Raw genomic sequence first — 54,579 nt, 5'->3', positions numbered from 1 at the left:
GATCCTGCGTCGAGGTGAAGAACATCGGCAGGTGACCGCCAATGAGATCGGAGACGGCCTGCGGATTGCCTTTATAGACGACGTGGCGAAGCTCGAGGCCGGCATGGCGGGCGAACAGTACCGCAAAGAAGTGCGGCAACGATCCCGCGGCCGGCGTGCCATAGGCCGCCTGATCGGGATGGGCCTTCAACCAGTCGACCAGCTCCTTGAGGTTTTTAGCCGGGACATTCGCGCCGACCGCCATGGCAAGGTCATAGGTCCCGACCTGCGAGACCGGCTGGAAATCGCGCGCCGGATCGTAGGCAAGGTTGTCATAGACGTGCGGAAACAGCGCCATCGGGGCGATCGGCGTGAACAGCAAGACGCTGCCATCGGAGGGAGCGTCCTTGACCGATTGAACGCCGAGGCGGCCGGCCGCCCCGGGCTTGTTCTCGATAATCACCGTCCGATTCAGCTTTGCGCGCATGGACTCCGCGATCATCCGTGCCGCGGTGTCGCCGACGCCGCCGGCCGGATACGGCAAGACAATCCGGATCGTGGCCTCGCTGCTTTGAGCGACGACGGGGCCGCTGATGACAAGGCCGAGGGAAGCCGCAAACGCCATTCGGATTCTGCGCATAAGATACCTCTGCCAAATGGCGATGCCTGGATTATCTTGACCAGGTGACCCTCTGCCCCGATGATCCATAAAAGAAGTCTCTTTCTCCTTATAACGCGATAAAATCCATTGATGGAGGCCTGCCATGGATCGTAACGTCGACCGGCGCATCAAGCTGCGCGACCTTCACGTGTTTCAGGCCGCGGCCGAAACCGGCAGCATGGCCAAGGCTGCAGCACATCTTTCGATCACACAGCCGGCCGTCTCCTATGCAATCTCTGAGCTGGAGCACGCCGTCGGCGCGCCGCTGCTCGATCGCTCGTCGCAGGGCGTGACGCCGACGGTCTACGGACGGGCGCTGCTTGAGCGCAGCGCCATCGTGTTCAACGAATTGCGGCATGGCATCAGTGAGATTGCCTCGCTCGCCGACCCCGAGGTCGGAGAACTGCGCATCGGCACCACGCCGCCGATGTCGGCAGTTGCGTCAGCCGTATTCAACCGCCTGGTACCGCGCTATCCGCGCATGCGGTTCGAACTGACCGTCGGTCCGACCGAGGTGCTGCTCCGCCTATTGCGCCAGCGCGATGTGGAAATCGTCATCAGCCGGCTCGCCTCGATGGCCGGCAATGACGATCTCACTGTCGAAACGCTATTTCAGGACGAACTCGTTGTCCTCTGCAGCAAGCGCAGCAAATGGTCCCGGCGCCGCAACGTTTCTCTGGCCGATCTCGTTCACGAGCCGTGGGTGTTTCCGCCGCCGACGGGTTTTCTCACGGGAATCATGCGCAGCGCTTTCGAGGAGCAAGGCCTGGAATTTCCGCGCGCGACGGTGACCACGGCGTGCACCTATTCGCTGAGCGTGCTGGTCGGCAATGGTAATTTCCTCGGCATTCATCCCCGCGCGATGCTGACGACGCCGAATGAACACCCGCAATTGACCGCTGTCGACGTGCGGCTGCCGACCACGCGCGGGGCGATCGGCCTGATCGCGCTGAAGGATCGTTCGCTCAGTCCGGTGGCGAAGCTATTCGCGCAGTCGGTGGCGCCGGTCGTCGAGGACATCAAGCCGAAGCGGGCATCACGAGCGGCGCCGGGTCACACGATCAGGAAATCCTGAGAGGTGAGCGCCAGCTTGGTCGAGAGCTCCGCGAACTGGACTGCGGCGGCCGAGCCTGTTCCGTCCGGATCGTAGCTAAGCGCGCCGGTGTCGCTGTTGTAGACAATCCTGTCGGTCGAATCATGGGCGGCCGCTCCGACATGGAATGCCGAAGAGGACATCGTGCCGTTCCATCCGAACGCCGTGAATACCGCGTTGTCCAGCCGGATCGTATCGTCCACGGTCGAGAAGTCCGTGATCTTGTCGACGTTCGAAGCGCCGAGACTCGTATCGAAGACGAAGCTGTCCTGGTTCGCGCCGCCAGTCAGGACGTCGCGGCCGGCTCCGCCATAGAGACGATCGCTTCCGTCGCCGCCGAGCAGCGTGTCGTCTCCCGTGCTGCCGTACAGGTTGTCCCTCCCGGAGCCGCCCTCGAGCCGATCATTGCCGTTCTGCCCGTAGAGCCGGTCATCGCCACCGAGGCCCTGGATCGTATCGGCGCCTGCCGTACCGTTGAGGGTCTCGCTTGATGCCGTGCCGGCGATCACGTTCGACGAAGGCGGAGGTGGCTCGGAAGGTGGCGGCTGGGCGCCGCCGCTTGTGGCGGGATCGATCAGGTCGAGCTTGACGTTCTTGCTGCCGACCGTCGCCTGCATCGTGGTGGTTTGAATGCCCGCCCCTGAGAACGTGACCGTGTAGGTGGCGGGCGGCAGCGCGAGATCATAGCCGCCGGAGCCGTACGTGGTCGTGGTGTAGGTTGCGCCGGTGCTGCTCACGGCGGTGAGCGTCAGACCTCCGAGCTCCTCGCCCGGATCGTAGAAGCGGTCGCCATCCTTATCGTCGAACGCTACGCCGGTGAGGAACACGCTCGAACCGGAACGCGCGAAATCTTCGGTAACGAACGCGCTATCGCGGCCGCCGTAATCCCCTGTCTCAAAGCCAAGCCCGACTTCGCGATAATTGGCATTGAGGATGTTGGCCCGATGACCGGACGAGTTCATCAGGTTCGTGTGCAGCAGCAGCACTTCGTCCTGGAGCCCGGCAGGCGATCGCGTAGTTGCCCACGCGATGTTCTCACCCCAACTCCAGGAACCGGTGAACGCATAGCCAGCGGCAGTCATGCGCTGACCCGCGCTCGACCCGCCGGAGCCTGTATGCGAGAACGTGTCCGTGCCGATCATCCATTGGCTGTGATTTTCACTGGCCTCGTTTAGATCGCCATCGAAGGCAAGCGGCTGAGCGCCCACCTTGGCACGCTCGGCATTGATCAGTTCAAGCAAATACTGCTCATAGGTACTCGGCTGCGCCATGACGATGTCCTCGCAGGGTGATGACAGACGACGATGTGCTGAAGGACCATTCGCGATCGTTCTGATTTGCTGCTATTGGCCGAGTGTGATCTGTCGTTGACCCAATCGTGACCATTTATGGGATTGGTCGTGCTCGATTGAGCGACCTGCGGAGTTCCAATCATCCTGTGGCGTGGCACGCGCGACAATGCTGCTTCGAAAGACAGGATGAGATCGTTCGACACGAACCTGATCACAACAGCGCTTTCCATCTTCGCATCTTCGAGGGAACGCGCGGGCCAGCAATGTCGTTGTGGGTCAGGCTTCGCAACGTGCTTCAACATAAATCGACACTCTGGTCGAGGAACACAGAACGGAGGAATCGATGCCGACCGAGCCGACGATTGCCCGCATCTGGCGCGGCCGCACGCGGCCAGAAATCGCGGACGCTTATGAATCGTATATTCGAGCAGAAGGAATCCCGCCTCTGGAGAAGACGGCGCTCGGCGTCCAGCTATTCCGGGAAGACCGCGAACAGGAGAGCTGGTTCACGACGATCTCCTATTGGAGCGATCTCGAATCGATGACCGCCTTCACCAAGGGCGAACCGACCAAGGTTCATCATCTCGATCGCGATCCCGAGTTTCTGATCGAGCTGCCCGAATTCATCCAGATCCATCGGATCCTGATCAACCGACAGGGCCTGCGCTGACCGCGGATACTCTGTCGTGTCGCCGAATGAGAACCGGCGCGTGCTTTCAAACCCGCGCCGGTCTTCGGATCAGATAATTCTGCGCCTTCAGCGCTTCGCGTCGTCGTCCCCGAATGTGATCGCGCTGACCGGTGGCGAGGAAAAGATAAAGAAAACGCCCGGGAGGTTGGTGACGCGGGAAGCGCGGTGAATTGAAGAACATCAACCCCGTTCAAAGGCCGACCAGATCGCTTCGACCGCCTTGCTTTGACTTGCCACCGGACGAAACAGCCGGATTTCGATTGGTATCTCAAGTTCGGGGCTGCCTGCTTCAACCAGCAACCCGGCCGAAATGTCCTCTTCAGCCAACATCCGAGGCAACCAAGCCACGCCATCTCCTGCGCGGGCCATCGAGAGCAGCGTCGCGGCGAGGTGCGAGGTAAAGACCGTCTCAAGCGCAAAGGCGCGATCTTTCGCTCCCCATTGGGCTGCGACGATCCGGCCCAACCCTGATTGCGCGCTATAGGCAAGGTATTTTACCGGCTCGCCGCCATGAAGCCACCACCGTGCAACTCCGTTTCCGGTGGGCGCGCTGAGCGGAACCAGAGTGTCGACGCCGACCACGATGCTCTTGAACTGGCCGGACTCGATCCGGCTGCTCGCGTCCTTGTGGTGGTGACAAAGCAGAAACTGCGCATCCCCCCGCAGCATCATCTGCTCGCACGCCTGCATGCTGTCAGAGATCAAGCTGAGATTACCCAGCGCGAGAACTCTTTCATTGCCGCGAACCCATTTCGGGAAAAACGTGAAGGAAAGCGCGTGGGTCGCCGCGATCGACAAGGGCCTAACGCCTCGGCCGGAAACTTCGAGGGTATCACGGCGCAGTTGGTGCAGGGCTCGTGTCAGGACCTCCGCCTGGTGGCGAAAATGTTCTCCTGCCGGGGTGAGCGTCACACCATGCGTCGTTCTGGCAAACAAGTCTGCGCCGATCCACCCCTCAAGCGCGCGAATCCTGCGGCTGAAGGCCGGCTGCGTGACGTGGCGTAGTTGCGCCGCCCTGGAAAAGTTCAGGGTCTCCGCCAGCGCCAGATAGTCCTCAAACCAGATCAGCTCCATTGGTGATGCCGAACCAACATAACAAGTTGCGGGAATAGCATTGGCGTTGCGCCAAATCCAGCTCTAAAAATCTCCTTAGAAGACGGGAAATAGCTGAGCCCCATTCAGGCCGCCTGCCGACGCGAACGCCGTCCCATACAGTCGTTTCCGGCATAGCAACAAGGCATTCGGACGATCTGAAAGCCATACAGAGGGAAATGCCATGCGTATTGTCGATGTCGTCGAGATCACCAAGCCGATCGCCTCTCCGATCCGGAACGCCTACATCGACTTTTCGAAGATGACGGCGAGCCTCGTCGCGGTGGTGACGGATGTCATGCGCGATGGGCGCCGCGTCGTTGGCTACGGCTTCAATTCGAACGGCCGCTATGGTCAAGGCGGCCTGATCCGGGAACGCTTCCGCAATCGTATCATCGAGGCCGATCCGAACAGCCTTCTCGACGACGAAGGCACCAATCTCGATCCGCATCGCATCTGGGCCGCGATGATGTCCAATGAAAAGCCCGGAGGGCACGGCGAGCGTTCCGTCGCCGTCGGCACGCTCGACATGGCTGTTTGGGACGCGGTCGCGAAGATCGCCGGCAAGCCGCTGTTCCGCCTTCTCGCCGAAGAGAAGGGCCGCGAGGCCAATCCTCGTGTCTTCGTTTATGCGGCGGGCGGCTACTACTACCCGGGCAAGGATAAATCGGCGCTACGGGCGGAAATGCGCGGCTATCTCAACCGCGGCTACAACGTCGTGAAGATGAAGATCGGCGGAGCACCGATCGACGAAGATCGTGGACGGATCGAGGCCGTGTTGGAGGAAATCGGTTCGAAAGCGCGGCTCGCCGTCGATGCCAATGGACGTTTCGACATTGAGGCTGCGATCGCCTACGCGAAGATGCTGCGCGACTACCCGCTGTTCTGGTACGAGGAGGCCGGCGATCCCCTGGACTACGCGCTTCAGGCCGCTCTCACCGAATTCTATCCCGGTCCGATGGCGACGGGCGAGAATCTCTTCTCGCACCAGGATGCGCGAAACCTGCTCCGCTATGGCGGCATGCGGCCCGATCGGGATTGGCTGCAATTCGATTGCGCCTTGTCGTACGGACTTGTCGAATATCTCCGGACGCTCGACGTTCTGACCCAGCATGGCTGGTCGCCGTCGCGCTGCATCCCCCATGGCGGGCACCAGATGTCGCTGAACGTTGCTGCAGGCCTCGGCCTGGGCGGCAATGAGAGCTACCCGGACCTCTTTCAGCCCTACGGCGGCTTCCCGGACTCCGTTCGCGTCGAGGACGGTCACATCATCATGCCGGATCTGCCGGGCATCGGCTTCGAGGGCAAATCCGACCTGATCAAGGTCATGCGCGAACTGGCTGAGTGAGCCAGGGCCGCGGTTGAGGCAGGTCTAGACCATCTTCTTCTCCTTCAGCGCTTCCACCTTCGCTTCGTCATACCCGATCGTCGCCAGCACGTCCTTAGTATCAGCACCCAGCAGCGGCGGGGCGCGATAGTCCTTCACCGGGGTGCCGGAGAACGTGATCGCGTTACGGATCAGCGACAGGTCCGGCTGCAGCGGATGGTTGACCTTGACCTGCATGCCGCGCGATTGGACGTGCGGATCGGAAAACACCTGCGAGAAATCGTTGATCGGACCCGAGGGAACGCCGGCCTTCTCCAGCTCTTCCAGCCAATAGGCAACGGGCTTCTTCAAAAACAGCCCGGCAAAGATCGCCATGATCTCCTTGCCGTGGACGACGCGGTCGTTGTTCTTGACGAAGCGCGGATCGCTCGCGAGTTCGGGCGCGCCGAGCCCGGCGCAGGTGCGCTGGAACTGGCCGTCATTGCCGACCACCAGCATCAATTCGCCGTCGGTGCAGCGGAACACGCCGGCCGGCATGCCGCCATTGCCCCAGGTGCCGCGCCGCGGCGGGGTCTGGCCGTTGACGAGAAAGATCTGCGCGTAATGCGACAGCGCGGCGATCACGGTGTCGAACAGGCAGACGTCGACATGCTGCCCCTCCCCGCCATTGGCCTTGCGGTGATAGAGCGCCGCCAGAATGCCGATCGAGGCGTTCATGCCGGTCATGTAGTCGACGATGGAGGGGCCGACCTTCATCGGGCCGGCGCCGGGCTCGCCGTCGATATGGCCGGTGACGCTCATCAAGCCGCCCATCGCCTGCAGGATCGCGTCATAACCCGCGCGCGGCGCGTACGGTCCGGTCTGGCCGAAGCCGGTCACCGAGCAATAGATGATGCCTGGATTGATCTCCTTGATCGATTCGTAATCGAGCCGGTAGCGTTTGAGATCGCCGACCTTGTAATTCTCCATCATCACGTCGCAGCTCTTGGCAAGCTCGCGGACGATATCCTGCCCTTCCGCCGTCGCGATATTGACGGTGACGGATTTCTTGTTGCGGTTGGCGCAGAGATAGAACGAGTTGTTATTGTTGTTCTTGCCCTCGGGATCCCTGAGGTAAGGCGGGCCGAAGGCGCGCGCATCATCGCCGCCGCCGGGACGCTCGATCTTGATCACCTCGGCGCCGAGATCGGCGAGCATCTGCGCCGACAGCGGGCCCGCCAGCACCCGCGTCAGGTCGAGAATTTTGATGCCCGAAAGTGGCAGAGCCGACATGAACTTCCTCCGAAATCTTTGGCGTTGGGACGCGAGACCAGGGTCCGGCGCTTTGATGCCTGCCGATACACTATTTTGTGCGGCTGAGCCCTGCGTTGACGGCATGTAGGTATCCATCGCCGACCGGGCGCGCCAGCGACCGCGGCGGGTGGATCACACCTGAAAGCCGCTCAACGCACGCAACAATTGAACTGGACCATCAACTGGTCTATACCTTAAGTGACCGTGATCCGAATATCGAGCACGCCATGCGCATCCCCGTCTCCGAAGCCAAGGGACAATTGACCGAACTGGTGCGGCGCGCCGAAGCCGGCGATGAAATCATCCTGACGCGGCATGGCCAGGCGGTCGTCCGGCTGGTTCCGGTGACGGCGGTGCCGAACCGGAAAGCGCGTCGAGCCCTGCTCGAGGCCGCACGCGCCAGTGGCGCTGCAAAAGCGGCGACCGGACCTGACGCCGCCAGGAGTCAGGATTTTCTCTACGGTGACGACGGCCTGCCCGGATGATCGCAGTCGATACGTCCGCGTTGATGGCTGTCGTGCTCGGCGAATCCGAGGCCGACGCCTGCATTGCCGCCTTGGAAGCAGAAGAGGAGATAATGATCTCGGCGGCAACGATCGCGGAGGCGTTGATCGTGGCGGACCGCCGCAACGTCGGCGAGGAGATGGAAAGCCTGATCGACGGCCTGGGCCTCAATATCATATCGGTTTCGCTGGCTTCGGCGCGAAGAGTGGCGCGCGCGTATGTGCAATGGGGAAAAGGCATTCACCCCGCCGGCCTCAATCTCGGCGACTGCTTCGCCTACGAGGTCGCGAAACAGCATCGTTGCGGCCTGCTGTATGTCGGCAGCGATTTTGCGAAAACGGACATCAAGCGGGTTTTGTGAATCGGCGGCGACGTCCCGATTCGAAAGCCTCGCCGCCAGCAATGCGAAGGGCGGCCCCAGGATGGAGCCGCCCGCGCTATCATCAAGCCGTGACTACCGGGTGCCGGCCTTGGCGCGGCTGGCGCGCCACTCCAGGAACTCGCGGTACAGGGGATCGCGCTCCTGCGGGGAGAACGCGGCGGCTGCTGGCGCGGCAACCGGCGCGGGAGCCGGCACAGCGCCCGATGCTGCCGATACGGCGGCCGCCGGCGGCATGTTGCGGTCGAGCCATTCCTGCGCCGCCTTGAAGCGGGTCCAGCCGGACACCGTCGCCCGCGGCGCCATTTCCCGCCACTTCGGATGGAACGGCGGACGCTGCAACTGCGCGACCTTGTCGAACATCGTATCCACCAGCAGCGACAGGCGACGGTAGCGGTCGCTGTTCGGCGCCCAGTTATACGACGCCAGCACCGCCTCTGCCGCAACCGTCTCGACGTAGCCGCCGTCCGGCACGAGGCCCGGGTAGTCCGCCGAAGAAAGCTTGGAAGGCAGATATTCCTCCTGCAGCGTCTTGGCGTAATCGACCGGGACCAGATGCAGGTTGCGATCGTTGACCTGGTTCAGCCATTGCAACGGCTTGCCTTCGATCGCGACGATCGCGTCGACCTCACCCTTGCGCAGCATGTCCACCGCCAGTCGCGGCTCCTGGTAGATCAGATGCGGCCTGATCCCGAGCCGCTCGAACACGTTGATCGCCGTCACGAAGGTCGAGCTGTCGGGCAAATCGACCACCACGGTCTTGCCGTCGAGCTCCCGCATGCTGGTGATCGTCTTCGGCGCGAGGACGTGCATCTCCTCGTTGAACATCTTGGCCACATAGACGAACTGGTTGCGGATGTCCTTGGCGAAGTCCTTGCGGTCGAGATAGGCGAGCGTGTCCTTGCGCACGATGCCGGCGTCGACGCCCCGCAGCAGCAGAATGTCCGCCACCGCCTGCACCGATCCGCGGCCCATGACCGGCAGGATCCGCAGCGCCGTGCCGTTGTCGAGCACGGAGGCAAGATCGGCGCCCACCTGGGCATAGGTGGAGCCGAACGAACCCGTCATCAGGCTCACGGTATTGGCGTTGAGCTGGTTGGCCAGATCGCGCTTGGTGGCGGTGCCGTACTTGAAGATCGTCTTGAAGGAATCAGAGACGGCGCCCGGATCGATGCCGCTTCGCACCGGGCCGAAGTGCTGCCACTGGCCATTGGTAAAGCGCATCATCCGCATCTGCTCGATCGGCGCATGATCGGACGGGCTGGTGTTGATCAGGATGCCCTGCACCATCATGGGAAGCTGGATACCCTTGATCGCGCGAGCCTGCTTCATGATGTTTTCGCGCGAGAGATCGTCGCCGCAGTTCTTCAGCACCTCGACCAGGGTCCTGCTGACCAGATAGCCAAGGACGGCCTGGCCGTTGGTCTTGCTCACGCTCGGGACATAGCGCTGCATGAAGGCGCTCCATTCGCGGAACGCAACGTCACCGGCCGCCGCCGCGTCTTCGCCCTCCAGCCTGTATGCCGCCGAGAGCAGGCCTTCCGCATTTTGCGGGCCCGCCGGCTGAATCACGGCCGAATACGAATTGGCGATCGAGGCGACGAAATGTGCAGGCCGCCAGCCGAGTTCGGCGCTTCGCCGGATCGCCATGATGGCGAATTTCGGCGTGGTGAACTCAATGAAAACGTCGGCATTGGACGCCTTCAGTTTGGCCATCTGCGCATCGATATTGGTGTCGGTGACCTTGTAGGGAGCCTCGGCCACGATCGCGACCTTGCCACCCAGGCCGTCCTTCAGGCCCTTCAGGTATTCCTTGCCCATGCCATCCTCCTGATAGAGGACAGCGATCCGGCTGCGGGGATGGTTCTCCAGGATATACTGCGCAAATATTTGCGCTTCAGCCGTGTAGGTCGGCAGGAAACCCATGGTCCAGGGAAATTCGCGCGGCTGGTCCCAGGCTGCTGCGCCCGACAAGGCAAAAAGCTGCGGGACTTTCTTTGAGTTCAGATAGGGCTGGATCGCCGCGTTGGTGTTCGTACCGATGGTCGCCAAGGTGAAGAGAACCTGGTCGTCCTCGACAAGCTTGCGGGTCATCTCCATGGTCTTGTTGGGGTCATAGGCGTCGTCATAGGTGATCATATTGACCTTGCGGCCATTGATGCCACCCTCGGCGTTGACCTTGTCAAGATAGGCCGAGATGACCTTGGCGATGACACCGTAGGCGGAAGCCGGACCGGTGTAGGGAGCGGTATTGCCAATCCGGATTTCGTTGCTGCCGGGAGGCGCCGCGTGCGCCCGATCGCTCATCATCGAGCCGGCCATCGCAGCCAGCACCAGCGCCGCTGCCGCATTGCGCCGAGGGGTGATGTTGAGCCGGCGGATGGCGTCGCGGGCCGAAGCCCAGGACAATTGATCCATTCGCCAATGAGTGAAGCCGATAGCTCCCATTACAGTCCCCCTGTGAGCCCATGTTCTGCAAAATAAATTGAGCGTGTGATGCCGCGCGGGCACCGTTTCAACCCTACTCGCCGACATTGTGTCTCAATCGGATTGATTTTGTGGCGAGTCCAGGCGTTCCGTGAGGCATGGTTAGCAAGCGCGTATTTCGCCCCAAGAAATGCACCAAATTGCCGTTAACGCACCGCGCTCGCAATCAGCGCGTGTTCGCTCCGCACCCGCGGGGGCCCTGCGACGCGGCACGATAGCAGCGACATCTTGACTAAATTTTAAACGATGGAGCAGCGCGGTTCGTCCGAGCGCAAACGCCGGCCGGGCTGACCGGCTATCGCCTCGTTGCCGGCGATCCGCGCGACCCGGCGCCACGTGAACACGGGGAGCGTCGACCGCCCCTTCTCCCGACAGCATCGCAGGAACCAGTCGGGCCCTTGCAAGTTCATAGGCTCGCGCTGCCGGCCATGTGCGGCAGCGCAGGCAATACGTGATCAACAATAAGGCGGTCAGCCGCGGGCCCTCCGGTGGCAAGACCGGCCTGTACTACACGAACGGAGAGATAAAATGAGGATTGCGCAAATTGCCCCGCTGTTCGAGAGCGTGCCGCCGCGGCTCTATGGCGGGACCGAGCGGGTCGTTGCCTACCTGACCGAGGAGCTGGTCCGGCAGGGGCATCAGGTGACGCTGTTTGCGAGCGAGGACTCCATCACATCGGTCGAGCTCGTTCCCTGCACGCCCCGCGCTCTGCGCCTCGATCCCGACGTCCGCGATGCCCTGCCCCACCACATGGTCATGCTCGACAAGGTGCGCGAGCGCGCCGAGGAGTTCGATATTCTGCATTTTCACGTCGATTATATGCATTTCCCGCTGTTCCGGTCCGAGCGCGGCCGGACACTGACGACCCTTCACGGCAGGCAGGACCTCGCCGACCACATGCCGTTCTACCGGCGCTTCTCCGACATGCCGCTGGTCTCGATATCGAACGCCCAGCGGGCGCCGCTCCCGGGCGTAAACTTCGTCGGCACCGTCTATCACGGGCTGCCGGTCGGCCTGCACACGCCCAACCTCGACCGGCACGGCGATTATTTAGCTTTCCTCGGCCGCATCTCGCCCGAGAAACGGCCTGACCGCGCCATCGCAATTGCCCGCGCGGCGGGTCTTCCGCTCAAGATGGCGGCCAAAGTCGACAAGGCGGACGACGCGTATTTCCGCGACGTCATTGCACCGATGCTCGACGGCGGCGGGGTCGAGTTCATCGGCGAGATCAATGACAATGCCAAAGGCGAATTCCTCGGTCAGGCCGCCGGGCTGCTGTTCCCGATCGACTGGCCCGAACCCTTCGGGCTGGTCATGATCGAAGCGATGGCATGCGGTACGCCGGTGCTCGCATTCCGTTGCGGATCGGTCCCGGAAATCGTGGAGGATGGGCTGACTGGCCGGATCGTCTCCGACGTCGACGAGGCGGTGCGCGCGGTTCCGGAGTTGCTGGCGCTGGACCGCAAGGCGATCCGCGCCCGCTTCGAGGAGCGCTTCTCTGCTGCGCGGATGGCCGCGGACTACGTCAAGATCTATCAGAAGATGCTGCGCAAGCACACCGCGACGCAACTCGAACTCTCGGCCATGGCCGCACTTTCGGCAGCGGCCAACGGGCACGGCTCTGAAACTCCGTTGGCTGCGCGCAAGGACAATTAAGCCTGGCGCTACCCTCGCCGTACGGCCGCCATGATCAACCCTCCATGGCGGCCGTCGGCGCCTTGCCGATGCCCTCCCCGGCCGCGGTGCCGGTTGCGCGAGGCAGGAAGATTCGGACGACAGTGCCACGGCCGAGCTCGCTTTCGATCTTGATCGTGCCACCCGATTGGCGCGCAAAGCCGTAAGCCTGCGACAAGCCAAGCCCGGTGCCTTTTCCGGGCGCCTTGGTCGTGAAGAACGGATCGAACGCCCGGGCCAGAACTTCCGGGCTCATGCCGGTGCCGGTGTCCTTCACCGAAACGCAAACATATTGGCCGGGTTGCAACTCGCCGCTCAGGTGATCCTCGACCCGGTCCAATCTGGCCATCTCAATGGTGATGGTGCCGCCTTGCGGCATCGCGTCGCGTGCGTTGAAGGCCAGATTGAGCAGCATCAGTTCGAGCTGGGTCGCATCGACCAGCGCCGGCCACAGCTCCTCTTCCGTTGCGATCTCAATGCGGATGCCGGTTCCGATCGTTCGCGACAAGAGCTCGCCAACCACGCCCGCAAGCTCGTTGATGTCCACCGGTTCCGGAGAAAGATGCTGCTTGCGCGAGAACGCCAGGAGTTGCTTGACGAGCTTCGCACCTCGCTCGGCGCCATGCATCGCATTCCGCACATAGCGTTGCTGGCGCTGCTCCTCTACCGATCGGCCAAGCAGTTGTAGGTTACCCGTGATCGTCGTCAGAAGATTGTTGAAGTCGTGGGCGATGCCGCCGGTGAGCTGGCCGACCGCCTCCATCTTCTGGGCGTGCCGCAGCGCAAGCTCGGTCCGCTCGCGTTCCGCCATTTCGGCCGTCAATCGCTGATTGGCGTCAGCCAATTCCCGGGTACGCTCCTCGACCCGCCGCTCGAGCGTGTCGGTCAGGTTAGTCAACTGGTCCATATAGCTTGCCGTCTGGCGTTGCCGCGCGCGAGCGCGCACGGCGGCCTTGACGGCGCTCCGGAGCGATGTCGCCGCGAGCGGCCGTTCAAGCACCGTGACGTTTCCGAGCAACTCAATCAAGCCGGGATCGGGGCTTCGAGCCGCCCTGAGGGTGAGAAGGATGAATGGAAAATCGGACCACGGCGGCTGGTTGGCAATCCATCGCGCGAACTCATTGCGATCTTCATGGATCAACGCCTCCTCGGCGATCACAGCAGAAGAGGCCCCATCAAGATCGGCCACCAGTTCGGCCAAGCTGCGCCGCTCCAATGAGGCGGTGCCGTCAGCCTGCAGCATCGAACAAATCACCGCGGCATCTCTGCCGACCGGCGCCAGCACAAGCGCGGGCCCGGTCTGAAAGGCGTCAGGCGCTGCCATTCGCGGCGGCTCCGAGCAGCACCCCATGTTGACCGGTATAGGTTGGCGTGCCGGATAGAACGCCCTGGAATTCCGACAGCGGAGGACCGACCCTGATGCCGTGGTTATCGAGCCGATACTCCCGGATCTCGTCTTCGTGGCGGCCGGTCCGCTTCTTCAGCACGGAAATGGCACGCCTGATCTTTCCGGCCGCTTCAAAGAAGCGCAGCAGAAGGACGGTATCGCTGAGATAAGTCAGGTCGACGCTGGATTGCATCGGACCGACAAGCCCGTGCTGAGCCAGCGTGAGAATCGTCACCACCCCGCGGTGATTCAAGTAGGTCAGCATCTCATGCATCAGCAGGAGCATGAACTGTTCGGCAGGAATTGCATTCTGATAGCCGCTTAGGCTGTCCAGCACCACGATGCGAACGTCATCGACCTCGACGCGGCGGCGCACCATGCCGGTCAGTTCACCCGGAGACAGTTCAGCCGGATCCACCTGCTCCAGAATCAAGTGGCCGGATGCGATCGGGGCCTCCAGGTGCCATCCCATTCCGGAGGCGCGCTTGTGCAAGATGCTCTTGGTTTCGTCAAAGGTCACGAACAGCGCTCGCTCGCCGCGATCAAGCGCGGCCGTCACGAACTGCATCGCCAGTGATGATTTTCCGGAGCCGGAGGGTCCGATCAGCAGCGTATTGGTGCCGCGGTCGAGCCCGCCTCCCAGCAACTGATCGAGCTCGGGGATTCCTGAGAGGATCGGCTCGGTGATTTTGGTGCCGTCTGCGTGCTCGGCTGCGACCAGCCTCGGGAACAGCGCAATGCCACCTTTGCGGATCAGGAAATCATGGTAGCCGCCGCGAAAACTCCGGCCGCGCATTTTGAAAATGCGCAGCCTGCGCCGCTCGGCGCCGTATTGCAGCGCATAGTGCTCGAGACGGACAACACCGTGAACAAGGCTGTGCAGGTTCTGGTCGTCGGCTTCTTCGGTCAGATCGTCGAGAAACAGCGTGGTACAGCGCTGCTGCGCGAAGAAGTGCTTGAGGCCGATAACCTGCCGTCTGTAGCGCAGCGGGTTTTGAGCGAGCAGACGGATTTCCGAAAGGCTATCGAAAACCACGCGCGAAGGTGCGACGCGCTTCACTTCATCGAAGGTCATCCTCGTGGTTTCGCCGAGTTCGAGATCGGACGCGTAAACCACGGTCTGGCGCTGCTGAGGATCCAGACTGAGTTCGGCCGGAACCAACTCGAAGATGTCGACGCCGCCAAGATCCCATCCATGCGTCTCGGCAACCTGTTCCAGTTCGTCCTTGCTTTCGGAAAGCGTGATGTACAGACAGCGCTCTCCCGCAGCGGCACCCTGCATCAGGAACTGCAGGGCGAGTGTTGTCTTGCCGGTTCCGGGCTGGCCCTCGACCAAATGTACCCGGTTCGAGGCATAGCCGCCGTCCAGAATTCCGTCGAAGCCATCAATGCCAGTGGAGATGTTTTTGCTTTTTCCGCTGCGGTCCGATCCGTTCATGGTCCTCTCATCGAGCGAGGCGCGCTGTCGCGCGCGGATTTCTCCTTCGCTCGATCAGCAGGGTGACAACATCGATAACCTGTGGCTTCCCAAAGGTGTGTCACCAAGGCCCATGACGGCACCGAGGTCCTGCAGATCCTTCGGACGATGTATTCTGCAACGAGAATATGGGGGATTGTCAAGCACCTATGATAGTGGACGCAGCGTATTCGCATCGATCAAAAGTCTGTTCGTATACCATCAATTCCGAGGCTGCTGCGATAGTCGCTGCGGACTCGCGCGCTCCACTCACGAAGCACCGAGCGGACATCTGGCGAAGGGAGGCCGGCAACGGCCTCCCTCGCCAAGCATCAGGCCGTCACGCGAGGAGGACTCTGGTGCAGATACCAGAGGCGCAGAGCCGCAACGGCGGCCACTACGATCCCGGCGATGACGTGGAGTGTCGTGGTGGTCTGGTTGGCCGAGAATTGCACCACCCACGGCGACAGCGCCACCCAAACGCCGGCGGCAAGAGCTAGCCACTCCTGCCATTCGGCGAATACCGCCAGCGCTGCTACCGCAAGCGCCGCGATCAGGATGCCACTCAACCACGCATTCCAGTTCGTGGGACTTTCAGCGGCGAACCCCAAGGCCCATGGCGACACGAACAAGGCCAGGCCAATCACGAGGTTGACCACATCGGCGATCATGTCCTTTTTCCAGACGGTGTTCATGGTTGCAACTCCTTACATTGGCTCCTTTCAATTCACTGTCAGATCGGTGGCTCGCAACCGCACCGGTTGCGAGTTCGGTTTCTGCGGTCGGCTATTGGCAGCGCCCTCGGCGCGGGCGAGAGCGCGAGGCTCCCTCCCGTCCCGCGGTTATTTGCCGTTGATGGCAATCCGTTTCACCTTCTGCTGCGCGGTCGGTAACTTCGGCAGCGTCACGGTGAGAACGCCATTCTTGAACGAGGCCCCGACATTGTCCTGATCGACATCATCGACCGGAACGGAACGCTCGAAGCGCCCGTAGTAGCGCTCGCTAAAGCGACGCTCCTTGTCTTCGGTCTCGCTCTTCTTCTCACCGCTGATGGTCAACATGCCGTCCCTGAGTTCGACGTTGACGTCCTTCTCTTCGAGACCGGGGAGTTCAGCAATCACTTTGACTTCCTTCTCGGTCTCGTTGACCTCGACGCTCGGCCAACCCATCGCCTGGGAGCTGAACGGAGCAATGTCGAACGAGCGGAGCGCATCGTCGAACAGCCGATTCATCTCGCGATGAAGCGCGAGGAACGGATTGGGTTCATTGCGGTGCAGGCTCAGATCACGAGAGCCGTTGTTCCACGGAATGAGATCGCGTAGTGCCATAGCTCCTCCTTTCTGTACGTCATGTTCAGTGGACAGAGATCACCCGCGCGCGGCCGAGCCGCGCACAGGTGGTTCGACAGCCTTGAACGGCAACTCCGTCAGGCCGCCTGCTGATGTTCGCTTTGCTGGTGTTCGATCTGCTTGCCGTTGCCGGCGGCCTCGATCGCGATGCGACGCGGCTTCATCGCCTCCGGCACTTCCCGAACCAGCGTGATCTTGAGCATGCCGTTTTCGAAGGTCGCATCCTTCACCTGGACGTACTCCGCCAGGTTGAATACGCGGCGGAAGGGCCGCATCGAGATTCCCTGGTACAGGTAGTCGTGAACACCCTTGTCAGCCTTGCGGCCCTCAACCGTGAGCGTCGATTGCTCCGCGGTGATGGTGATCTCTTCCGGGCTGAAACCGGCCAGCGCCAGTGAAATCTGGTACTGGTCCTCGCCGGCACGCTCGATGTCATACAGCGGATAAGTGTCGCTGTCGTTCACCGTGTCGTTGACGAGGTCAAACAGGCGATCGAACCCGACGCTCGAACGCCAGAACGGGGGTAGATCGTAGGTTCTCATAACCACATCCTCCTTTGAGCAACATGGATAGGAGCCACGCCGGGACATTCCCGGCGGCCTTGGCCGGACCCTGACGGCATCCGGCGCCACACCTGTGGCACCACAAGAACTAGAAGGGTTCGATTTGGTTTCAAGGGCACAACCGGCACGCGTTTTTCATTTTTTCACCTCCTCGATCGGTCTTGAAGCACGACGCGCCGCATCACCGCCGCCGTGGTGATGGTGCGCAGAACGGCGTCCGGCCACTGCGGAACGAGTACCCCGCGCGCGCCGCCGCGTCCGAGCGTCGCACCTCTTGACGTCGCCCGGCGCTTTCCTAAATCGGCCGCCGCCAAGGCCTGTGCAGGATTGGCGTGCCGGATCCCGCATGGAGAAGGCGCTTGGGAGTCCACGTTGCTTTCGGGAGGATGTGGTTATGAAGATGGCAGATCACGCCCGGTCGGTGCTGCGTTGGAGCACGGCAATCGTCCATCTGCTGGAACGACTAGCCGATCGGATCGCGGCGGCATCCAGGAACTGGCGCATCAGGCTCTCTCCTCGCAAGCGCTAACGCTGGGGAAGAACGATGCGCGGTCTGCTCGCAGCTTTCGTCGTATTCGCCATGCTGTTCAGCGCAACCGAAGGGGCCGCTGCGCAGCGGAAAAAGCCGAAGCAGCCTGGCAGTGCGAATGCCGCGGTTCAGACGGGCGCGCCGGAGCGGCCGGTGTCCGATCGGAATACAAGGTCCAACCGGGCAACCACCGTGGTGATCCCGCCCTTCCGAGCCGAGGAGATTGTCCCGGATATCTGCAGGGGATGCTCCTCCTGACCGGCTCTCGATTTGGTCGCGCTAGACGGATCGATGAAGCATGGGCGGCTTGATGGATGCCAAGCCGCGAGCGGTTCTCCTTCGCCAGAGGTGGGAGGGACAAAATGGAGAGGGTTAGAATTGACGAACTGAAAACGACGACATCAGAAGCGGCATTCGCCGCGAACGACAATCATATGCCGGACCGGCGCTTGACCCCGTCCCAATTCCCGAGGGATGCGATAGCGCGCATCTTTCGGCCCGCACGATCGGCAATGACCTCGGGAAAGGCCGGCACCAAGGGCTGGCGGCTCACCTTCGAGCGCCGCAGCGCCCCTTATGTCGAACCCCTGATGGGATGGACCGGGGATGATGACCCGCTCGCGACCGCCGAGCTCAGCTTCCCGACGCTCAGGTCGGCGATCCGCTACGCCGAGCGGCAGGGACTTCCCTATGTCGTCGAGGAGACCGAGGAGCAGAACACAAACCAGCGACAGTCCCGCAAGATGAAGCACGCCTTCTCCGATGAGACCCTGGAACGCCTTGGGCTCGGTTCCCTTCGGGAGAGCTATGACAAGGCCGTTGCCGGTGCGGAAGGCCGGCAGGATCGCCGGGGCGAGGAAGGCTGGGCTTGGCCGATGGCGGTGGTGTGCGATCCGAGCCTGTCGCTCGATGCAAAACGCTCGATCCTGATAGACTGGGCCTGGACCGAATATCTGATCGACCAGGCGACCAACGAAGGCATGCCGGAGAACGGCCGGCCCTCGCGCCTTCACGAGGTCGAGCTTGCGCTGCTGGCTCTCGAGCGCGGCAACGCTGCGGCGGAGAGTGCCGCGCCGGCGCCGCCACGAGCGGCTCAAGCCGTGGCGGCGTAAGGTGTCATTGGCCGGTTGTCATTGGCCGGTGGAGGCGGCCAGGGGCTGCACCCCTCCACCGGCACGCCGCTGACCGCCTTCGGCTTTCAAGCCAATTTTCAACGGAACAATTTGCAAGCAGCGACATTCTGTGGACGCCGCCGGCTTGATGCGCTTGGGCGCCGTTTCCGGGCCCGGCACATGCTCGGTAGCTCGCACCCACTTTGCTCTGAGGAGGAATTGGATATGAGCACCCTGTCAGTTCTATCGAACCTACCTGCGCTTCACTCGGAAGGCGGGCTCTCCCGCTACCTCGCCGCTATCAGAAAGTTTCCGCTGCTGAGTGCGGCCGACGAGGCCATGTACGCGCGCCGTTGGCACCAACACGGCGATCGCGAAGCGGCCTATCACCTGGTGACAAGCCACCTCCGGCTGGCTGCGAAGCTGGCGCTGCGCTATCGCGGCTATGGCCTTCCCATCGCCGACCTGATCTCGGAAGCGAATCTGGGCCTGATGCATGCGGTGAAGCGGTTCAAACCCGAAAAAGGTGTTCGGCTCGCCACCTATGCGATGTGGTGGATCAAGGCGACCGTCCACGAGTACATCCTGAAGTCCTGGTCGCTGGTGAAAATTGGCACGACCGCCGCCCAGAAGAAGCTGTTCTTCAAGCTGCGAAAACTGAAAGGCCGGATTTCCGCAGGCGAGGACGGCGATCTTTCGCCCGAGCAGGTCAAATACATTGCCGACGAACTGGGGGTCGGTTCCCGCGATGTCGTCGAGATGAATGGGAGGATGCGCGGTGACATTTCGCTCAACTTATCCAGGACCCGGGAGGACGGTTCCGAGGAAATGCAGGACTGCCTGGTTGATCCAGCGCCAGATCCCGAAAGCCTGTTGTCGGAAGCGCAAGATCGCGACCAGGTAAGGAGCGCATTGAAAGACGCGCTTGCCGGCCTGACTCCCCGCGAACAGCATATCATCGGAGCACGCTACCTGGCCGAACAGCCGAAAACCCTGGAGGACCTTGGCGCCACCTTCGGCGTGTCCCGCGAGCGCATCCGCCAGATCGAGGTTCGCGCGCTACAAAAGATTGGAGGCGCACTGAGCGCCCGCCTCGGCGGAACGCTTCCGAATGATGGGCGCTTGAGGCTGCCGCCAACTTCCGGCGTCATTCAGTCAGCTTAAATTAAGAAAGGGCGGGCGCCGCGCTTCGGTGCTCGCCCCAGCCTGCGAAGAAAGTCTCCCGACGCTCTCCGCCAGTTGCGGAGGGCGCATCGATCGAGGAACGACTCACGAAGTCGCGCTTTGAATCGACGGTGTGTCTGTTTCGAGTCTCGCAAATGCGTACGCCGTCCATCGTGCCGGAAGGTGCAGACCACGACGTCTACCTCGTGCTGGACGATCTGGGTCGGATTGGGCGGGTATGGCGCGAGACCAGCGAGGAGAGTACCGGGCGGGCCACGCTGATCCGCGAACTGCTCGAAGGCCAGTACGTCAACCCGGTACGCATCGTCGCCTTCAACATCACCGGGGGATGGTCGCGCGACGTGACGAGCGAAATCGCCGACGAACTACGCGAGCGATGCATCGATCTCGACGAGGTACCGGTTGGCCTCGAAGACTTCCTGGAACGGGCAAGGCAAGCTAGCTAGACTCGGCTGGCCACGGTCAGTGGCCACTGCCGCGGTTCCGGCTATCCGGGCAGCAGGTACCCGCCGCCTTCAGTAGCGACGCCTAGATGCCGTTCTCATCGGCCATCGCCGGCCGTGATACGACGTAGGCGGCACAGGCAAGGAACATGACCGCCACCGCTACGGCAAGCGGCAATGACGGGTCGACGCTGTACCAGAACACGAGAAACCCGATCGCCATTCCCACGCAAGCCATGGCCTTGGCCGACCGCGGGATGGCTCCGGCGGCGCGCCAATCCCGCAGCGGTTTGCCAAGGGTCGGATGATCTAGCAGCCATGCCTCGAACCGCGGCGACGAGCGCGCAAAACACGCCACTGCAACGATCAGGAAAACCGCCCCCGGCATCAGCGGCATCACCAGACCGATCACGCCGAGCGCAACCATCACCCAACCGAGGCTGAAGTAGATGATGCGCATCAGACCTGCCGCCTGTCTGTCTCTTCAACAAAGACTGCTCGCTTCCCGCCGACGCCATCGCCGGGCATCAGCTTGTTCGCGGCAGGCAATGAAATGGAGCGGGTGAAGGGAATCGAACCCTCGTATTCAGCTTGGAAGGCTGCTGCTCTACCATTGAGCTACACCCGCGCTGGCGTTGACCTAACACGCCGCGCAAGCGGCCTCAACCCGCCCGGGCGCCGCTCATCCGTGCACAAGGCCGCCGTTCCCGGCGACCGGCCCTTAACAGGGGCTGATTCGCCGACTATATTGACGTTTCCATCAACAATGAAAGGAGGTGATCCAGTGTCTTACACCAAGCGCTGTCACCTCGCTGGGATCGCCCGCTAGGCTTGTCTTTTGGCCTGGCATCGGGGCGCTCTCAGCCCTGGACCAGCGAGCACAACAGTTGGGGCGCGACGGGAGTTCCCGCCGCGCCTTTTTAATTGCTTAATTGCCGATCAACCGCAAAGATTGACGAAGCGCGGCCGCTGGCCGCGACGGTTTTCGACGATGCGCTCGCCGCCATTGATGGCCGAACTGCCGTAATAGCGGTGATGGCCGGTGAGGCCAGTGACGTCGGCCAGTCGCCGGCCTGCGACGATGACGGCGACCCGCAGGACCTGGCGGCATCGCAAATGATCGTGGCTGGCTTGCTTCGCATGACCGTCTCCGTGAAGGGTGCGCGTTGGCTCGCGTTCTGCTCATCAGTCGTGGGCTTCCCACTGCACGTTCAAGAGGCAACGGGTATATCGTGTTTCCGGACTGTTTCGTGCCACCGTTTGTCGGGATCGGCTGCCGCAAAACGTCCTCGAAAGGCAGCCAGTCCGGCCCGCCATAAAGGAGAAAGCGATGCTCTACGCCATGCTGGCCTATCACGTCGAAGCCGAGGTCACATCCTGGACGGCGGAAGAGGACGCGGCCCTGATGACCGAATTGCTGGCCGTGCATGAGCGGCTCAACGCCAAGAAGGTGCTCGGGCCGGCGGCGCGGCTCGGCGGAACGGCGGAAGCCCGCACCCTGCGCGGACCGGGCGCGGGAATGGTTATCGACGGCCCGTTTGCCGAGACCAAGGAGCAGTTGCTGGGTCTGTACGTATTGAATTGCGCCAACGAGGAGGAAGCGATCGCGATTGCCCGCGACCTGCGGCGTGTCAATCCGTCCGCCGTCTACGAAATCCGCCCGATCAGACTTTATCTCCCCGGTGAAGCGTTGCCGGAAACCTCGAGCGGACCCGGTCAGGGCTGATGCTTCACCATACTGCACTGCAAGGGGCTCAAAATACGACACAATAATTGACTCGCTATCCGGGCCTACGATCTCCACATTGAGTGCATCACCGACACAACCGCCCGTGGGCGTCGGTGACTGAGAGTGTTGTGCTCCCGCCTGCAAAGGATGAGGAGAGCACGATGCTTCACTCAAAAAATCGTATTCTGTCCCGAGCAAGCCCTGTCGATCTTGAAGACCTCCGGCCGCATCTTCGCGTTATCGAAATGCAACGCGGCAAGGTCGTTGCGGAGAGCCGCGCGCGCGTCAATCAGGTGTACTTCCCGCATGGCGGCATACTTTCCTCCGTTGTTGAACTGGAAGATGGTTGGGCGATCGAAAGCGGCATGATCGGCAACGATGGTGCTTTCGGAGCTGCACAAGCGCTGGATAGCAAGGCGTCGCTGCACAAAGTAGTCGTTCAGGTATCCGGCCTTGCGAGCGTCATGGACGCCGAGCACCTCAAAGCAGTTGCCCTGTCTTCTCCTGACCTGCTCGCGCTGCTCATCAAGTACGAACAATTCTTCCTCGCCCAGGTGCAGCAGACGACTGCCTGCAACGCGGTTCACACCGTTGAACAGCGGACGTGTAAGTGGCTGGTCAGGATGTGCGATCTGGTGGGCACCGAACTGCAGGTGACGCAGGAATTCTTGGCGCAGATGATGGGTGTGAGGCGAACCAGCGTAACCAGCGTTGCCAGCCAACTGCAAAAGGAAGGGCTGATCTCGTACAGCAGGGGCAACATAAGCATTCTCGATATGGCTCTCCTGCAGCGCCGCGCGTGCGAGTGCCACCGAACTGTTCGGGAACTGTACGCTGCGGAGTTCGATGCTACCGAGCGAACAGCGCTTCCGTTCCGCCCGAGCACCTGTCGTTGAATTTCGGGGCTTGGCCCTGCTGGCGGGTTGGGTTGGGCGGTCTACCAAAGCCGTTTTCTGGCAAACGCGTGCCCAGAACCGGATTTCAGATAGCGCTCGAATGTGCGCGCCTTCTGTTCGTTCGAGAACGCAACGTATGTAACCAGCTTCCAAGGAAGAAATTCAGAGGTATGGGGAGACTTGCCCGCATTATGGTCCGACAATCGCCTCTGAACATCAGATGCCATTCCGACGTAACGTCGGCCGGAAAAGCTCTCGCTTTGTAACAAGTACACGTAGTGCATCTGGAGCGGCCCTCCTTCGCCAAGGCTTCGGAGGGCATCCTGCTTCGCGGTCAGGCAGGCTGCAATCCTGCGAAGCGCGTTGGCGCGAAGCAGGATGGTGGGGAAGGAAGGACTCGAACCTTCGAAGCCATACGGCGGCTGATTTACAGTCAGCTCCCTTTGCCACTCGGGACACTTCCCCGTCCGACAACGTCACCGGACCGGCCGCCCGAGTGGCGGAGGACCGGACCCAAGGATGACGCTGAGGCCGAAAGCCCGTTTCAAAAACGGCTGCGACCGGCGCGTTTATGGGCGAAGCGGGATGGCAAAGTCAACCAACACGGACCACCAAAAATAGGTTCGATGAGGCCAAATTGCCATATTCCGGCCTCCGTGACACAAGCTCTCCATGAGCGATCGCGACCGAAAACCGCCGTTCCGCCGCGGCGGCGGCAAACACTTCGAAAAAGGGCGGAAATTGGCCCGTCCGCCGGGCTGGCGCGACCGGGACTCGAGCCCCGACGGGCCGGTGATTCTCTATGGCTGGCACACGGTTTCGGCGGCCCTCGCCAACCCCGAGCGGCGGATCCGAAAGCTGTTCCTGACCGAAAACGCCGCCCGGCGGCTGGCGGACGAAAATATCGACACCCGCGTTGCCCCCGAAATCGTCCGGCCGAACGCAATCGACCAGCGGCTTGGGCCCGACGCCGTGCATCAGGGGCTGTTGGCGGAGGCCGATCCCCTGCCCTCGCCCGATATCGAAACGCTGCCGCAGGAAGGCATCGTGCTGGTGCTCGACCAGATCACCGATCCGCACAATGTCGGCGCCATCATGCGCTCGGCGGCCGCCTTTGCGGTGAAGGCGATCGTCACCACGGCCCGCCACAGCCCGGAGGCTACCGGCGTGCTGGCGAAATCCGCCTCCGGCGCGCTGGAACTGGTGCCGCTGGTGACGGTGCAAAATCTCGCCCGCGCGCTGACCGAGTTGAATGACCGCGGCTTCTTGACAGTCGGGCTCGACAGTGAGGGGACCGATGACCTCGCCGCCGTGCCTTTGCAGCAGCCACTGGCGCTGGTGCTGGGCGCCGAGGGCAAGGGCCTGCGGCAACTGACCCGCGAGACCTGCCGCGCGGTGGCGCGGCTTGACGTGCCCGGCGAGATCAAGAGCCTGAACGTGTCGAACGCCGCAGTGCTCGCGCTCTATATCGGCGCGAGCCGATTGGGCTTGATGAAATGAACAACGCCCGCTCGCGACAAGCGAACGGGCGCTGAAACTCTCAGGCTATCGTTGGATCAGTAGTACCGGCGCAGCACGCGCTGACCGTGGTAATAGCGCGGCGCGTAGCCGTGGTGATAGCTGTGGCGGTGATAGTGGCGGTACGCGCGATACGGGCGGTTGTAGCCATAGCCGTAGCCGGAGATCGAGCCTTCGCGATAAACCGGACGCGGCGCCCAATTGCCCGGGCCGGTATAGGTCGGGCCCTGGTTGACGTAATAATACTGCTGCTCCGGATCGGGCAGACGCTCGCGGACCCAGCCGCCGCAGGGGCTGCAGCCGGCATAGCCGTAGGTCACGGCCGGTGCGACATAGACCGGCGCTGCGCAAGGGGCGTAGCCGCAGGCCATCGCGGGCGCGGCGGCCATGACGGCCACTGCCGCGATCAATCCCTTAAGTATCTGACGCATTACTCTCTCCTGTCCTTATTTTGCTTGGTCTTAACGTGGAAAGTGGTGGGGCCATCGCCTGTCGTCGCGCGGCGCGTAGATGATCTCCGGCGGATCGACCGGCACGTTGGACTGCGCCGGCAGCGGCGCCGACTGCGCCGACCAGGACTGATGGTAGCTCTCGGCCGGTTGCGGCAGCCGCCGGTTCGCCGGCGGCTCGATTTCAAGGCGCCCGTAACCGGGCATGCGGCCGGCGCTCGGATAGTAATGACCGACGCGCGGGACCGGATCGATATAGCGGCCGCCATAGACGGTCGGCTCGACATGGGTGCCCTTGCCGAGGCCCCAGTCACCCTCGACCACCGCATAGGATGCGTCGACGCCGTTTATGATGACGGGAACGCCGGGACGGCCCGGAATCACGATCTCGAAGCCGCCGCCGGCAAAGGCGGCCGAAATCGTCGCGATCAAAAGTGCCAGTGTGACGCCAATGCGCATTGCTTGGGATCCGGTTTTCCGAGTCCCAATTTAATCCAACACGCCGGTCCCAAGGGTTAAGGCGGCCGGCCAAACTGGCGGTAAGGCTAACGCGCAACCGTGGATCGCCATTCAATTGCGAGAAATGGCGCTATCCAAATGTTAACGCCTCGGATCTAGCCACCCGCTCGATTGTCATTTGCGCTGACATATCGCACCATCCCGGCCCCTTCCCGATGACACCCGAAATGCCTGAGATGACAGCCAAGATGCCTGCGAAGAACGTGCTCTGGATTATGTGCGACCAGCTTCGCTACGATTATCTCGGCTGCACCGGCCACCCTGTGCTGAAGACGCCGAACATCGACGCGATGGCCAAACGCGGCGTGTTGTTCTCGAACACCTATGTGCAATCGCCGATCTGCGGGCCGTCACGGATGTCGTTCTATACCGGCCGCTACATGCGCTCGCATGGCTCGCACTGGAACGGCTGGCCGCTGCGCATCGGCGAACCGACGCTCGGCGATCACTTAAAGAAGATCGGCGTGCGCAACGTCCTGGTCGGCAAGACGCATATGGCGCCCGACCTGGAGGGACTGAAGAATCTCGGTATCCCCGCCGACTCGATCATCGGCGTGCATGTGTCGGAATGCGGCTTCGAGCCTTATGAGCGCGACGACGGCCTGCATCCGACGGGACGGCCGCGCCCGGCCTACGACAATTATCTACGCCAGCACGGCTATGACGCGCCCAACCCCTGGGAGCACTGGGCCAATTCCGGCGCGGCGGAAGATGGGACCTTGCAGACCGGCTGGCTATTGGTTCATGCCGACAAGGCCGCGCGGGTGCCCGACGAGCATTCCGAGACGCCTTATATGACGCGACGCGCGATGGAGTTCATCGCGGAAGCCGAGCACGACGGAAGGCCATGGTGCCTGCATCTGTCCTACATCAAGCCGCACTGGCCCTATATCGCGCCGGAGCCCTACGCCAGCATGTACGGTCCGCAGGACGTGCAGCCGGTGATCCGCTCGCAGGAGGAACGCGCCAACGCGCATCCGGTGTTCGCCGCCTATATGGACATGCGCTATTCGCGCAACATGTCGCGCAACGAGGCGCGCGAGAAGGTCATTCCGACCTATATGGGCCTGATCAAGCAGATCGACGACCAGATGGGCGTCTTGATGCGCTTCCTGGAAGCGCGCGGTCTGCTCGACACCACCATGATCGTGTTCACGTCTGATCATGGCGACTATCTCGGCGATCACTGGATGGGCGAGAAGGATCTGTTCCACGAGCAATCCGCAAAAATCCCGCTGATCGTGATCGATCCCTCGCCTGCCGCCGACGCCACGCGCGGCACGGTCAGCGATGCGCTGGTCGAGGCGATCGACCTGGCGCCGACCTTCATCGATTATTTCGGCTCAACGCCGCCGGATCACATCGTGGAAGGACGCTCGCTGGTGCCGCTGTTGTATGGCCACAAGCCTGCCGATTGGCGCAAGGTGGTGTTCTCCGAATACGACTACGCCATGCAGGACGTGCGCGTGATGCTGAACCAGCCGATCGAGCGCTGCCGGCTGTTCATGGTGTTCGACGGCCGCTGGAAATACATTCACGCGTCCGGCTTCCGGCCGATGCTCTATGATCTCGAAACCGATCCGCAGGAATTTGTCGATCGCGGCGCCGATCCCGCCTGCGCCGATATCGTGGCGCGGCTGCAGTCGGAGCTGTTCGATTGGGCGCTGCACCCGAAGATGCACATCACCACGCCGAACGCAAAAATTGCCGCCTATGCCGCCCAGCAATTGCAGGTCAAGAACGGCGTTTTGATCGGCATCTGGGACGAGGCCGAGCTTGGTGCGATCAGAGAGAAGATCGGGATCAAGCCATAAGACCGGTGATGCTCATTGCGCGACGAATCGCCCAAGCAAGAAGACGTCCGGCATTCTGTCTCGGCATCAAGTGAGCGTGAGACGTGAGGCACTTCACAGTTGAGAATCGCGAGTTGATTTAAGGCCGTCGCAAACCCGGCTTCGGGAGACGAGCCATGCCATTATTCAATAGCCAAATCGATTGGCAGGGAATGGGCACGATAGCAGTGGTCGGGCTTTTCACCCTGTTCGCCCTTACGTTCGCCGTTGTTAGTTACGTGGAATCGTCATCGAATGCCGACGTGGCCGAGCCTATGAGCGCGACCGAGTCATCGGCATCTGATCCGAACCATTTCAACGAATCTGCAGCCCAGATTCATTCCCTCAAGGACCGAACGAGCTGCCCCCTCGGCAAGAAATCGCCACCAACTCAACTACTGCCCTTGCCGTAACCTACACTTCAGGCCAATTCGATCCCGTGCGCTTACGACACATCGTACGCGACGGGACGATTTCATCCGCGGCCGATAAGTTCAACCGGAGTACGGTAGAGCTCGTTACTGTCTCCGTCGGTGACACGCACAGCACATCCCGTGGAACACAGCTCGGGACGAACGATGCGAAGCTCGCTCGCGAGGCTTTCGGCCTTATCGATCGCATTTTCTGTGTTTTCGAGAAACATGCCGCCCTGGTTTTTGAGCTCCGCGCCGATGACGAGATCAAAATTGAAGTATGGCATTGGTGCCCCCTGCCAAATCCAACCTGTACGGGATCTAAGCTGAGTCTGGTGGGTTCCCTCATTTCAATTCTACTTTTGACATCTGATTGTGGTCGTCTGTTGCGCTTCGGTACCGCGACCGCACCATCGGGGTGCACACCGCTCGACGAGCCACCTGCTGGTCGAAATCTGAGTGGTCGGACCGCCGCAATCGTGATTTTCCCGCAATTGAATGAAAGGGCGGCCTTGGCCTCAGAGTTCCAACGACCAGAAATTCGCAGCATTATCGCCCGCGGCACGATGCGTTCTGCTCCGGGCGCCTTGGCGAAATCCATTGAGGAGTCTGAAAACTGGTGTTGCGGCGGAGACACGTCGTGTTGGTAAATTGCGGCTGTTCACGCCACGTTTTATTGCAGTTCCGAGCGCGCGGGCGCTACGGTCGCTTGGCGAAAGACTTCGCAGCACTTCGAGGGGCGCAATGAAGCCATATCGCGGCGATATCGGATCTGTCGGCTGGTTAGCCTTTCTCTGCCGGGCATCGTTGCGTCGAGTGCACGCGATGGCTATCGCGGTCTTGCTGCTCCTGGCGATCGGCGCAAGCCCCGCACAGGCAAGGAGTTCCGCGTCGGCAGCCTCGACTGCTCATGTCTATCTGCTCCGCGGCGTGCTCAATATTTTCTCCCTGGGTCTCGATGATATTGCGGTAAAGCTGCGGGCGCAGGGCATCCCGGTCACTGTCGCGAACTTTGCCTCCTGGTCGTCGCTCGCCGACGAAGCCGCCGCCGGATACAAGAGTGGCAGGATCAAGACGATCATTCTGGTCGGGCATTCCTCGGGCGCGACCGCGCTTCCCGACATGGTCGCCAAGCTGGATCAGCTTGGCGCTCCCGTTAGGCTCGCCATCGGCCTGGATTCGGTGTTTCGCACCAGCCTCTCGGGACGCGTGGGACGCTATATAAACTTCTACATCGCCAACGGCGCCGGCACGCCGGTTCAGAAAACCGGACAATTCCAGGGCAAGCTCGAGAATGTGAATGTGCAGGACGTGCCTGGCGTCGGGCACATGTCGATCGAAAAGAACCTGATCATGCAGCAGAAGGTGATAAGCGAGATCGACGCTGTCGTCTTCGGCCGATCTGTACCAGCTTCGGGGGCGCAGAGGCCGCGGCAACCTGAAGCGGCAAACGCGACGAGGCCCGGCACGGCAAGCGCCGCGGCGGTACGGTAGTAGTTCGGTTCGATCGGTTCAGGTGGCTGCGCCAACTACGAGCGCCGCAAATTCTGCTAATTCCTCGACGATAGATCACCCGCAGAGCGCTGGGTGGCGTGGCCCGCCGGCATTCGAGGTCCGGCACCTCTACGCCTAAATCGCGAGCGGAATGTACATGAGAAGTCCGACGCTGGTTGCAGCCGTGGTGATCCGTGCAGCCCTTTCCGTCTGCATCTTGTCGGCCGTCTGCAATGTGGCGGTCGCCGGTCCGGCTGCACGCACGACCAATGCTGTCGCGACGGTCGCCCCCGACACGCCGCCAGCCGCGACTCAGCCGCAGGCGCGCGTCTACCTGTTCCGCGGCGCGCTCGGCCCGATCTTTTCGCGGGGGATGGATCGCCTGACCAATCGTCTCCAGGAAGCCGGTATCCGGGCTGACGTCTACGAATTCACGATTTGTCGGCTGATTGCGGATCAGGCGATCCGCGATTTCCGGAACGATCCTGCTCCGATCGTCCTGATCGGTCATTCGATGGGCGGACTGTGCGCCTTGACGTTCGCCGGCATACTGAAGTCCGAAAACATCCCGGCAAGTCTGGTGGTCACCATCGATCCGGCTCAGGCAAGCCCGAAGGTGCCGCTGAACGTCGAGCGTTTACATCAACATTTTCCTGTCCGACAGTATATTGGGCGGCGGCGATGTGGTGGCGGAGCAGGGTTACCAGGGTCACTACGCGAGCTTCGATTTGAAGCAGCACGGCGAAGTCACCCACATCAACATCGACAAGATGGATTCCGTCCACGAGCAACTGGTGACAGCCATTGCGCAACTTGCGACGACGCCTTTGCCGGCCAAGGGAGAGGCAGTGCCGCTGCGCTACGTGGTTCCTCCTGATGCCCCGCTGGAACTGTGGGACAGCGGCACGCAGCAATTCGCCCGTTCGGGCGATACCTTGCAGAGGCTTGCGGCACTGAACCATGTACCGCTGTGGTCACTGACCCAGGCCAATCAGTATTCTGACAGTGCACCGCTGTCAGTTGGCCAACCCGTCCTGGTTCCGCGCCGCCTCGTCCCACCTGTCGCGACGTCAGCGGCGTCGCGACGAAAACGGTAGGTGCAGAGCGACGTCAGGTGCGCGGCAGGAACGGGATCAGCATCGGAACGCGACGGCAATACGATCCATAGGCATCCACACCGAGTTCCGCCGTGAGGAAGCCCTCCTCCATGCGAGCCTTCAATCCCATCCCGAGCGAGATCAGCGCCGCCCCCAGCATCGCGCTCACTGTTCCGACCGCTATACCCGTCACCAGCATTCCGGCGATAAGCCCCGTATAGATCGGGTGGCGCACCAGCCCGTAGGGACCGGTGTCAATGACCCGATGACCTTCCTTATGCGTGATCGCGTTCGACCAGAATCGTCCGAGATGAATTCTCCCCCACCATGTGAATGAGATCCCCGCAAGGACAAGGCAGGCGAGCACGTAGATGCCAAGGCTGCCAAACTGCCAGAGCGGCTTTTCCCCCAGGACCTTGCCAGTCAATGGCAAGAAAAGAATGGCCCCTACGAGAATGGGGAAGCGGTATTTGAGCGAGTCCCAGGTCATCACGTGTTTCTTCGTTTGACCAGACCAGAACGACGCCAAAACCCAGCTCATGACCCACAAAATCCAGATGATGGCGAGCAACTGTGTGGGCCAGCTAGTGGTCCAACCACTCAAGGCGAAAGCCAGCCATTGACCAGGATCGTTCAGCATGTCGCGGACCATCTTAGGCGATTGGATCAACCGCCGAACAGGCGCTCGACGTGAAACGCGTACTCGGCGCTAAATCCCATTCAGGTTGATTGTGCCCGGCATCAAGCAGATGCGCAATGGTTTCACGCAATACGGGTTCGACGGGACCCGGCGCATAGCCCAGCTCTCGTTGCGCTTTTTCGATCGACAACGCCCCCGCCCGCAATGCGATACGAACGCCTTCGGCCGTACCGGACGGAGGCCGGCGCGTCACGTGATCGGCGATGAATTCCAGCGTTGCAGTGACCATTTCGGCGACCTTGCCGTTCACTTGAATGTACCGGACGCGGCGGCCGCTGATATCAGCCATGAGTTCGAGAACCCGTCTTAGCGGCATGCTTTCGCCACCGAGAACGTAGCGATGTCCAGCGTGGCCGCGCTCCATGGCAAAGATCAGCCCTTCGGCGGCGTCGCGGACATCGACGAGGTTCACGACGAAATCAAGGTGCAAATGAAGACGCCGTTTGAGAAAATACCGGAGCATCGCCGTCGGCGGGGTAACGTTGTGGTCATAAGGCCCGACGGGCATGGTGGGACAGCCGATAACCACCGGGTATCCGGATGCGGCCGCCTGCATAGCGAACCGATCGGCGAGCATTTTCGAGCGCGTATATGGACCCGGCATATCGTCCGGCAGCAACGCATCGTCAGCGACAGGAATCATCGATGGCGAGGCACGGAACAGAATGGACTCCGTCGAGCAGTGCAGGAAGCGCTTTATGCCGCGCTTGCGCGCCGTCTCAATAACGATCTCGGTGCCGCCGAAATTGACGGCGTGAAAATCGGCCTTCCGCGGCAGCCACATCCCCGGCAGGCCGGCCAGGTGATAGACCTCGTCGACCCCATCCATCGCGCGGTCAACCAGGTCGCGATCAAGTACCGATCCCCTGACATACTGAACCTGCGGCAACGCGCGAGGGGGCGGCTGAAGATCGAGCACCCTCACCTGCCGACCTCGCGCTATCAGCGCCGAGACGAGGTGCTTTCCGACGAATCCACTGCCGCCCGTGACCAGTATGTGCGTCATGCTGCCGATGGTCTCAAGCTGAAGTATTTGAGATCAAGATGCAGCGCCTTGCGGATGCACTTGGATGATGATGGCGAGATCGCGCCGAAAGCCCAGCGCGATAAACAGCTTTGCCATGACAAACATTGGGCCCAGCAACAGGTGAGTAGGATTGTCGACCAGCGCCGGCTGCCGCTGCTCGAACACGCGGTGCCCAATAATCTGCGATGCGACGCCGACGACAATCAGGACCACCGTAAGTGACCACATGCCGGCAGTCGTCATATTACCGACGATCATGGCGGCGACTGAGAGCAACACAATTGCGGCCCCAAGGATCGCGGCTCCGAGGGCGGAATCGAGCAGTAACCAGTAGACGAGCACCGGTATGACAGCGATGGTTGCCGCGCTGGTTTGGAACCCGAATACGTTGATGGACCACAAGCTGAGCGGAACGATAGCGGCCAGGAATAGGGACACGATGCCGAACACATGCATTGCGCAGTTCCAGGGATCACGATGATACTCAACGTAATCCGCAAGCTGCCGCCGAAAATACGAATTCATGCGGTGCTTATCCCCCTGCTATCGGCAGACGCGGTGAAACGGGTCAACCAAAAACCCAGCGCACCTGCTTCGATCCCCAACTTCCGTCAGAAACAGAATGGTAGTTAAACTAGGAAATCACCATCAAGTCAAAACGCGGACGGGGCACGTTTGACGGCCCTTCGAGCGCGCGAAGGCGCTGCCAACCTTGACAAATCATGCACTAATTCAGGCGATTAGCATCGTACAGGGTCTCGGGAACACCACGCGTTGCGATAATTTTCCCCGCAGGTGTTGCCATTCAGCCAACCAGTCACGATCGTTTCGTGAGCCCTTTACCTCACGACGCTAAGCACCAGGGCAATCGCTCTGACGAGAATGAGGCTGACCGCCCGAACTCCGCGACCAGCCATCAGGAACGCATCCTCTGAGCGCCTACTCCGGCGATATCTGCGTCTGCCGCCAGGCCGCCGGTGGTGTCCCTACCGTTCTGCGAAACGCACGATTGAAGGCGGCTTCGGAATCATAGCCAACCGCCTCCGCCACGCGGGCGATCGGATCGCTTCCAGACGCTAGCAGACCGGCAGCGAGTTGCATGCGCCAGCGCGTCAGATACTGCATCGGCGGTTGCCCGATCAGATGGGTGAACCGCTGCGCGAACGTCGATCGCGACAGCCCCACGGCCTTCGCGAGCTCATCCAATGTCCAATTGGCCGCTGGCTCGCCATGCAAGAGATTCAGCGCTTGACCGACGTGTCGATCGGCCAAGCCGGCAAACCAGCCGGTCTGTTCGGGGCCAAGCGCTTCAATATGGCACCTGATCGCCTCGACAAAGAGCAGTTCGCCCAGCCGGGCCAGCACGCCCTCCCCGCCGGTCCGGCGCCCCTCCGATTCAACCCGTGCGGCATTGATCAGGTAACCAAGTCCCGAATTCTCCCGATATGAGCTTCCGCGCAGATGAAGGACGGCCGGCAGCGATTCCAGGAGTGGGTTGAAAGGACGCGCGTCGCAGCCGAGAAATCCGCACAGGATGCGCGCGTCGGCGGGCCCGTTGTCGCCGAGGCGGAGCTTGCGGGGAAGCTGGTCAGCCGTCGGCCGATGATAGTAACTCAGGTCAGGGACCGCCTGCATGCCCGGCGCACTGGAAAGCACATGCGCTGAACCTTGCGGAAATGCGATGATATCGCCCGCCTCGAGCCGTACGGATGGCTCATCGATCAGCCCGCCCCAGCAGCACCCGTCGACAACAACGTGATACTCGATGACATGCTGCGCCCCCGGCAACACGGCTGAAGCGCAGGCGGACGAGGCCGGCGCCGCGGCAGCCCATGGTGCGCGGACGTCAAGATGGAAGAACATCGCACTGCAAAGTCGTACGGCGCGCAACACATCGGACAGGGCATCCGCCCCCATAGTCGCAGCTCCAATCGGACGATCGGTCACGCTTCTCGGACGAACGGCAAAAATAGGAAGGATTCAGACGCTCAGTCAAGCCATCCGGCAGTCTGGTCATTTGCCGCACCCCCCGCGAGGACCTATGTCCCATCGCGCCAAAGGAGGCAGCAATGAACATGATGGTCAGAGAATTAAACGAGCAGAAGCTGGAAGTATTTGTTACGCGGATACTGGGCGATCTCGGCGCCGCCATGATTGCACCGCTGGTGCGCATTGGCGACGAACTCGGACTGTACAGCACGCTCGCCGCGTCGGGACCGGTGACGCCGGAAGAGCTGGCGCGCCGTACCGGAACAGTCGAGCGCCTTGTGCGCGAATGGCTCAGCGCTCACGCCGCCGCCGGCTATCTGGACTACGACGCTACGACCAAGCGCTTCTCCATGAATCCCGAGCAGGCCATGGTGTTCGGCAATCCTGACAGCCCGGTCTACATGCTGGGCTCGTTCGAGGTTTGCCAGGCCGTTATGGTTGACCAGCCCAAGGTGAGCAAGGCTTTCCGCAACGGCGGCGCCGCCGGTTATCACGGGCGATGCAATTGCCTGTTCAGCGGAATGGCGCGCTTCTTCGGCGTGAGCTACAAAGCCCATCTGGTGCAGGAATGGCTTCCCGCATTGGACGGCGTGGTCGAAAAGCTTGGCCGCGGTGCGCGGGTCGCGGATATCGGCTGCGGCCATGGCATCTCAACCATCCTGATGGCAAAAGCATTCGAACGGTCCAGATTTCTCGGGATCGACAACCACGAAGATTCGATCGCCTGCGCCCGCGACGCCGCGAAACGCGACGGCGTAGCAGCCAGGACGGAATTTGATGTCGCCACGGCCAAGAATTTTGTTGGCGGCAATTTCGACCTAATCTGTTGTTTCGACGCGCTGCACGACCTTGGTGATCCCGTCGGCGCAGCGAGCCGCATTCTGCAGGCTCTCGCCCCTGACGGCACGTTCATGGCCGTGGAGCCGCTTGCAGGAGACCGGCTGGAGGACAATATCAATCCGGTCGGCCGCCTCTATTATGCCGGCTCCACCATGATCTGCACGCCGGTTTCCCTGGCGCAGGAGGTAGGGCTCGCCCTCGGTGGGCAGGCAGGACCAAAGCGGTTGGAAGCGGTTCTGCGCGAAGCAGGATTTAGCCGTGTCCGGATCGCAGCCGAGACACCCTTCAACATCGTGCTCGAAGCGCGGCGATAAGATTGACCGCGCTGTCGTTTCTTACGCCACCGGAGCGCTGCTCTCCGGTGGCAAAGGTGGCTAATCATGACGCAGGCGTTACAGACAAAACAAGGCAATCGAGGACTTGGCCAGCAAGGACTTGGCCAGGCCGGCTGGATCCTCGATCATTGGATCGCCTCTTTCCTCTCAGCGGTTGAGCGCGCTATCCGTCATCAACGCACGAAGCATCGGGCCAGAACGCAGCCTAGCTCGGCGCGATCAGTGAGAAGATCGGAATGAAGCCTCAAGGAAGGGCGCAGACGTCAGCGTTCGCAGGTGGTCCGCGTCGCGCCGAAAGCGGGCGCGAGCAGGGTTAGGGCCCTGCCCGAGGCCCGATAACGACAAGCTGCCGTTCGGAATCAGGAATGATCCTCGTTCCGAACTGCTGACATCTCCCATCCAGTGTCTGCTGGATCCATTCGATATCCTGCTGTGCTGGAATGCAGAGACGAAAGTTCTTGATCTGCAGGGGAACCAGTTTGAGCGCTTGGAGGCTTCCGCTGGCCGGATCCAGGTCGGCGAAATACATCAAGGCAAGGTCGTCACGGTAGCGCTCGTAACCACTGATGCCTTCATAGTCATTCAGGAAATCACCGCAGCCATAGAGAATGAGGCGGTCTCGATAAATTTCGATCGCTCGCGGATGATGCGAGGAATGCCCGTGAACGATCGACACGCCTGCCTTGTCGATGAGAGCCCGGGCCAAAGCTTTCTGCTCACGGGGAATGTGATATCCCCAATTGGATCCCCAATGGATTGAAACGACGACGAGATCGCCCGGCCTCCTGAGCGCCATGATCTGGTCGGCGACCTCCCACGCACTCGCCTCGGACAAGTCAGGCAGTAAGTTGACGCCTGGCGCGTCTGACGTCGCAGCCCATTCGAGCGGGATGCCGCTAGATGTCGACCCAAACGAAAAGATCAGGAGCCTCGCTTTGCCAAGGTTCAGCACCGCGGGTGCGCGCGCTTCATGATCGTTGCGCCCCGCGCCCGTTACCTTGACGTTGAGTTTTTGCAGAGTAGCCAGCGTCTCCAGCAGGCCGGCGCGGCCCCAATCGAGCACATGATTGTTGGCCAATACGCAGCAGTTGATCTCGGCCGCCACGAGACATTCTGCATTTTCGGGGCTCATGCGGTAGTTGATGCCCTTGTTCATGCGGTCGTTGCTGCGGGTCACTGCCGTTTCGAGATTGCTGATCCGTGCGTCCGGCTGCATGCGCTCCAACTCGCCCAGCGCAGCGCCCCAAACGTAGGACGGCCCGTTTTGCCGCGGAATGGGCCCGTTCGCCTGCTCGGCAAGCAGCACGTACCCCTCCGCCGATCGCACATAATGTTCGTAAATCTCGGGTCTGCAGGGGTGCGCCAACACCTGGTCGATGCCGCGGCCGCACATGACATCTCCGCATAGAAAGAGCCGCACCAATTTCGGATGCCCAGCCGGTAACTGTCTTTCCTCGAGCATGAAAATACCGCTCAGGTTTTTGCGTCAGATGTGGAATCCCTGAATGCCGTCATCACCTCGGCCAGCATCCGCTCCTCCTCTCCCGCATAGCGCGGAGAGAAATGAAACGGCTCGACACGGCGCACATTGGCTTCCCGCGCTTATTTCTCCGGCAGCCGTCGTTGTAAGATGGGCCCGGTCCCTCGCCAATGCGGCATCTGTGCCTGCGAATGCCGCCTCAATGAAGAGGATGTCCGCATTCTGAACGAGCGTCACGATGGCGGCGCGATTGGCTGGCGTGTCGGCAACATCGGTAACGTAAGCAATTTTCTGGCCGGCAGTGACAGTCAGGAGGTCACGCAGATTGCCGAGCGGCTCGAGGCGACCGTCTGAAGCCGCCGCCCCATCGATCCGTATCAAATGATCGTCCGGCCGGCCTTCCACAACCGCCTGCTTGAGCCACTGCAACCACGGACCGACCGGAAGCCCGCGCTCGGATAGTCGATTCTTCCAAACGTTGACATGAGCCGCCTCCTGCAGGGCAAAGCCCAGGCAGGGCGTGCCATGCTCGAGGATCGCGGCTGAGACGCGGCAGGTCGGCTCGTCAGATAGGACACCGTCAAGAATTGTCTTCGACACCGGCGGTTCCGCGGCAAAAGCCCTCTTCAACCGGAACTGCCTGGTCGAGATGGAGTTCGGCGCCTCAACTTCGCTGACAACGAAGACAAGGTCGGCGCCGTAGCTCTCGACCAGATTCCATTGATAGGCCTGAAGCTTGTGAAAGACGCGCTCGGCAAAGCCGGCCGGGCCGTAAAGATGTACAGTTTTCTCCTGTCCTACGAGCAAACGGAGCAGATGATCGAAGCCAACGAAGTGATCGATATGCGCATGCGAGACGAAGATCTTATCGACGCGTCGCAGCTTCCGCGGCGACAGTGAAGTGATTTCCCCGAGATCAAACAGCACGCTGTCCGTTTTGAACAGTGTCTCCACATAGACCGTCGGGTCGCCGTAGCGACCGTTGACCAGGCTCGGATGGAAGATCGGTCGCATGACAAACTATGCAGCAGGTTTTTCACGCGGCTTGTTCGTCACTCTACCTTCACTGCCCAAGGAACCCTCCTGTGGTGTGCCAGCTTGATTTCTGGTCAATGCTCCATGAGTTTCCGGTACCACTTTTGCGGATCATGCTCTAATTCGTGATCTTGTACCCCGTCTCCTTCACGATCGGCTGCCAGAAGGCGGTATTGGCAGCGAGCTCCTTCGTCAGGGCTTCGGGCGTCGAGCCGACCGGGATCAGGCCGATGGCTGAAAGCTTTTCCTTGACCTCCGGCTTGGCGAGCGCGGTGGCAACTGCCCCGCTCAGCTTTTTCGCAAGATCCGGCGAGGCGCCGGCCGGCAGCCACATGCCGTACCAGGCGTCCGCCACCAGATCGACCCCGCTCTCTCTCAGCGTCGGCGCGTCGGGCAGGAACGGCGAGCGCTGCGCGCTGCCGACCGCGAGAATCCGGACGTTGCCCGCGCGATGCTGCGGGATGGCATCGGTCAACGTGGAAATCGCGAACGGCATGTGGCCGCCGACGAGGTCGTTGATGATCGGCGCGCTGCCGCGATAGGCCACGCGGGTCAGCTTGACGCCCAGCGCCTGCTCGAGCCGCGAGCCGGTAAAGTGCGGAATGGTGCCGTTGCTGGGCACGCCGAACGTCGTCTTGTCCGGATTGGCTTTCAGCCAGGCGACGAATTGCTTGAAATCCTTGACCTCGGCGGGGACGGCGGTACCGACGAAGACACAGAATTCGAACCGCACGAGTTGGCTGGCCGGAACGAAATCCTTCGCCGCGTCGAAGCTCGGCGTGGTCTCGACCATCGGCAAGAGATACATCGTCGGCCCCGTGGTGACGAGGACGGTGGTGCCGTCGGGATTGGCCCCCTTCACCGCCTTGATGCCGATCAGCCCGTCGCCGCCGGTGCGGTTCTCGACGATGATGTTGCGATCGAGCAATGGGCTGATGTGCTGCGCCAGCAGCCGGCAAAGTGCATCCCCGCCGCCGCCGGCCGCAAAAGGAAAGATGATCTTGGTCAGCGGCCCGGCCTGCGCGAATGCCTTGCCCGTTATCGCCGCCAGCGAACATACGGCGCTTCCGGCCAGAAAATCTCGGCGCTTCATTCCATTTCCTCCAAACACTTTATAATTATTGTCGGCCCCTAACGCTGAGACGATGCCGCGTCAGGCCAGCACCGTCTCGACTACCGTCATAATTCCGATCGCGATCGTGGTAAGCCCCACCGCCCCTTGCAAGCCGCGATTGGCCCAGGTGAGCCAGCGGGCGGAGACCGCAAGCGGCACTGCGATCGCCGTCGACAGCGCGCCCATGCCGATCATCGAGCCGACGCCGAACAGCGCGATATAGCCGAGCCCGACGGCAGCGCTGGACGCCTGCGTGACCGCGAGCACCAGAAGTGCGGCCGAGCCCGCCATGCCGTGCATCAAGCCGACCAGCAGGGTGCGCCAGCGGAAGCCATGTTCGTGGATGTGGGCGGCGCGGGCATGCGGCGCGGTTTCGCCGGTATGGCTGTGGGCATGGAAATGCACCGTGCCGTCATCGTGGCCGTGCTGGTGAAAATGCACGCGGTCGCGCCACAGCCGCCACAGCACATGGGCGCCGAGGCCGACCAGCACTATGCCGACAGCGGTCTCCATCGGCCGGGCAACGTCGTCCGGGATCGCGCGGCCAAGCAGGATCGCCGCGCCGGCAAAGACGAACAGCGTCAGCGTATGGCCGAGCCCCCAGGTCAGCCCGTGCTTGACGATATCGGCGACACGGCTGCGGCGCGCGGCGATGCTGGAGACGGCGGCGATGTGATCGGCTTCGAGCGCATGCTGCATGCCCAGCAAAAACCCCAACCCCAGAATTCCGAACATACGCCCCCTGCTCGCTAGCCTGTTTGATAAAATACCAGTTCGAAGCCTTTGTCAGGTCAACACTTCATCGAACAGGCTCCGCATCGATGCCCAGGAGCGGCGGTCGGCCTGCTCGTTGTAGAGCGCGGCGCGCATGATCGAGCCGTCCGCGGCCGGGTTGGTGAAACCGTGCAGCGTGTTGCCGTAGGAGATAACCTGCCAATCCTTCACCTCGCCTGTGCGCATCTCATTCTCGAAATCAGCCACCTGATCCGGCGGCGCCAACGGGTCGTCTACCCCGGTGCAGACCAGCACGCTCGCTCTCACCCGGCCCGGCTGCGCCGGCATTTTGGTCGCCAGCACGCCGTGGAAACTGACGACTGCCTTGAGGTCCGCGCCTTCGCGAGCGAGCTCCAGCACCACCGACCCGCCAAAACAGAAGCCGATCGCCGCCAGCCTCCGGGGATCAACCTGCGGCAGCGCGGCCAGCGTTTCGAGCGCGGCACGCCCCCGCGCGCGCAGCTTCTCCGGCTCGGCGCGAAGCCCGCCCACCAGCGCGGAGACTTCCTGCAGGTTGACTGCCTGCCGACGGTCGCCGAACATATCAGCGGCCAGCGCCACATAGCCGAGACCGGCGAGCCGGCGCGCGCGCTCCATGGCAAATTCTCCGAGCCCCAGGCCCTCGTGAAACACCAGCACGCCCGGTCGCTTTCCGACCGCATTCTCGTCAATTGCAAGATAGCCGCGCAGATTGAGCTCGTCGCAGCGGTAGTCGACATCGCGCGGCTGAATCAAGTTCCCGATCCTTCAAATGATAGGCTGCCGGAACTTCACACCGGTTTGGGGATCGCACAACCGAAATCGAAGAGTCCGGCGCCTTCCCGTTGCTCGGCATCACGCCGGTTTGACTCAACCTGAATGCGAACACCGGAACGACCGGCAGCTGGGGCGCTTAGCCCGCATCACCAGCAACGGAGTACCCCCGATGACAAAATCCGGAATTCTCGCCGCCGCCGCGGTGCTTGCGTCCGCGCTCACTAGCCCCGCCACCGCGCAGGAGGTCATCCAAAATCCCGGCTATTGCGCGCAATTTTATCCGAACGCCAACTGCCAGAACAAGGGACCGGGAAATCCCTATACCGGCAGCTACCAGCGGCAGGTCTATCGCGATCAGGCCTATCGGGATCGCACTTATCGGGATCGCACTTATCGGGATAGCACCTGGCGTAACAGCTATAACCGCTAAGACAGCGGCTTCTGGCCAGGCGACGTCGTGGCCGGAGTCGTCGGCGGGGCGGTGGGCACCGCCGCAGCTATCGCGAGCTCTCCAGTTGCCGCCGCGAGGGCCCCGATCGGCGGCGACCAATACGCCCGGCGCAACGGCTTCGTCTGCACCCCCGGCTCCTGGTTCCGCGGCGATGACGGCCGCAGGCATATCTGCCAATAGAACAGTGCAAATCGAGTCCGGGAAAAGGCAGCTGAAAGGCCGCATTTTTCATGCCTCGGGTGCGCTGGCGCGGTTCTTGATGTTCTGGCCCTTTGCGACCAAGTCTGCTATTCGAGCCGCCGAAGATCGGCCCATGCGGCGGGTATTTTCGCTGTCCAACGATCCCTTCAATTCGCCGGTTTAGCTCAGCGGTAGAGCAGCGGTTTTGTAAACCGAAGGTCGGGAGTTCAATCCTCTCAACCGGCACCATTTATTTGCTTGCGGCCCCGACTCCGAGCGACGGAAAACGAGACGCTAGCCGAATCCTGCAATCCGCCGGTGCGGAGCATTGTGCACGGCCGCCGCTCGATCTGAGCCGGAACCAAACCTCCTCCGCACACGTTTTCGACGCATGAGAATTCGCGAAGAAAACTGCAACATGGTGTTGCTCGCTATTGTCGCGTGTTTCAGTGTGGCGATTGCAGGTGGCGCTACGCTGCTTGGGTTCGACGACAAGCCAGTCCGATTCGCCGACCGGACAACCGCCGGCGTCGAGCGTTCGCCTTCGCCCGACAAGCGGATCATCTACGTCGGCGACCAGCCGCCGGTACGCATGATCGGCGCGCCCTTTGTCCCGAACACCAATCCCCGCGAACGCTAGATCCCGATTCGCGACCACGCTTGCGGGACACAATCACCTGACGCGCACCTGACGGGCCATGTGTAGTTCGCGGGACGAACTGTCACCGTTTTGTCACCCCGCGCGCAAATGAGCGGCAGTTATCCCCAGTTACCTCCCCGACCGCTTGATTCCACAAAAGCCGTTTGGTGGAATGGCTTGGGCCGAGGTGTCTCATGAAATGGATGAGGGAACGCGATCTCCTGATCGCGCAAACGATGGCGTTTGTTCAATCGGTGACCGGCAAGCCGCCGGAGGCCGAGAAGACGGTCACGACGTCAGTCACCCTCCTCTCCGTCGAGGGATCCGAGCCCACCTGTGAGGCCGCGCCGCTTTCTGACATCAAGGCGCTCCTGGCGCAGACGATGCCCCTTACCCCGGCGCCAGAGGAAGCGTCGAGGGAAATAGCGAGGCTAACCCCTCTTTCGCGTCCTGACCTGCGGGACGACTTCCAGTCCGAAATCAAGGCGCGGGTCGCGAATTTCCGTGCCCATCAGGAGCGGTTCAACCGCGAGCGCGAAGCCTATTGCAGCGCGACCATGGCAAAGGTGCACGCTGCGCTCCGGGAAGGCGAGCCGCCGGCACGGCCGGCGAAGTAGACCCCAAACACCTTGCTGCGTTCTCCTGCCCGCCTCGATGTTCAGAGCCAGGCATAGACCAGCGCCATGTTGGCTGCGCAGGCAGCCAGCAGGCAAACGGTCAGCGTGAGTTGGACACGCTCGCAGGAGGTCTGGAGGCTCGTTCTCATGGCCGGAAACATCCGGCGATTCTGGCGACTGAGTCTCGGGGATTCTTTTTTCGGGAATTTACGGCTCGTTAAAGACTCAGAGACTCCACGAAAATGGGCCGAAACGAGCCAAATTGCTCCCGAAACAGCCTGTGGAATGGCCGCATGGCAGCCAAGCCTGAAACCCGCCCGCCGCCTTTGCGTTGACCGTTTTTACCGGAGCTAACAATGCCCTACGCGCTGTTCTCGAACGATGCCAAGCTGAGCAAAGCCTATCCGACCGCGGCCGATGTCTGGAAGATCGCCCAGAAGAGCGGCCTCGTCGTCGATGTCGTTTCTGGACAGGACAACAGTAGCCCCCGTCCGGTGCTGGATCATGACTACGAGATCAGGCCGTGCCAGCTCGAGCCGCATGAAGACCCCGCCCGAAACAAGGCCGACGCCGAGCGCGAAGCGCAGACGGAATTGCAATTAGCGTCGTAAGGCCCGCCGTCAAACGGCCGGGCACACGACAGGTCCCGGCGAACGGATCCCGTTCGCCGGGACGACATCTGAGACAGAAAGTCGGATCCTACGGCGTCGCCGAGACCAGTGATGCCTGTTCCGAAGCAAGGGTCACGCAAGCCTTGCGCCGCTGCAGTCCCCTGATCGCACCGGTTACCTTGCGCACCTTGCCGACCCCGCACGAGGGATCCTGCACGAAGGCGACTTCATAGGGAGCAAGAATAAGCGGTTCGGATTTCAGGACAGTTTGAGCAAGGCACGGAGACGCCGCTGCGGAAAAGATCAGCCCTAACGCAAAAACACGCATGTTCGTTGTCCCACCAGCCGGCCGGCACCATAATATCGGATCGTGACGAAAAGTTGCATGCACCGCGAAATTTTTTTCGCGCCCGCCAAAAAATCACCGGCGCGCGCTCGCCTCGATATTCCCCAAACAAAAAGGCCGGCGTGAAGCCGGCCTTTACATGTGTCGATACCAAGGCCGGTATCAGTATTTGCCAGCAGCAGGGCCGCCCCAGCCGAACCGGTAGTTCACGCCGACCTTGGCGGTGTGTTCGTCGTTGCGGAAGCTGCGGCCGGTGATGTCGGCGGGACCGGACGTGAAGGTGGTGTCGCCGAAATTGTAATACTGGTACTCGGCCTTGGCCGACCAGTTCGGGGCAAACATGTATTCGAGGCCGCCGCCGACCGTATAACCGTCCTTCTCGTTGCCGTTGGTGGTGAAGCCCGCGGGCACGCCGGCCACCGATACTCCGAGATCGTTGCCGTTGCGCCAGGCGTAACCGCCCTTGGCGTAGAGCAGCGTCGGACCCCAAGTGTAGCCGATCCGCCCGGTTACCGAGCCGATCTGATCAGTGTTGGAGGTCACGAGCGTCCCGCCCGGAAACAGCACGCCATTATTATTGTTGTTGGGCAGCCAGCTATACTGGGCTTCGGCGCCCAGCACCCAGTTCGGCGCGAACTGATAGTCGAAGCCGCCCTGCACGCCGCCAAGGAAGCGGGCATCGCTGCCCTGCAGGGAGCTGTCGCCCGCAAAGGCGCCGCCGACATGCCCGCCGATATAGAATCCGGTCCAATTGTAGACGACTTGAGGCGCCGTATAGGCAGGCGCCTTGGTGTACGGCCGGGGCGGCATGTCGGCCGCAAAAGCTGGAGCCGCCATGACGGCCAGCGCGGCAGCCCCGAGCAGTAACTTCTTCATCTGACTTCCCCGTTAGGAACGCTTGCGGATACCAATCCAAACAACGTGACTTCATTTAGGTTGCTTTGCGGCAAACGCCCGCGACCGGATGGCGCGCCACTGTGACGGCACAGCAACAAAGCGTTTTAGTTCCCTCGCACGTCAGGCTTTTTCCCCGGTTAAGGAGGTGATCTCCCCGCTTAGCTGGTGTCCGGGATGACTAAGGCAAGGTTCAACCATCGCCGAAAAGTGATCCGATTTCGTTCACGGTTCCGTACCGAGAAACCAGAAGACGGTTCCCTGCCGGCAGCCGTCGCGGCTGCCGGCAGCAACGCCGTCAGTCTTCAAGAGCGAACCACTTCGACGACGGCCTCGGCAAAGGCCTGCGGTGCTTCCTGCGGCAAGTTGTGCCCGATCCCGCCGGTGATGAGACGATGCGCGTATCTGCCGGAAAACTTTTTGGCGTAAACCTTCGGGTCCGGATGCGGCGCGCCGTTGGCGTCGCCTTCCAGGGTGATAGTGGGTACGGTAATCACGGGAAATTCGGCCAGCCGTTTTTCGAGCGCGTCGTATTTGGCCTCGCCCGGGGCGAGACCAAGCCGCCAGCGATAGTTGTGGATCACGATGGCGACATGGTCGGGGTTGTCGAAGGACGCCGCGCTGCGTTCGAAGGTGGCGTCGTCGAAATTCCATTTCGGCGAGGCAAGCTGCCAGATCAGCTTGGAAAACTCGCGCCGGTATTTTTCGTAGCCCAACCGGCCCCGCTCGGTCGCAAAATAATACTGGTACCACCACTGCAGCTCAGCCGATGGCGGCAGCGGTTTTGTGTTAGCTTCCTGGCTGCCGATCAGGTAGCCGCTGACCGAAATCAGCGCCTTGACGCGCTCCGGCCAGATCGCGGCGACGATGCCGGCAGTTCGGGCGCCCCAGTCAAAGCCAGCCACCACCGCTTTCTCGATCTTCAGCGCATCCATCAGCGCGATGACGTCGGTGGCGAGCGCGCCCTGCTGGCCGTTTCGCGGCGTATCGCCTGAGAGAAAACGCGTCGTGCCGTAACCACGCAGATACGGCACGATTACCCGGAAGCCTGCCGATGCCAGCACGGGAGCCACGTCAACGAACGCGTAGATGTCGTAGGGCCAGCCGTGCAGAAGGATGGCAACGGGACCGTTGGCGGGCCCGGCTTCGGCGTAACCGATATTGAGGACGCCGGCATCGATCTGTTTCAGCGCAGCAAACGAGGTGTGGGCGCCCGGCCTGCCCGCGCCTGGGTCGCCTGACTGCGCGAACAGAGCCCCGCTCATGGCGAACGGGGTGGCCGCAAGCGTAGCTGCCGCAGCGCCGAGGAAGCGGCGACGGTCAGGCGTGATGGGATGGGACATTAGTCTTCTCCGTTTTGCATCTCATGCGATTATATCGCGCGCGATATAAGATGCCTCGCGGGACCGCGTCAACCCTTCCGATATAATCGGATGCGATATACATGAGTGCGAAGCATCACACTCTCGTGTGGAGCTCACAGCACGCGCGCGAATCTAGCGCGTCAGTTTCTCCAGTTCCGGAAATGGCGCGTAGGCCAGCCCCGCGCAGGGCTCCGCCGCGTTTTCGATGATGCGGTCGAGCCGGCCGTCGACAAAAAGGATGGCGCGTTCGCGCGGCTCGCGGTAGCCGCCGTCGGATTCGCGCGGGCTGAATCGGAGACAGACGACATAGCGCAGCCGCCCGCCGACGACGCGCTCGATCGGCTCGGCCATTACGGCGCCGCGTACCCCGACGGGGTCGTTGAGGTAGGTCTTCAGGAACGCCAGCACTTCGGTGCGGTAATTTTTCGGAAAAGGCTGGCTGGAGACGCCTCGATCGTCGGTAAACGTGATCGGCTTGCTCTCGTCGCTTGCGGCGCAGGCCGACAGCGCGACTGGCAACAGCACCATTGCCGCAATTTTGACTGAACTTCGCAAGCGAAATGTTTCCCCCGCCCCGTTGTTGGCCGTCTCTTAGACTGCCCGGCGGCGAAATGGAATTCGCATCTCGGTTACCGTCCCGAACAGATCGAAGCAGCACCAGCCCACGGCCATCGGGGAAGCAATGGCACGTGGGCTGGTCCGATATCCGCCGACGCGTGGGCAATGGGGAAGCAAAGCGCGCCGACGGATCAGATTCGATCGCGCTGGTTCAACTGCGCTTGGCAGCCGGCGCGGCGGGCTTGACCGCGGCCCGCGTCTTCGAGAGGCCGACCTGCTTCTTGTGGCTCTGATGCCGATAGTGCTTGTGATGGCGGCCTGCATTGGCGTTCAACGCCTTCGATTTTCCGTGATCGGCCTTGGTGACCGGGTCCTGCGTGCTCTTGGTCACCGGAGCTTGCGCGGTCTTGCCCGCGGTGCCGGCAAGCACGGGCGCGGCGAGAACGGACACGGCAACGAGCGCTGCAGAAATGGTCTTGAGCATGGCTGTCTCCTCTTCCGTGGGGACCTGCGGGTTCTCCGGTCCCGAATGGCCGGGCTCGCCGATCGTGCGTGCGAGGTTAGGCACGGCGCGCTGAACCCCTGCTGAAGCAGACTTTTCGACTCCATTCATCTGAATGACATCTTCGTGGCAAAGCAAAATTGAGAAAATCGAGGTGCACGGACCGGAATGTTCGCGGCTGCCGGGTGTTCACATCAGCGACCTTCAGTGTAGGATCGCCGAACCGGCCATCAGGAGAGATGCATGAATAAATTAGCGATCAGGCTTTTGACTCTCGCAATATTGTCGCTCACGCTCGCAGCAGCCCCTGTCGTTTCCGTCGTCTACGCAGCACCCGACAACGATCCGCCGCCGCCGCCGAAGAAGAAGAAATCCAGCGAAGCCCGTCCGGGCAGCGAACGAACTGCATTCGCCGACGGCTATCGCGCTGCTTACGCCGCGATCTACGAGCGCCACGACTATGCGTCGGCGATCGAGCAGTTGAAGGCGCTCGGCCGTGACGACTCGGCCGCCGTCGCCAATCTGATCGGCTATTCCTATCGCAAGCTCGGCGACTACAAGGTCTCGCAGATCTGGTACGAGCGCGCGCTGAAAGCCGATCCGAACCACGTCAAGACCTGGCAGTATTACGGCCTGTGGCAGGTCGAACAGGGCAACCGCGATCAGGCGCAATATCACCTGAACCGGATTGCGCAGCTCACCGGCACCTCAAGCGAGGAATATCGCTCGCTCGCCGCCGCGCTTGAAAAGCCGCCGGGGACGGGATTGGTGTACTGAGGCGTTAGTCTCTCCACGTCATTGCGAGGAGCGTAGCGACGAAGCAATCCATCTATCCGTTATGCCGCGATATGGATTGCTTCGCTTCGCTCGCAATGACGAATGGCAACCGGCGCGGCTCACCACTGCGCCGGTTTTGTTTGAGCGCTACTTCATCACCTTCTCAACTTCTGCGCGGAATGCCTGGCGCGCGCCGTCGCGCGAGTAGAACATGTGGCCCCCAGGATAGACGACGAGCTTGACGCGATCGGGGCTGACATAGGCCGGCAACTGGTCGAGAAGGACCTTGGACGCGAAATAGGGCGTGGCGAGATCGAACAGTCCGTGACCGACCAGCAGTCTCATCTTCGGGTCGAGCGCGAGAATCTGGCGTAGCTGTGAAATCGACTCGGCCGGCCCACGGCCGAAATCCCAAGAGCGGTTCACGCTCTCGCTGAGTAGCTGGTACGAACCATCCGGCCGCCAGTTGAGTTTGCGGGTAGTGAGTTCAACCGCGGCGCTGGTCAACGGTGCCATCAGCGAATCGCCGGATGGATCGCCGAAATGCGCTGAATTCGAATCCGGATAGGGATCGAAGCCCATGACCGAGCCGTCGTAGCGCCCGGTCACCCTGCCGTTGCGGCGGTCGAATTCCCTGCGGAATTCTCCGACTTCGAAACGACCCGCGAGCCTGCGGCTCACGGCCTGATCGATGCCGGTCAGCGCCGCCACCTTGTCGGCGAGCCGCGTGGCGGCTTGTGTGTCCGCCTGCCCCTTGATGAGGTCGGTGAGAAATTCGCCCTGCGCGTAGCGTTCGACGTCGGCGAGATCGGCGCGCGTCAGCGGCGCCCCTCTGGCTTCCCTCACCTCACGCGCCACCGCCGCCATGCTCGGCAGCGTATAACTGTATTTCAGCAGGCTAGAGCCGGAAAAATCGCGGAAGTCGAGCAAGGGTGAAACCAGAATCAGCCCGCGCACACCGACGCCCTGCTGCGTCTGCAGATTGCGGACGATCTTCGGCCCGCGAATGCCGCCATAGCTCTCGCCGGCGACGAATTTCGGCGACGATAGACGGTCGTACTTCTCCAGCCAGCGCCGGATCACGAGCGCAATCGAACTGACATCGCCATCAACGGAAAGGAATCGCTTCCGCACGTCGTCGCCTGACGCGACGAAGCGGCTGTAGCCAGTGCCAACGGGATCGATGAAGACGAGATCGGTGAAGTCGAGCCAGGTCTCGGCATTGGGCAACAGATCGGGAGTGGCTGACGAGACCGCGCCATCGCCGCCGATCTGCAGTCGCCACGGCCCGGCAGCGCCCAATTGCAGCCAGGCCGAGGACGCGCCTGGCCCGCCGTTGAACAGAAACGTCACCGGCCGGCTTGCGCGATCGGCGCCGTCGAGCTGGTAGGAGGTATAGGCGATATCGGCCTGCGGCTCGCGCTTGTCGTCGAATATGCGGATCGAGCCGGCGGTGGCGGTGAAGTTGAGCGTGCGGCCGGGCAGTGTCAGCGCTTGCTGGGTAGTGGAATCCGGCGGCAGGTGACGCTGTTCGGCTGTCGGCGATGGCGTCGCGGCGGGGCCCCGCCCTGCTCCGCCCTTCTGGCCCGGCGGAGACGACGATGGCGTCGCTGCGGCGGGCTGCTGCGAAGTCGGCGAACTCGCCTCCTCGGCACGTACGCCGGTCGCGCAACAGAGGACCAGAATCGCGGCGGCCAGACGCATGGGACGCGTTGGCATAAAACGAAAAGTCATGCCGTTTACTCCTGCGCTCGCGATCAGTCAGGGCCTGCCAATCTGCCCGGACACTGCGACAGCGCAGTGTTGGTACACAAGGGCAGGAAACCCGCGGAAATCACAATCCCGACAGTATCGCGTGAGAGGATCGGGATGCCCTACGACGCTGCGCCCGATGGTTGTCCTCGGCGGCCGTTAGGTGATATCGGTCGGTTCCGCTGGCCTACGGGCCAGATATTTTGATCTATCCATGAAACCATTCGGGCGCTGGCGCGACTAACGAACCTGCGCTTTTTTATGGGGTGTTAGAATGAAACGTTCGATTGCTGTTTGTCTCGGCCTGCTGGCGCTGGCTTCTCCGGCGGCCGCAGATTCGCCGGCCGCGGTGGTCGAAGAAATCAAGGGCAAGGTCACCGGCGCGGAATTCATGGACTATGTGACGCCCAAGGCTGTGATCAAGATCGGCGACGGCGGCTCTGTCATTCTGAGCTACCTGAAGTCATGCCGGCGCGAGACGATCAGCGGCACCGGCACCGTTGTCGTCGGCACCGAGGAGAGCGCCGTTCACCTCGCCGAGGTCAAGGCCGAGAAGACGAATTGCGATGCCAACCAGGCCAACGTGACCACGCGGGAGACCAGCGGCGTCGCCGCAACCGTGCTGCGCAGCGTCGACAGCAAGAAGGCGGCTTCCTTGCCGCAGCCGCAGCTCACGCTTTACGGCGCCTCCCCGCTGGTGGAAGCTAAGGGACGCGGCAAGTTGATCATTCGGCGTCTCGACGCGGCGGGCGAGCGTCAGGAGATTAGTCTCGGCGGCACCCAGCTCAAGGGACGGTTCCTCGATTTCGCCAGCGAGAACGTCGCGCTGGCCCCCGGCGGCCTCTACGCCGCTTCATTCAAGTCATCGCAGATCGTGTTCCGGGTTGATGAGCAAGCCAAGCCCGGCGCGACGCCGATCGTCGGCCGTCTGCTGCGGATGGAATAGGCGTGCCGGACCGCCCAGCTTGAGAGTGAGACGCAGCACGCGCGACAGGGTGGCGATCGCCGCCATCGCGCTGGTTTGCGCGGCGGCCTCGGTTTCGCCTGCGGCCCGACCGATCCGCGGGCTCTCCATCGATATTCTTACAGCGCTGCGCTGGGAGGTGTTTGGCCGCAGGCAGGATCCCGCCGCTTCGGCGGCGGTGGTCGTCGCGATGGACGAGGAGAGCCTGCGCACCGCCCCTTTCAAGGACGCGCCGATGCTGACCTGGACCGGCGAGATCGGCCGCGTGCTGTCAGCGACGCTCGAAGGCGGCGCCAAGGTCGCCGGCTTCGACATGGTGATTCCCAAATCCATGGAGCAATCGGAGATACCGTTCGGCGAGGGCACGCTCGGCGAGAAAGTCCGCGGATTTGACCGCGATTTCCTTCGCGCGCTTGCCGGCGCGGCGGCGAACGGCAAGGTGGTTCTGGGAGAAGTCCTGGGCGGCAACCAACCGGTCAGGCCGTCGCCGGGACAGCGCGTCGCGGTACGCCAGCAGTTGAACATCCGCCCGCTCAACGTTCATATCGACAGCGATGATGTATTGCGGCGCCTGCCGCTGAGCTTCACCGTCAACGGGACAAGGGTACCCTCGATGGCGGTCGAGCTGGCCTCGCGGGCGCTCGGCGCCGCGCCCGAGTTCGACGAGCGCGGCAGGCTGACGCTCGCCGGCTACCGGGTTCCCGGCCGGGTGCCGAACACGATGACCCTGAACTTCGAAGGCGGCAGCGACGACATTCCGACCTTCTCCTTTGCCGATCTGCGCGCCTGCGCCGTCAAGAACGACAAGGAGTATTTCCGGCGCTGGTTCGGCGGCAAGGTCGTGATCTTCGGCACCGTGCTCGACATCGAGGACCGCCGCTTCACGTCCAAGCGCTTCGCAACCGGCATCGAAGGCGCGCGCACCCCGCGCTGCACAACCGAGAGCACGCCGATCACCGCGGGTTTCAAGAAGAGCACGATTGCAGGCGTCTATATCCATGCCACCGCAGTCAACAACCTGATCGCGCGCGATGGCGTGGTCGAACCCGGGGCGCTTCCACGCTTGCTTATCGCGACTTTGATTGCTGCGCTCGCCGCGGCCGCCGCCTGGCTGTTCAGGCCCGTCATCGCGTTCGCCGCCTGGACGGGAATGATCGTGCTCGGCGTGGCCGGCGCAACGGTCGCATTCAACCACGCATTGGCGCTTCCGATCGTCGAGCCGTTCCTGGCCAGCCTGACTGCGCTGGCCGCAACCATCGGCTTCCGCTTCGTCGTCGCCGACAAGGACCGCCGCCTGCTGCAGAAGAGCTTCGCGCTCTACCTCGCCCCGCACGTCATCAACCGCATGCTGTCGTCGAGCAAACTGCCGGAGCTCGGCGGCGAAACCCGCGACGTGACGGTGTTCTTCTCGGACATAGAGGGCTTTTCGCTGATTGCGGAGAAGATGTCGCCAGATAGCCTGATGGAGCTGATGAACGAATATCTTTCGGCGATGACCGACGTTATCGAGCGCCACGGCGGATATGTCGATAAATATATCGGCGACTCCATCGTGGCGGTGTTCGGCGCGCCGGCCGACGACCCCGACCATGCCGCTAACGCAGCGCGCGCCGCGCTGGACTGCTGCACGCAACTGGCGGAACTCAACGCCTCCTCCGCCGTGTTTCGCGACTACAAGCTGGCACAGCGGATCGGCATCAATTCCGGCGAGGCGCTGGTCGGCAATTTCGGATCGCGGCGGCGGTTCAACTACTCCGTGATGAGCGACGCGGTGAACCTGGCCTCGCGGCTGGAGGGCGCCAACAAATTCTACGGCACCACCGTGATCGCTTCCGAGACGACGGTTGCGCTTGCAGGCCAAGCCTTCGCCTGGCGCGAACTCGACGCCATCAGAGTGAAGGGACGAACCCAGGCGCTGAAAATCTACCAATTGCTGGCGCTGTCGGCGGGGCTGACGCCCTCGCAGCAGACCGTGATCGCCAACTACGCCGACGGGCTGGCGCACTGGCGGGCCCGCGAGTTCGCGCGCGCCGCAGAGTGTTTCGGCCGTTCGGCCGATATCGACCGGCCGGCATCGCTGTTTGCCGCGCGGGCCCGGGAATTGGCCCAAAACCCGCCGGGCGAGGACTGGGATCCGATCCGGACGTTGCAGGCAAAATGACGTCCCTATGACCGCCGGTTTACGTTACCGGCGCGAAAGTGCCTGACGGCCATCTCGACAAGCCTGTCCAAGGTGTATAGACGAGCGCGGCGCAATCCGGCGCCAGGTATGAGTTCGTCGTCGATGGCCACCCCCAAGCGATACGACCGGATCGCCTTCGTCGCGAGCGCCGGTGCCGAGGCGCAGGCCGCGCTGGCGCAGCTCGTCAAGCTCTACGGCAATCATGACGCCGACGACGCCGACGTCGTGGTGGCGCTCGGCGGCGATGGATTGATGCTGCAGACGCTGCACGCCCATATGCGCTCGGGCAAGCCGATCTACGGCATGCATCGCGGCACCGTCGGCTTCCTGATGAACGAATTCACCACGCACGATTTGCATACAAGACTGGCGGCGGCGCGGGAATCCCTGATCAATCCGCTCTTGATGCGTGCGACCGACGTGCACGGCGTAGTGCATCTGCATCACGCCATCAACGAAGTCGCGCTGTTTCGCCAGACCAACCAGGCCGCACACTTGCGCATCCTGATCGACGAGCACGAGCGGATGGCGGAATTGATCGCCGACGGCATCCTGGTGGCGACGCCGGCTGGCTCCACCGCCTATAATCTGTCGGCGCAGGGACCGATTTTGCCCATCAATGCCGCGCTTCTGGCGCTGACCCCGATCAGCGCATTCCGCCCGCGCCGCTGGCGCGGCGCCCTCCTCCCGAACTCCGCCTTTGTTGTGATCGAGGTGCTCGAGGGTGAAAAGCGTCCGGTCGCGGCCGCCGCCGACCATGACGACGTGCGCGATGTCCGCCGTGTCGAGGTGTTGTCCGACAAGACGATTTCGATGCGGATGCTATTCGACCCCGGCCACAGCCTCGAGGAACGCATCCTGCGCGAGCAGTTCGGGTACTAATTCGGATTCACCGGAGCCCTCCTCACGCCGGCTTGCAACCATTCCTTAACCCGCGCCGCGATATGGTTAACGCCAGTATACCGTTTGGCCGGGCCGGACCATGTATCGCATTGACTTCAACAAGCTGCGGTTCCTGATTTGCGACGACAATCCGCATATGCGCCGCATCCTGCGGACGCTGCTGCATTCGTTCGGCGCGCGCGAAGCCTATGAAGCCGAGGACGGCGCCACCGCGCTCGAAATGTACAGCCACTATGTGCCCGACATCGTCATCACCGACTGGGCGATGCCGATCTTCGATGGCCTCGAACTGGCGCAGATGATCCGGCAGCCGGAATCGAAGGGTAACCCTTACGCGCCGATCATCATGCTGACCGGACATTCGGAGAAGCGGCGCGTCACGGTCGCGCGCGACGCCGGCGTCACTGAATTTCTGGCCAAGCCGATCTCGGCCAAGGGACTCTATCAGCGCATCCTCAACGTGGTCGCCAATCCGCGCCCCTTCATCAAGACCAAGACCTATTTCGGCCCCGACCGGCGGCGCAACACCAACAATGCCTATATCGGCCCCGAGCGCAGGGTCGGTGGCGAGGTGGAAGTCATGCAACAGCCGTCGCTGCTCGACAAGGCGCGGACGAACATCTAGCGCGGCCTGGAGAGACCATCATGGCGAAAGAAAAACCCGGCACGATACAGGTCAAATCGTTTGCCGATCATCACGTGATCACGCAGCCCAATCCGTTGCGCAAGGTATTGCTGCGCGTTCCCGAATCCGATCTCGACGATCCTGTCGGGCGCGCGGAAAAGGCGCTTGCGGGACTATCCGGCGAATTCAAGAACTGGATGGCGATCGAGGCGGACCGGCTCTCGGCCGCGCACGCAACGATTCTCCGCGACGGTTTCACCATCGATAGCCGTGAAGAGCTGTTTCGCGCCGCCCATGACATCAAGGGCGACGCCGCCACGTTCGGCTTCCCTTCCGCCGGCGCCGCCGCCGAAAGCCTGTGCCGCATCATCGAACATGCGCCTGATCTCGACCAGGTCCCATCCGAGCTGATTACCCATCACATCAACGCCATTCAGGCGATCGTGCGCGAACGCACCAAGCTCGACACCGCCGTGATGGCGAGCGCGCTGAGTAAGCAGCTCCGCGGCGTCGCGGATGAATTCCTGCTCAAGGTCAACCGCGACCGCCCCGAGCATCTCGAAGCGATCCTGGCGCCGAGCATCGTGCCGGCGGAGTAAGTCCTCCCGTCATTGCGAGCCAACGGGTCGCGCTAATGCGCGCCCGATGACAGGCTCCGCGAAGCAATGCATCGCGCCGCATATGTGGACGATGGATTGCTTCGTCGCTTACACTCCTCGC

General features: G+C 62.1%; 58 protein-coding genes and 3 tRNA genes (1 of these 61 cut by a window edge). 28 read left to right on the top strand and 33 right to left on the bottom strand.

Features of this window, described 5'->3' with window-relative positions:
- On the bottom strand, positions 1 to 619 hold the 5' portion of the coding sequence (locus RX328_RS21085; protein ID WP_213245569.1) for a Bug family tripartite tricarboxylate transporter substrate binding protein. 344 nt of this gene lie to the left of the window's left edge; only the first 619 of its 963 coding nucleotides appear in the window; it begins with the start codon at positions 617 to 619; its stop codon lies beyond the left edge, outside the window.
- Between the two features lie 124 nt (positions 620 to 743).
- Here RX328_RS21085 and RX328_RS21080 point away from each other — a divergent pair, with 124 nt between their 5' ends.
- Positions 744 to 1,715, top strand: coding sequence for a LysR family transcriptional regulator (locus RX328_RS21080; RefSeq protein WP_213245571.1), 972 nt, complete (start codon positions 744 to 746; stop codon positions 1,713 to 1,715).
- Here the strand turns inward: RX328_RS21080 and RX328_RS21075 are convergent.
- A complete protein-coding gene (locus RX328_RS21075; protein WP_213245573.1) occupies positions 1,694 to 3,004 on the bottom strand; it encodes a CAP domain-containing protein in 1,311 nt (436 codons plus the stop codon). The two genes, RX328_RS21080 and RX328_RS21075, sit on opposite strands and share 22 nt — an antisense overlap.
- Before the next feature lie 364 nt (positions 3,005 to 3,368).
- On the opposite strand from RX328_RS21075, the gene RX328_RS21070 reads away from it, so the two are divergent.
- Positions 3,369 to 3,695, top strand: coding sequence for an antibiotic biosynthesis monooxygenase family protein (locus RX328_RS21070; RefSeq protein WP_213245575.1), 327 nt, complete (start codon positions 3,369 to 3,371; stop codon positions 3,693 to 3,695).
- Between the two features lie 201 nt (positions 3,696 to 3,896).
- On the opposite strand, the gene RX328_RS21065 is transcribed toward RX328_RS21070, so the two are convergent.
- Positions 3,897 to 4,790, bottom strand: coding sequence for a LysR family transcriptional regulator (locus tag RX328_RS21065; RefSeq protein WP_213245577.1), 894 nt, complete (start codon positions 4,788 to 4,790; stop codon positions 3,897 to 3,899).
- Positions 4,791 to 4,992: 202 nt separating this feature from the next.
- Between RX328_RS21065 and RX328_RS21060 the strand changes: the two genes are divergently transcribed.
- Positions 4,993 to 6,156, top strand: coding sequence for a mandelate racemase/muconate lactonizing enzyme family protein (locus tag RX328_RS21060; RefSeq protein ID WP_213245579.1), 1,164 nt, complete (start codon positions 4,993 to 4,995; stop codon positions 6,154 to 6,156).
- 24 nt (positions 6,157 to 6,180) lie between these two features.
- Here the strand turns inward: RX328_RS21060 and RX328_RS21055 are convergent, their stop codons facing one another.
- Positions 6,181 to 7,407, bottom strand: coding sequence for a CaiB/BaiF CoA transferase family protein (locus RX328_RS21055; RefSeq protein WP_213245581.1), 1,227 nt, complete (start codon positions 7,405 to 7,407; stop codon positions 6,181 to 6,183).
- A 248-nt stretch (positions 7,408 to 7,655) separates the two neighbouring features.
- On the opposite strand from RX328_RS21055, the gene RX328_RS21050 reads away from it, so the two are divergent.
- Positions 7,656 to 7,913: a type II toxin-antitoxin system Phd/YefM family antitoxin gene (locus tag RX328_RS21050; RefSeq protein ID WP_213245583.1), complete on the top strand. Its 258-nt coding sequence runs from the start codon at positions 7,656 to 7,658 to the stop codon at positions 7,911 to 7,913.
- Positions 7,910 to 8,293 carry a type II toxin-antitoxin system VapC family toxin gene (locus RX328_RS21045; RefSeq protein ID WP_213245585.1) on the top strand — a complete coding sequence of 128 codons (384 nt, stop codon included), beginning with the start codon at positions 7,910 to 7,912 and terminating at the stop codon, positions 8,291 to 8,293. The genes RX328_RS21050 and RX328_RS21045 overlap by 4 nt, the downstream gene beginning before the upstream one ends.
- A gap of 93 nt (positions 8,294 to 8,386) precedes the next feature.
- Here the strand turns inward: RX328_RS21045 and RX328_RS21040 are convergent, their stop codons facing one another.
- Positions 8,387 to 10,759 (bottom strand): ABC transporter substrate-binding protein, encoded by a 2,373-nt coding sequence (locus RX328_RS21040; protein ID WP_213245587.1) that lies wholly within the window; start codon positions 10,757 to 10,759, stop codon positions 8,387 to 8,389.
- 567 nt (positions 10,760 to 11,326) lie between these two features.
- On the opposite strand from RX328_RS21040, the gene RX328_RS21035 reads away from it, so the two are divergent.
- A complete protein-coding gene (locus RX328_RS21035) occupies positions 11,327 to 12,454 on the top strand; it encodes a glycosyltransferase family 4 protein (RefSeq protein ID WP_213245589.1) in 1,128 nt (375 codons plus the stop codon).
- Positions 12,455 to 12,488: 34 nt separating this feature from the next.
- On the opposite strand, the gene RX328_RS21030 is transcribed toward RX328_RS21035, so the two are convergent.
- The 5 genes from RX328_RS21030 to RX328_RS21010 all read right to left on the bottom strand — a co-directional run bounded on the left by RX328_RS21030 (position 12,489) and on the right by RX328_RS21010 (position 17,206).
- Entirely contained in the window at positions 12,489 to 13,796 is a 1,308-nt protein-coding gene (locus RX328_RS21030; protein WP_213245591.1) for an ATP-binding protein, read from the bottom strand.
- Positions 13,783 to 15,297 (bottom strand): ATPase domain-containing protein, encoded by a 1,515-nt coding sequence (locus tag RX328_RS21025; RefSeq protein WP_213245593.1) that lies wholly within the window; start codon positions 15,295 to 15,297, stop codon positions 13,783 to 13,785. Before RX328_RS21025 ends, RX328_RS21030 begins: the two co-directional genes overlap by 14 nt.
- A 350-nt stretch (positions 15,298 to 15,647) precedes the next feature.
- Complete coding sequence (locus RX328_RS21020) at positions 15,648 to 16,010, bottom strand: SPW repeat protein (protein ID WP_213245595.1); 363 nt, start codon at positions 16,008 to 16,010, stop codon at positions 15,648 to 15,650.
- 147 nt (positions 16,011 to 16,157) lie between these two features.
- Positions 16,158 to 16,643 carry an Hsp20/alpha crystallin family protein gene (locus RX328_RS21015; protein WP_213245597.1) on the bottom strand — a complete coding sequence of 162 codons (486 nt, stop codon included), beginning with the start codon at positions 16,641 to 16,643 and terminating at the stop codon, positions 16,158 to 16,160.
- 98 nt (positions 16,644 to 16,741) lie between these two features.
- Entirely contained in the window at positions 16,742 to 17,206 is a 465-nt protein-coding gene (locus RX328_RS21010) for an Hsp20 family protein (RefSeq protein WP_213245599.1), read from the bottom strand.
- 1,062 nt (positions 17,207 to 18,268) lie between these two features.
- Between RX328_RS21010 and RX328_RS21005 the strand changes: the two genes are divergently transcribed.
- The 3 genes from RX328_RS21005 to RX328_RS20995 all read left to right on the top strand — a co-directional run bounded on the left by RX328_RS21005 (position 18,269) and on the right by RX328_RS20995 (position 20,499).
- Positions 18,269 to 18,868, top strand: coding sequence for an NADH dehydrogenase ubiquinone Fe-S protein 4 (locus RX328_RS21005; protein WP_249725966.1), 600 nt, complete (start codon positions 18,269 to 18,271; stop codon positions 18,866 to 18,868).
- A 225-nt stretch (positions 18,869 to 19,093) separates the two neighbouring features.
- Positions 19,094 to 20,032 carry an RNA polymerase sigma factor RpoH gene (gene rpoH, locus RX328_RS21000; protein WP_213246302.1) on the top strand — a complete coding sequence of 313 codons (939 nt, stop codon included), beginning with the start codon at positions 19,094 to 19,096 and terminating at the stop codon, positions 20,030 to 20,032.
- A gap of 155 nt (positions 20,033 to 20,187) precedes the next feature.
- The gene (locus RX328_RS20995) at positions 20,188 to 20,499 is read left to right on the top strand and encodes a hypothetical protein (protein WP_213245603.1); all 312 of its coding nucleotides are present in this window, start codon (positions 20,188 to 20,190) and stop codon (positions 20,497 to 20,499) included.
- Positions 20,500 to 20,581: 82 nt separating this feature from the next.
- Here the strand turns inward: RX328_RS20995 and RX328_RS20990 are convergent, their stop codons facing one another.
- From RX328_RS20990 to RX328_RS20980, 3 genes are all read right to left on the bottom strand, one after another.
- Positions 20,582 to 20,956, bottom strand: coding sequence for a YbaN family protein (locus tag RX328_RS20990; protein WP_213245605.1), 375 nt, complete (start codon positions 20,954 to 20,956; stop codon positions 20,582 to 20,584).
- A gap of 94 nt (positions 20,957 to 21,050) precedes the next feature.
- Positions 21,051 to 21,124, bottom strand: a tRNA-Gly gene (locus tag RX328_RS20985).
- 311 nt (positions 21,125 to 21,435) lie between these two features.
- Positions 21,436 to 21,612 carry a hypothetical protein gene (locus RX328_RS20980; RefSeq protein WP_213245606.1) on the bottom strand — a complete coding sequence of 59 codons (177 nt, stop codon included), beginning with the start codon at positions 21,610 to 21,612 and terminating at the stop codon, positions 21,436 to 21,438.
- 214 nt (positions 21,613 to 21,826) lie between these two features.
- On the opposite strand from RX328_RS20980, the gene RX328_RS20975 reads away from it, so the two are divergent.
- On the top strand, positions 21,827 to 22,222 hold the full coding sequence (locus RX328_RS20975) for a YciI family protein (protein ID WP_213245608.1): 396 nt from the start codon (positions 21,827 to 21,829) through the stop codon (positions 22,220 to 22,222).
- A gap of 164 nt (positions 22,223 to 22,386) precedes the next feature.
- A complete protein-coding gene (locus tag RX328_RS20970; RefSeq protein ID WP_213245610.1) occupies positions 22,387 to 23,121 on the top strand; it encodes a Crp/Fnr family transcriptional regulator in 735 nt (244 codons plus the stop codon).
- Between the two features lie 41 nt (positions 23,122 to 23,162).
- On the opposite strand, the gene RX328_RS20965 is transcribed toward RX328_RS20970, so the two are convergent.
- The gene (locus RX328_RS20965) at positions 23,163 to 23,348 is read right to left on the bottom strand and encodes a GIY-YIG nuclease family protein (RefSeq protein WP_317258806.1); all 186 of its coding nucleotides are present in this window, start codon (positions 23,346 to 23,348) and stop codon (positions 23,163 to 23,165) included.
- A 152-nt stretch (positions 23,349 to 23,500) separates the two neighbouring features.
- Positions 23,501 to 23,586 (bottom strand) — tRNA-Tyr (locus tag RX328_RS20960).
- A gap of 207 nt (positions 23,587 to 23,793) precedes the next feature.
- Between RX328_RS20960 and rlmB the strand changes: the two genes are divergently transcribed.
- The gene (gene rlmB, locus RX328_RS20955) at positions 23,794 to 24,621 is read left to right on the top strand and encodes a 23S rRNA (guanosine(2251)-2'-O)-methyltransferase RlmB (protein ID WP_213245614.1); all 828 of its coding nucleotides are present in this window, start codon (positions 23,794 to 23,796) and stop codon (positions 24,619 to 24,621) included.
- A gap of 56 nt (positions 24,622 to 24,677) precedes the next feature.
- Here the strand turns inward: rlmB and RX328_RS20950 are convergent, their stop codons facing one another.
- Positions 24,678 to 25,070, bottom strand: a complete 393-nt coding sequence (locus tag RX328_RS20950) for a hypothetical protein (RefSeq protein ID WP_213245616.1) — start codon at positions 25,068 to 25,070, stop codon at positions 24,678 to 24,680.
- Positions 25,071 to 25,100: 30 nt separating this feature from the next.
- On the bottom strand, positions 25,101 to 25,547 hold the full coding sequence (locus tag RX328_RS20945; RefSeq protein ID WP_213245618.1) for a hypothetical protein: 447 nt from the start codon (positions 25,545 to 25,547) through the stop codon (positions 25,101 to 25,103).
- A gap of 236 nt (positions 25,548 to 25,783) precedes the next feature.
- Between RX328_RS20945 and RX328_RS20940 the strand changes: the two genes are divergently transcribed.
- Both RX328_RS20940 and RX328_RS20935 read left to right on the top strand, forming a co-directional pair.
- The gene (locus tag RX328_RS20940) at positions 25,784 to 27,421 is read left to right on the top strand and encodes an alkaline phosphatase family protein (protein WP_213246304.1); all 1,638 of its coding nucleotides are present in this window, start codon (positions 25,784 to 25,786) and stop codon (positions 27,419 to 27,421) included.
- Positions 27,422 to 27,576: 155 nt separating this feature from the next.
- The gene (locus RX328_RS20935) at positions 27,577 to 27,852 is read left to right on the top strand and encodes a hypothetical protein (protein ID WP_213245620.1); all 276 of its coding nucleotides are present in this window, start codon (positions 27,577 to 27,579) and stop codon (positions 27,850 to 27,852) included.
- A 62-nt stretch (positions 27,853 to 27,914) separates the two neighbouring features.
- On the opposite strand, the gene RX328_RS20930 is transcribed toward RX328_RS20935, so the two are convergent.
- Positions 27,915 to 28,139: a hypothetical protein gene (locus tag RX328_RS20930; RefSeq protein ID WP_213245622.1), complete on the bottom strand. Its 225-nt coding sequence runs from the start codon at positions 28,137 to 28,139 to the stop codon at positions 27,915 to 27,917.
- Positions 28,140 to 28,677: 538 nt separating this feature from the next.
- Here RX328_RS20930 and RX328_RS20925 point away from each other — a divergent pair.
- Together RX328_RS20925 and RX328_RS20920 are read left to right on the top strand one after the other, a co-directional pair.
- Positions 28,678 to 29,346, top strand: a complete 669-nt coding sequence (locus RX328_RS20925; RefSeq protein WP_249725967.1) for a hypothetical protein — start codon at positions 28,678 to 28,680, stop codon at positions 29,344 to 29,346.
- 668 nt (positions 29,347 to 30,014) lie between these two features.
- Complete coding sequence (locus RX328_RS20920) at positions 30,015 to 30,443, top strand: LysM peptidoglycan-binding domain-containing protein (RefSeq protein WP_249725968.1); 429 nt, start codon at positions 30,015 to 30,017, stop codon at positions 30,441 to 30,443.
- Positions 30,444 to 30,456: 13 nt separating this feature from the next.
- On the opposite strand, the gene RX328_RS20915 is transcribed toward RX328_RS20920, so the two are convergent.
- The 4 genes from RX328_RS20915 to RX328_RS20900 all read right to left on the bottom strand — a co-directional run bounded on the left by RX328_RS20915 (position 30,457) and on the right by RX328_RS20900 (position 34,087).
- Entirely contained in the window at positions 30,457 to 31,083 is a 627-nt protein-coding gene (locus tag RX328_RS20915) for a methyltransferase family protein (RefSeq protein ID WP_213245626.1), read from the bottom strand.
- Positions 31,084 to 31,096: 13 nt separating this feature from the next.
- On the bottom strand, positions 31,097 to 32,149 hold the full coding sequence (locus RX328_RS20910; RefSeq protein WP_213245628.1) for an NAD-dependent epimerase/dehydratase family protein: 1,053 nt from the start codon (positions 32,147 to 32,149) through the stop codon (positions 31,097 to 31,099).
- 33 nt (positions 32,150 to 32,182) lie between these two features.
- The gene (locus tag RX328_RS20905; RefSeq protein ID WP_213245630.1) at positions 32,183 to 32,695 is read right to left on the bottom strand and encodes a DUF962 domain-containing protein; all 513 of its coding nucleotides are present in this window, start codon (positions 32,693 to 32,695) and stop codon (positions 32,183 to 32,185) included.
- Positions 32,696 to 33,109: 414 nt separating this feature from the next.
- On the bottom strand, positions 33,110 to 34,087 hold the full coding sequence (locus tag RX328_RS20900) for an AraC family transcriptional regulator (protein ID WP_213245632.1): 978 nt from the start codon (positions 34,085 to 34,087) through the stop codon (positions 33,110 to 33,112).
- A gap of 152 nt (positions 34,088 to 34,239) precedes the next feature.
- On the opposite strand from RX328_RS20900, the gene RX328_RS20895 reads away from it, so the two are divergent.
- On the top strand, positions 34,240 to 35,313 hold the full coding sequence (locus tag RX328_RS20895; protein WP_249725969.1) for a class I SAM-dependent methyltransferase: 1,074 nt from the start codon (positions 34,240 to 34,242) through the stop codon (positions 35,311 to 35,313).
- Between the two features lie 334 nt (positions 35,314 to 35,647).
- Here the strand turns inward: RX328_RS20895 and RX328_RS20890 are convergent, their stop codons facing one another.
- The 5 genes from RX328_RS20890 to RX328_RS20870 all read right to left on the bottom strand — a co-directional run bounded on the left by RX328_RS20890 (position 35,648) and on the right by RX328_RS20870 (position 40,472).
- A complete protein-coding gene (locus RX328_RS20890) occupies positions 35,648 to 36,727 on the bottom strand; it encodes a CapA family protein (RefSeq protein ID WP_249725970.1) in 1,080 nt (359 codons plus the stop codon).
- Between the two features lie 93 nt (positions 36,728 to 36,820).
- On the bottom strand, positions 36,821 to 37,828 hold the full coding sequence (locus RX328_RS20885; protein WP_213245636.1) for a ribonuclease Z: 1,008 nt from the start codon (positions 37,826 to 37,828) through the stop codon (positions 36,821 to 36,823).
- Positions 37,829 to 37,967: 139 nt separating this feature from the next.
- Positions 37,968 to 38,942, bottom strand: coding sequence for a Bug family tripartite tricarboxylate transporter substrate binding protein (locus RX328_RS20880; protein WP_213245638.1), 975 nt, complete (start codon positions 38,940 to 38,942; stop codon positions 37,968 to 37,970).
- Positions 38,943 to 39,002: 60 nt separating this feature from the next.
- Positions 39,003 to 39,698 carry an urease accessory protein gene (locus RX328_RS20875; protein ID WP_213245640.1) on the bottom strand — a complete coding sequence of 232 codons (696 nt, stop codon included), beginning with the start codon at positions 39,696 to 39,698 and terminating at the stop codon, positions 39,003 to 39,005.
- A gap of 51 nt (positions 39,699 to 39,749) precedes the next feature.
- Entirely contained in the window at positions 39,750 to 40,472 is a 723-nt protein-coding gene (locus RX328_RS20870; RefSeq protein WP_213245642.1) for a dienelactone hydrolase family protein, read from the bottom strand.
- 190 nt (positions 40,473 to 40,662) lie between these two features.
- Here RX328_RS20870 and RX328_RS20865 point away from each other — a divergent pair, with 190 nt between their 5' ends.
- From RX328_RS20865 to RX328_RS20840, 5 genes are all read left to right on the top strand, one after another.
- On the top strand, positions 40,663 to 40,923 hold the full coding sequence (locus tag RX328_RS20865) for a hypothetical protein (RefSeq protein WP_312017915.1): 261 nt from the start codon (positions 40,663 to 40,665) through the stop codon (positions 40,921 to 40,923).
- 375 nt (positions 40,924 to 41,298) lie between these two features.
- Positions 41,299 to 41,373: transfer RNA gene (locus RX328_RS20860), tRNA-Thr, on the top strand.
- Positions 41,374 to 41,515: 142 nt separating this feature from the next.
- Positions 41,516 to 41,764 carry a hypothetical protein gene (locus RX328_RS20855; RefSeq protein WP_213245644.1) on the top strand — a complete coding sequence of 83 codons (249 nt, stop codon included), beginning with the start codon at positions 41,516 to 41,518 and terminating at the stop codon, positions 41,762 to 41,764.
- Between the two features lie 194 nt (positions 41,765 to 41,958).
- Complete coding sequence (locus tag RX328_RS20850) at positions 41,959 to 42,381, top strand: hypothetical protein (RefSeq protein ID WP_213245646.1); 423 nt, start codon at positions 41,959 to 41,961, stop codon at positions 42,379 to 42,381.
- 356 nt (positions 42,382 to 42,737) lie between these two features.
- The gene (locus tag RX328_RS20840) at positions 42,738 to 42,992 is read left to right on the top strand and encodes a hypothetical protein (protein ID WP_213245648.1); all 255 of its coding nucleotides are present in this window, start codon (positions 42,738 to 42,740) and stop codon (positions 42,990 to 42,992) included.
- Between the two features lie 88 nt (positions 42,993 to 43,080).
- Here RX328_RS20840 and RX328_RS20835 read toward each other — a convergent pair whose 3' ends face one another.
- The 5 genes from RX328_RS20835 to RX328_RS20815 form a co-directional block, all read right to left on the bottom strand.
- A complete protein-coding gene (locus tag RX328_RS20835) occupies positions 43,081 to 43,320 on the bottom strand; it encodes a hypothetical protein (protein ID WP_213245650.1) in 240 nt (79 codons plus the stop codon).
- Between the two features lie 180 nt (positions 43,321 to 43,500).
- On the bottom strand, positions 43,501 to 44,214 hold the full coding sequence (locus tag RX328_RS20830; protein ID WP_213245652.1) for an outer membrane protein: 714 nt from the start codon (positions 44,212 to 44,214) through the stop codon (positions 43,501 to 43,503).
- A 323-nt stretch (positions 44,215 to 44,537) separates the two neighbouring features.
- Positions 44,538 to 45,575 carry an alpha/beta fold hydrolase gene (locus tag RX328_RS20825; RefSeq protein ID WP_213245654.1) on the bottom strand — a complete coding sequence of 346 codons (1,038 nt, stop codon included), beginning with the start codon at positions 45,573 to 45,575 and terminating at the stop codon, positions 44,538 to 44,540.
- Positions 45,576 to 45,728: 153 nt separating this feature from the next.
- A complete protein-coding gene (locus RX328_RS20820; protein ID WP_249725971.1) occupies positions 45,729 to 46,151 on the bottom strand; it encodes a hypothetical protein in 423 nt (140 codons plus the stop codon).
- A 214-nt stretch (positions 46,152 to 46,365) separates the two neighbouring features.
- A complete protein-coding gene (locus RX328_RS20815) occupies positions 46,366 to 46,638 on the bottom strand; it encodes a His-rich protein BRANT (protein WP_213245656.1) in 273 nt (90 codons plus the stop codon).
- A 261-nt stretch (positions 46,639 to 46,899) separates the two neighbouring features.
- Here RX328_RS20815 and RX328_RS20810 point away from each other — a divergent pair, with 261 nt between their 5' ends.
- Entirely contained in the window at positions 46,900 to 47,433 is a 534-nt protein-coding gene (locus RX328_RS20810) for a tetratricopeptide repeat protein (protein WP_213245658.1), read from the top strand.
- Positions 47,434 to 47,580: 147 nt separating this feature from the next.
- On the opposite strand, the gene RX328_RS20805 is transcribed toward RX328_RS20810, so the two are convergent.
- Entirely contained in the window at positions 47,581 to 49,167 is a 1,587-nt protein-coding gene (locus RX328_RS20805) for a S10 family peptidase (protein ID WP_213245660.1), read from the bottom strand.
- Between the two features lie 292 nt (positions 49,168 to 49,459).
- Here RX328_RS20805 and RX328_RS20800 point away from each other — a divergent pair, with 292 nt between their 5' ends.
- The 5 genes from RX328_RS20800 to RX328_RS20780 all read left to right on the top strand — a co-directional run bounded on the left by RX328_RS20800 (position 49,460) and on the right by RX328_RS20780 (position 54,458).
- On the top strand, positions 49,460 to 50,131 hold the full coding sequence (locus tag RX328_RS20800; RefSeq protein WP_213245662.1) for a hypothetical protein: 672 nt from the start codon (positions 49,460 to 49,462) through the stop codon (positions 50,129 to 50,131).
- Positions 50,132 to 50,156: 25 nt separating this feature from the next.
- Positions 50,157 to 52,310 (top strand): adenylate/guanylate cyclase domain-containing protein, encoded by a 2,154-nt coding sequence (locus RX328_RS20795; protein WP_312017925.1) that lies wholly within the window; start codon positions 50,157 to 50,159, stop codon positions 52,308 to 52,310.
- Positions 52,311 to 52,433: 123 nt separating this feature from the next.
- Positions 52,434 to 53,213: an NAD kinase gene (locus RX328_RS20790; protein ID WP_213245666.1), complete on the top strand. Its 780-nt coding sequence runs from the start codon at positions 52,434 to 52,436 to the stop codon at positions 53,211 to 53,213.
- A 100-nt stretch (positions 53,214 to 53,313) separates the two neighbouring features.
- Positions 53,314 to 53,859, top strand: a complete 546-nt coding sequence (locus RX328_RS20785) for a response regulator (protein WP_213245668.1) — start codon at positions 53,314 to 53,316, stop codon at positions 53,857 to 53,859.
- A 20-nt stretch (positions 53,860 to 53,879) separates the two neighbouring features.
- Positions 53,880 to 54,458, top strand: coding sequence for an Hpt domain-containing protein (locus RX328_RS20780; RefSeq protein ID WP_213245670.1), 579 nt, complete (start codon positions 53,880 to 53,882; stop codon positions 54,456 to 54,458).
- The last annotated feature ends 121 nt before the right edge of the window (positions 54,459 to 54,579 follow it).

This window comes from Bradyrhizobium sp. sBnM-33 (genome assembly GCF_032917945.1).
Lineage (GTDB): Bacteria > Pseudomonadota > Alphaproteobacteria > Rhizobiales > Xanthobacteraceae > Bradyrhizobium.
Note: the sequence above shows the minus strand (reverse complement) of the source record. Positions and strands in the feature narration are given on the sequence as shown.

Excerpts from the sequence above, each read along its gene's own strand:
- RX328_RS20915 (WP_213245626.1), bottom strand. The coding sequence starts at position 31,083 with ATGCTGAACGATCCTGGTCAATGGCTGGCTTTCGCCTTGAGTGGTTGG.
- RX328_RS21035 (WP_213245589.1), top strand. The coding sequence starts at position 11,327 with ATGAGGATTGCGCAAATTGCCCCGCTGTTCGAGAGCGTGCCGCCGCGG.
- RX328_RS20780 (WP_213245670.1), top strand. The coding sequence starts at position 53,880 with ATGGCGAAAGAAAAACCCGGCACGATACAGGTCAAATCGTTTGCCGAT.
- RX328_RS21020 (WP_213245595.1), bottom strand. The coding sequence starts at position 16,010 with ATGAACACCGTCTGGAAAAAGGACATGATCGCCGATGTGGTCAACCTC.
- RX328_RS20865 (WP_312017915.1), top strand. The coding sequence starts at position 40,663 with ATGACAAAATCCGGAATTCTCGCCGCCGCCGCGGTGCTTGCGTCCGCG.
- RX328_RS20830 (WP_213245652.1), bottom strand. The coding sequence starts at position 44,214 with ATGAAGAAGTTACTGCTCGGGGCTGCCGCGCTGGCCGTCATGGCGGCT.
- RX328_RS21060 (WP_213245579.1), top strand. The coding sequence starts at position 4,993 with ATGCGTATTGTCGATGTCGTCGAGATCACCAAGCCGATCGCCTCTCCG.
- RX328_RS20890 (WP_249725970.1), bottom strand. The coding sequence starts at position 36,727 with ATGTGCGGCCGCGGCATCGACCAGGTGTTGGCGCACCCCTGCAGACCC.
- RX328_RS20855 (WP_213245644.1), top strand. The coding sequence starts at position 41,516 with ATGAGAATTCGCGAAGAAAACTGCAACATGGTGTTGCTCGCTATTGTC.
- RX328_RS20930 (WP_213245622.1), bottom strand. The coding sequence starts at position 28,139 with ATGCCATACTTCAATTTTGATCTCGTCATCGGCGCGGAGCTCAAAAAC.
- RX328_RS20810 (WP_213245658.1), top strand. The coding sequence starts at position 46,900 with ATGAATAAATTAGCGATCAGGCTTTTGACTCTCGCAATATTGTCGCTC.
- RX328_RS21070 (WP_213245575.1), top strand. The coding sequence starts at position 3,369 with ATGCCGACCGAGCCGACGATTGCCCGCATCTGGCGCGGCCGCACGCGG.
- RX328_RS20885 (WP_213245636.1), bottom strand. The coding sequence starts at position 37,828 with ATGCGACCGATCTTCCATCCGAGCCTGGTCAACGGTCGCTACGGCGAC.
- RX328_RS21045 (WP_213245585.1), top strand. The coding sequence starts at position 7,910 with ATGATCGCAGTCGATACGTCCGCGTTGATGGCTGTCGTGCTCGGCGAA.
- RX328_RS21080 (WP_213245571.1), top strand. The coding sequence starts at position 744 with ATGGATCGTAACGTCGACCGGCGCATCAAGCTGCGCGACCTTCACGTG.
- RX328_RS20940 (WP_213246304.1), top strand. The coding sequence starts at position 25,784 with ATGACAGCCAAGATGCCTGCGAAGAACGTGCTCTGGATTATGTGCGAC.
- RX328_RS20905 (WP_213245630.1), bottom strand. The coding sequence starts at position 32,695 with ATGAATTCGTATTTTCGGCGGCAGCTTGCGGATTACGTTGAGTATCAT.
- RX328_RS20910 (WP_213245628.1), bottom strand. The coding sequence starts at position 32,149 with ATGACGCACATACTGGTCACGGGCGGCAGTGGATTCGTCGGAAAGCAC.
- RX328_RS21065 (WP_213245577.1), bottom strand. The coding sequence starts at position 4,790 with ATGGAGCTGATCTGGTTTGAGGACTATCTGGCGCTGGCGGAGACCCTG.
- RX328_RS20895 (WP_249725969.1), top strand. The coding sequence starts at position 34,240 with ATGAACATGATGGTCAGAGAATTAAACGAGCAGAAGCTGGAAGTATTT.
- RX328_RS20995 (WP_213245603.1), top strand. The coding sequence starts at position 20,188 with ATGCGTACGCCGTCCATCGTGCCGGAAGGTGCAGACCACGACGTCTAC.
- RX328_RS20815 (WP_213245656.1), bottom strand. The coding sequence starts at position 46,638 with ATGCTCAAGACCATTTCTGCAGCGCTCGTTGCCGTGTCCGTTCTCGCC.
- RX328_RS21025 (WP_213245593.1), bottom strand. The coding sequence starts at position 15,297 with ATGAACGGATCGGACCGCAGCGGAAAAAGCAAAAACATCTCCACTGGC.
- RX328_RS20805 (WP_213245660.1), bottom strand. The coding sequence starts at position 49,167 with ATGACTTTTCGTTTTATGCCAACGCGTCCCATGCGTCTGGCCGCCGCG.
- RX328_RS20945 (WP_213245618.1), bottom strand. The coding sequence starts at position 25,547 with ATGCGCATTGGCGTCACACTGGCACTTTTGATCGCGACGATTTCGGCC.
- RX328_RS20935 (WP_213245620.1), top strand. The coding sequence starts at position 27,577 with ATGCCATTATTCAATAGCCAAATCGATTGGCAGGGAATGGGCACGATA.
- RX328_RS20950 (WP_213245616.1), bottom strand. The coding sequence starts at position 25,070 with ATGCGTCAGATACTTAAGGGATTGATCGCGGCAGTGGCCGTCATGGCC.
- RX328_RS20880 (WP_213245638.1), bottom strand. The coding sequence starts at position 38,942 with ATGAAGCGCCGAGATTTTCTGGCCGGAAGCGCCGTATGTTCGCTGGCG.
- RX328_RS20850 (WP_213245646.1), top strand. The coding sequence starts at position 41,959 with ATGAAATGGATGAGGGAACGCGATCTCCTGATCGCGCAAACGATGGCG.
- RX328_RS21040 (WP_213245587.1), bottom strand. The coding sequence starts at position 10,759 with ATGGGAGCTATCGGCTTCACTCATTGGCGAATGGATCAATTGTCCTGG.
- RX328_RS21005 (WP_249725966.1), top strand. The coding sequence starts at position 18,269 with ATGACCTCGGGAAAGGCCGGCACCAAGGGCTGGCGGCTCACCTTCGAG.
- rlmB (WP_213245614.1), top strand. The coding sequence starts at position 23,794 with ATGAGCGATCGCGACCGAAAACCGCCGTTCCGCCGCGGCGGCGGCAAA.
- RX328_RS20900 (WP_213245632.1), bottom strand. The coding sequence starts at position 34,087 with ATGGGGGCGGATGCCCTGTCCGATGTGTTGCGCGCCGTACGACTTTGC.
- RX328_RS20970 (WP_213245610.1), top strand. The coding sequence starts at position 22,387 with ATGCTTCACTCAAAAAATCGTATTCTGTCCCGAGCAAGCCCTGTCGAT.
- RX328_RS20975 (WP_213245608.1), top strand. The coding sequence starts at position 21,827 with ATGCTCTACGCCATGCTGGCCTATCACGTCGAAGCCGAGGTCACATCC.
- RX328_RS20790 (WP_213245666.1), top strand. The coding sequence starts at position 52,434 with ATGGCCACCCCCAAGCGATACGACCGGATCGCCTTCGTCGCGAGCGCC.
- RX328_RS21010 (WP_213245599.1), bottom strand. The coding sequence starts at position 17,206 with ATGAGAACCTACGATCTACCCCCGTTCTGGCGTTCGAGCGTCGGGTTC.
- RX328_RS20825 (WP_213245654.1), bottom strand. The coding sequence starts at position 45,575 with ATGTCCCATCCCATCACGCCTGACCGTCGCCGCTTCCTCGGCGCTGCG.
- RX328_RS20965 (WP_317258806.1), bottom strand. The coding sequence starts at position 23,348 with ATGGCATCTGATGTTCAGAGGCGATTGTCGGACCATAATGCGGGCAAG.
- RX328_RS21055 (WP_213245581.1), bottom strand. The coding sequence starts at position 7,407 with ATGTCGGCTCTGCCACTTTCGGGCATCAAAATTCTCGACCTGACGCGG.
- RX328_RS21015 (WP_213245597.1), bottom strand. The coding sequence starts at position 16,643 with ATGGCACTACGCGATCTCATTCCGTGGAACAACGGCTCTCGTGATCTG.
- RX328_RS21050 (WP_213245583.1), top strand. The coding sequence starts at position 7,656 with ATGCGCATCCCCGTCTCCGAAGCCAAGGGACAATTGACCGAACTGGTG.
- rpoH (WP_213246302.1), top strand. The coding sequence starts at position 19,094 with ATGAGCACCCTGTCAGTTCTATCGAACCTACCTGCGCTTCACTCGGAA.
- RX328_RS20875 (WP_213245640.1), bottom strand. The coding sequence starts at position 39,698 with ATGTTCGGAATTCTGGGGTTGGGGTTTTTGCTGGGCATGCAGCATGCG.
- RX328_RS21075 (WP_213245573.1), bottom strand. The coding sequence starts at position 3,004 with ATGGCGCAGCCGAGTACCTATGAGCAGTATTTGCTTGAACTGATCAAT.
- RX328_RS21030 (WP_213245591.1), bottom strand. The coding sequence starts at position 13,796 with ATGGCAGCGCCTGACGCCTTTCAGACCGGGCCCGCGCTTGTGCTGGCG.
- RX328_RS20925 (WP_249725967.1), top strand. The coding sequence starts at position 28,678 with ATGGCTATCGCGGTCTTGCTGCTCCTGGCGATCGGCGCAAGCCCCGCA.
- RX328_RS20785 (WP_213245668.1), top strand. The coding sequence starts at position 53,314 with ATGTATCGCATTGACTTCAACAAGCTGCGGTTCCTGATTTGCGACGAC.
- RX328_RS20835 (WP_213245650.1), bottom strand. The coding sequence starts at position 43,320 with ATGCGTGTTTTTGCGTTAGGGCTGATCTTTTCCGCAGCGGCGTCTCCG.
- RX328_RS20840 (WP_213245648.1), top strand. The coding sequence starts at position 42,738 with ATGCCCTACGCGCTGTTCTCGAACGATGCCAAGCTGAGCAAAGCCTAT.
- RX328_RS20800 (WP_213245662.1), top strand. The coding sequence starts at position 49,460 with ATGAAACGTTCGATTGCTGTTTGTCTCGGCCTGCTGGCGCTGGCTTCT.
- RX328_RS20990 (WP_213245605.1), bottom strand. The coding sequence starts at position 20,956 with ATGCGCATCATCTACTTCAGCCTCGGTTGGGTGATGGTTGCGCTCGGC.